Raw genomic sequence first — 47,417 nt, 5'->3', positions numbered from 1 at the left:
CCGGGCGAGCTGCGGGTGGAGCGCTTCGGCTGGACCTTCTGCCCCGGTGACAAGGTCATGCAGGTGGCCAACAGCTACGATCGCGAGGTCTACAACGGCGACCTCGGCGTGATCTCGGCCATCGACCCCGAGGAGAGCGAGCTCACGGTGCGCTTCGAGGGGCGCGAGGTCATCTACGGCTTCGGTGAGCTCGACGAGCTGGTGCTGGCCTACGCCACCACCATCCACAAGGCGCAAGGCTCCGAGTACCCGGCCGTGGTCATCCCCCTCACCACCCAGCACTACGCCATGCTGGCCCGGAACCTCCTCTACACCGGCGTCACCCGTGGCAAGAGGCTGGTCGTGCTCGTCGGGCAACGACGCCCCCTCGCCATCGCCGTGAAGAACAGGAACACGCGACGCAGATGGTCCAAGCTGAGGGAGTGGATGGAGGCTGGTAGGGCACCTGGCATTTGTGGTTAGCGCCTAGCGTAGATCTTCAACAGGCGCAGAGCCCCTCGCCGGTCGTAGCGCAAACCGCATCTTGCTAGATACCGTAATCGGGTCGGCCTGTAATGCGAGTTGCCAAAGCGGCACACTCGTCGGCTGAGCGAGCCACCGATAATTCAGCGAAACAGCGCCTCCTTCAGGAAGGCTTGTACATTGGCGCGGACGGCAGCGGCATCGGTGGGGTCGTGGCCAGTATGGGCTCCAATGGCGACGCAGGCAGAGGTCTTCTGCACGAACTGCTCGTTCGTACCGGCCAGGTTGATGACGCCGCTCTGGCCCTCCTGCATGCGGCAGTTGCGGGTGCTCTGCGCGCTCGGTACGTCGACCAGGGCGGGAGCCATGGGGTTGTCGAAGCTGTGCTGGCCGTTGGGGTACTCCGTCAGCGTGGCGTCGGCACCAGCGGCGCGCAGGCGCTCGACGTAGTCGCGGCAGGGGGCAATCGGGACGTAGTCGTCCACCACACCGTGGTGGAGGCGGATCGGCACGGCCGCGACCTGGGCGTCGCCCTCGTAGCCGACGTTGCAGGGGGTGTAGAGGCCGATGTGGGCGGCAAAGCGGTTCTGCGGGTCGCCGTAAAGACCGCGGAAGCGCGTGCTGGCCGAGTAGACGGCCGCGACGGCTCCCTTGGAGAAGCCCATCACCGCAATCCGGTCGGCACGGATCCGCGGATGAGCGGCCAGCAGATCCAGCGCCCTGTAAGCGTCTACCATCATGGCCAGGGAGTTCAGCAGGTCCTGGTCGGTGACCGTGCTCGTGATACCCCGCCCGGCGAAGCTGTCGAGGATAAAGGCGGCAATCCCGGCCTCGTTCAGCTGGCGCGCCCAGAGATCAGTGGAGCCGCTGATGCCGCCGGAGCCATGGACGAGGACGACAGCCGGCACCCGGTTCGTCGCCGGGCCAGGTGGCAGGCGAAGCTCGCCGGCCAGCGAGGCCTCGGCGCCCCGCACGCCTCGCAGAAACTCGGTGCCGGACGGCGTGGTGCTGCGGACGGGCAGAACCTCGATGCGGCCGGGCAGGTCCTTGGGCGCGGGCTGCGCCAGGACTGGGCTGGCCATTCCCAGTGCCGCTGCAAGCAGGGCGCCAAGGCGCAATGGGGCGGTCCGACCAGCCATGCTTGTTCTGTCTCCTCCTGCGCCGTGTCGATGCGTCTCGCCGGCGTCCTTGGGGAGGCATTCGGCCATTCGTGCTGGTGCTCGTCAACGGGGTGAGGGGAACTCGCCCAAGACGGATGTCCGAGGGGGATCAGCCGGCTGTGCGCTGGATGGTGCCGCGAGGCTGACCTGATCGTGCTGGCACGACGGGGTGCCGCGCCCGGTTCCTTTCTACTGGGTCACCCCTCGCCTCGGCTTACTCGAGCAACGGTAAAAAAAGCGGCGCCCGATGCTGCCAAGATCGTAGTTGTACAATTGCTGTTGCGGGGCTGCAGAACGCAGGTGCCCTGAGCGGAGCAACCAGAAACAGCGACAGCCTGCGTGCGAAGAGGGGACGATGCGGTTGGCCGAGCCCGATCGGCCGCGGCATGCTGCACACGAGATTGCCCGCCGGGGGCGGAAAGAAGGCAAGGAACCCACCATCCGCCTATCTCCCCTGAGCACCACTCCGGAGGTGGTGCTTATTATCTCTCGGCGTTAGCCTTCGTCCTCTCAGCCGGCTCTTACCAAGAGGCCCTCGCGCGCGGCGCGGCCGAGGCGGGCGTCGTCCTCCAGCGTGCGCCGCGCGAACTCGGTAGGCCCCTCGATCACGCCGAAATTGCCCATCTCCACCAAGCGCTGATGCAGTACCGGCTTCGCGACTGCCTCGGTCAGGGCGGAGTAGATCCGATTGCAGATCTGCGGTGGCAGGCCGGCCGGACCGTAGAGGCCGACCCATCCCAGCATCTCGAAGCCTGGGAACCCCATCTCTGCCACTGTCGGTACAGCGGCCAACGCTTCGGCGCGTCGAGCGCCCGTCTGAGCGATCACGCGCGTCTTGCCGCTCTGGATCTGCGCGAAAGCGCTCTCCGGGCTGGACCAGCCGGCGTTGAGCGCCCCGGACATCATGTCCGTCATCATCGGCGCGGACCCTCGGTAGGGAACTTCTGTCATCTGCAAGCCGGCCAGGCGGGCAAGTTCGGCCGCCGCGTAGCTGCTGGTGGAGGTTGTCGTGCCGTAACTCACCGCGCGGGGGCTGGCGCGTGCGTACGCGATCATTCCCGGAAAGTCGGGAAAGGGCGCCTGCATGCCGGCGGTGACCACCAGGGGATAATTCGCGATCAGCGAGACCGCTGTGAAATCCTTCACCGCGTCGTGCGGGATGCTGGGGATGGTGTACTTGTTCCCCACATGCCCCGCTGTGACGGAGACGAGGGTGTAGCCGTCCGGCTGAGCGCGGGCGACGAGGTCCGTCCCGATCACGCCATTCGCGCCCGGCCGGTTCTCAATTACCACGGGCTGGCCGAGCGTGACGCGCATGGCCTCACCGAAGAGCCGCGTCACGATGTCCGTGCCGCCGCCCGGCGTGTAGGGGATGATGATCCGGATGGGGCGGCGCGGCCAATCCTCCTGCGCGCGGAGGACGGAGGGGGCGAAAAGGGCTACGAGGCCGCTCCCCATAACGGTGCGGCGCTGCGCAACCAGGCCTGACGATGTCGCCATTCTTTCTCTCCTCTCCTCATCCGCGGACCCTGTTCCGGGCCTTTCTCTTTCTCGTTGGGGGCAGCACCTAGACCACCGGCTCGCTCCGGAACCGCGTGCGAAGCGCACCCCACTCGTCCGCGCCGAAGCGCGCGAAACGGGCCGAGACGGGCGCCTGCCCGGCGCTGCTCGTCGGGCGGTCTGTCTCGCGCACGGTCTTCAGCACCGCGTCGCAGGCATTCATCACCGTGCTCAGCAGCAGGCTTGGCATGATGGCGATGCGGTATCCCAGGGCCTCCGCCTCGCCGAGGCCGATATCCGGTGTCTTGCCGGCCACCACGATGTTCAGCAGGCACCGCCCCTTCACCCGCCGGGGGATAGCCTCCACCTCCTCCATAGAGGCGGCCGCCTCCACGAAGGCCACGTCCGCCCCGGCCTCCAGCGCTGCGTTCGCGCGCGCCACCGCCTCATCCAGCCCCAGCACGCCCCGCGCGTCGGTGCGAGCGATGATTACAAAGTCCGGGTCGCGCCGTGCCGCGACGGCAGCGCGCATCTTGGCGACGAACTCCTCGCGCGGAACCAGCTCCTTGCCGTCCAGGTGGCCGCAACGCTTCGGCGCCACCTGGTCCTCGATGTGCAACCCGGCCACGCCGCCGCGCTCGTACTCCTGCACGGTGCGCGTGACGTTCAGCTCGTTGCCGTACCCCGTATCGGCGTCGGCGATCAGGGGCAGGCCCGTGGCGCGCGCGATCATGCTGGCATTCGCGGCCATCTCCGTCAGCGTCAGCAGCCCCAAATCCGGAAAGCCGCGCGCCATGGAGGTGCCGGCCCCCGTCATGTAGAGGGCGGAGAACCCGGCCTGCTCGGCCAGCTTCGCTGTGATGCCGTCATAAACACCGGGCGCGCGGACCATGCCGCCCGTCGCCAGCAACCCTCTCAGCTTCCCCGCGGGTGTCACGGCGCTCTCCTCCTCAGGACGCGAAGGCCGCGCGTTGCGGCCTCTCACCGCCAGCGAGCATCCGCCGCGCCTTCACATGGTCTGCGGGCCGGTTCACGGACTCCGCGCCGATCAGCACGCCGTTGCGGAAGCAGTAGACGGAGAAGGCCTCGGGCCCGCCCTGCGTCACTGTCTCCTCCGCATCCGCCGTCAGCCCGGCGATTTGCAGCCGCTCCCCTTGGTCCGACCAGAACCAGGGCACGGCCTCGTAAGGCTGGGGCTTGCCGAGGATGTCGGCGGCGGCGCAACGAGCCTGGTCCACGGCGTTCTGCACGGACTCCAACCGCGTCAGCCCACCGCCATGGGCGCTTGGAAACCGCGCGCAGTCCCCGATCGCGTGGATGCGCGGGTGCGAGGTGCGGAGCGCGTGGTCCACGATGATGCCCCGGTCCACGGCCAGCCCTGCGGCCTCGGCGAGCTCCGTGTTCGGCACCACGCCCACCGCCACCACGATGAGGTCGGCTGGGATGTCGCGGTCCTCCGTGGTGGTCACGCCCTCGGCGCGCGCTTCGCCGAGGATGGCGGAGATCGTCTGCCCGAGTTCCACCACCACGCCGCGGGAGCGGTGGTACTCCAGAAAGTGGCGGGACACGGCAGGGCTGACGGCACGGCCCATCAGCCGCTCCCCGGCCTCGATCACCGTCACCTCCGCCCCCACGGCGCGGGCGGAGGAGGCAACTTCCAACCCCAGAAAGCCACCACCGATGATCACCACGCGGCGCGAGCGGGCCAGCGCGGCGCGCAGGGCCAGCCCATCCTCCGCCCCGCGCAAGGCGACGACGTTTTCCAGCGCCGCGCCGGGCAGTGCCAGCGGCCGGTTCCGCGCGCCGGTGGCGAGGACAAGGCGGTCGTAGCTCAGCCAACCTCCCGGCTCCGTCAGCACGCGGGCGGCCTCGCGATCAATCCGCATCGCGCGGGTGGCGAGGCGGAGCGCGATGCCGTGCCTCTCGAAGAAGGAGGGCGGGCGGAAGCTCAAGCTCTCCGGCCCGTCCCCACCCTTGAGGAAGACCTTGGACAGGGGTGGGCGCTGATACGGTGGCTCCGCCTCCTCGCCGACAAGGGTGATGGGATCCGCGTACCCGCCCTCGCGCAGTGAGGCGGCGAGTTGGAACCCGGCCTGCCCGGCGCCGAGGACGACGACCCCCGCGCTCACAGCTGCGTCTCCGGCAGCCGCACCTCGAGCCCTTCCAGCTCCCGCGAGACGAAGATCTGGCAGCCCAGCCGGCTACCTGGTTCGCGCGGCACGGCGGTGGCTTCCAGCATCTCGTCCTCAATCGGGGTGACCGGCGGCACGCGCGGGTCGTCTACGAAGACGTGGCAGGTGGCGCAGGCAGCCGCACCGCCGCACTCGGCCACGATGCCCTCCACGTCGTTTGACAGTGCCGCGCGCATCACGCTCTCACCGTCCTGCGCCGTGGCCGGCCGGCGTGTCCCGTCTGCCTGAATGAAGATGATCTCGGGCAAGCTCGCCCCCGTGTCAGACCGTGACGTAGACTTGGCTGTCCTCGACCGTGACGGGGTAGAGGCGCAGCCGCGTCGTGCCCGTCTCGTACATCTCCCGGCCGCTCTTCAGGTCGTACTCGAAGCCGTGCCAGGGGCAGACGAGGACCTCCTGCGTGCCGTCATAGTCCAGCTTCCCTGGCTCGCTCGGCGGCCAGGTACCGCCGATGATGCCGCGGCAGATCGGCGCGCCCTTGTGCGGACACCAGTTCCGCATGGCCCGCAGCTCGCCGTCGCGAAGCCGGACGACGCCGACCTCCTGATCGCCGGCCTGCACCATCACCATCTTGCCTACCGGGAAGTCTGCCGGCGCGCCCACCGCGAAGCGCGGCTTTTGCCGGGCTTGCACACCTGTCTCCACGGCTCCCTCCTATCGCGGCAGGCGCAGCACGTTGCGCGCGTTGGTCCGCATGATCCGGTCCCGGTCCTCCTGCGGCAGGAGGCGGAAGGCCTGCATGGGCATGTCGTTGTCCCAGTGTGGGTAGTCCGTGCTGAAGCAGAGGTTGTCCACGCCCACCATCCGCACGAGGCGCTCCAGATCGCGCGGATCGCCCGGCTCCTCGATCGGCTGGGTGGTGAACCAGACGTGCTCCGCCACGTAGTCGGTGGGGGACTTCTTCACCCAGGGCACCTCGTGCCGCAGGCCGCGCCACAGCCGGTCCATCCGCAACATCAGCGGTACCGGCCAGACGAAGCCGTACTCGACGAAGAGCACGCGCAACCGCGGGAAGCGCTCGAAGGTCCCGCTCATGATCAGGCTGTTCAGGTTGCTCTCGGCCCCCTGCCCCAGCGTGACGTAGCGCTCGATATAGGTGTCGGGCATGCCGCCCGCCGGCATGGGCGCGCCGTTGTACACGCCCTCGGATCCGCTGACGTGCAGCAGCAGCGGCAGGTCCATCTCCTGCGCCGCCTCGAAGATCGGCCACCAGTAACGGTTGCCCATCAGGATAGCGATTGGCGGCACGGCGACGGCCACGACCTGCTTGTGCCCGCCGATGCGCCGGATCTCCGCCGCCGCCGCCGCCGGGTCCTGGGACGGCACTACCGGCGCGTAGGTCAGCCGCTCGTCCACCGTGAGCCAGTTCTCGATGTAGTAGTCGTTGGAGGCCGAGGCGATGACGATGCTTTCGTCCACCGAGGCATGGACCGAGCAGAAGCGCGCGGACTGCAGGCTGTTCAGCACCGCGACGGAGATGCCGTTCGCGTCCAGCAGGTCCCGTACCAGAAAGTGCGGATCGCTGCCGCCGGGCATGCTCGCCTCGGGCTTCGCGTCGTCGCGCACCACCGTCCCATTGGGTTGGGCGTAGCGCAGGGTCAGTCCGCTCTCGGTGGTGTGGGCCCGCTTGCGGATGAAGCGCTCCCGCCAGGCCACGGTCATGTAAGGGTAGAGGCTGCGGATCCCGTTGGGCAGAAGCGGGTGCACGTCGCAGTCGATGACCCCGTCCGTGCTGCGTGCCGCCACCGAGGGCGTGGCCACCGGCATGTCCATGGCGTTCCTCCTGCCGCGTCGTCGCGGCCCTGTTGGGGGCATCGTCGGTTGAGCAGCATTGAACGACAAGGTTTATCATTCTATCGATTGATCCATGTCACGGATCAATCTTTCCGCCACTGACCTGGATGCCTTCCTGCAGGTAGCCGAGGCCGGCAGCTTCCGAGGAGCCGCGGAAAAGATGCGGCTCTCCCAGCCGGCCGTCTCCGCCCGCATCCGGCACTTGGAGGACGGTCTAGGCCTGCGACTGTTCGACCGCACCACACGCCGCGTTACCCTGACTTCCGCCGGGGTACGGCTGCGGCAACGGGTGGAGCTAATGTTCGGCGAGCTGCGGGTCCTGGTGCACGAGCTGGATGATGAAGCCCATCTGCGCCGCGGACGCGTCACGATCGGCGCCACGCTTTCCGTCGCGACAAGCTTCCTGCCGAAGGCTATCGCCCGGTTTCGTCAGCAGTGGCCTGCCATTGAGGTCATCCTCCATGACAACTTGTACGGACGGGACCTGGAGCGGCTTTCGCGTGGTGAACTGGACCTTGCGGTGACGCCTTTTGTGAACGGCGACCAGAGCTTCTGCTTTGAACCTCTGCTGACGGATCAGTACCTCGTCGCGGTGCCATCTCGGCACCCGCTCGCTAGCCAGGAAGTTGTGCCGCTTGCGGCGCTCGGCACAGAGCCGCTGATCACGATGCCACCGCAATCTGCCGCCTGGTCTAACTTTCAGGAGGCGTTCGCGTCGATCGGTGTAGAGTTCCGGCCGGCGTTCCAGACGCGGAGCGCTCTGACCACGCTGGCGATGGTTCGGGAGGGAGTTGGGATCGGCTTCGTGACCCGACTTATGGCCACCTCCGTGAGAATGACCGACATCACCCTGTTGCCGTTGGAAGATGCCGTGCTGAGCAGGGAAGTTGGTATCGTCACCGTGCGCGGGCGCGCGCTCCTGCCGAGCGGTTTAGCGTTCGCACAGGTGATACGGCAGACCTGCGTAGAGTAACACTCGTAGTGGCGGGTTATCGCGCCCGAGGGGCGGCGGGAGGGGCGGGTTTGGCCCGGTTTGGCGGGGTTTTCGGTGCGCAACGCAGGCCGATCCGGGGCTAGTCCCCGGCCCTGCCGAGCCCGGACTGCACCCGCCCAACGCGCATGGCGTTCCGGGCTGTGACTGTCGGACGCCACGGGGCGCGGTTCCTACCGCCCCCAAGCCTTGCGCAGCGCCTCGGCGGGGGACGGCTTTTTGGCCAGAGAGGCCTGGGCCATGGCCAGCACGGCCTCCCGGGTTGTGGCGATGGCCAGGTGGCCGCTGCGGTGGACGAACACGGCCCCGGGAATGCCGCATGCTTCTTCCAGGGCGGCATCCTGCAGACCGCGCCACGCCTCAGGCATGTCGAGGCGGTTTCTGAGGCTGCCCTTTTCGGCCGGCATCGCCTGCAGCTTCCAACGGCCGTCCGGCTCGGGGCTCATCACGTAGAGGATGGGCATGGCCAGTTCAAAGGCCGTTCGCTGCCAGGGCATGCCGCGCGGCAACTCCAGCACATCGGGGTGGAGGCCGCTGCTCCCGGACCGGCAATCCTCCCAGGCCTGCGCCACGGCCTGGGAGGCGAAAGCGGCGCCGCGTTCCTTCTCGACATGCTGCTCCAATGCCACGGCGACCATCTGGCTGGCCCGCAGGAACCCTGCGCGCTGCCGCGCCTCGAAGGCGACGGGGTCGGACTGGCTCGGCTCGTCCCAGGCGCTGTTGAACGCTTCAACCATCGCGGTGAGGTCGGTTGGAGCAGCGCGCTCGACGCCGTTGTCCACCAGATCGACGTGGCGCACAAACTTGTACCGGACGTTTTCGGCAATGCGGGCCACCACGTCGCCGGCGACCTCGTGAAAACCTGACCTCGCCAAGGTGTTGCGCACGTAGAGCTGCCCCAAACTTAGGCCGCTGTCCGGGCTGTCGGCGCGCCAAACCAAGCCTGCCGAGCTCAGCGGGTCGCCGTTCGGCGCTTTAGGTGCGCCGGGCTGGTGGTGGTCAAAGCGCCAGCGGGTCTCGTCGGCGACGCAGCCGACGTCCCAGACGATGTCGGCAGCGTCCAGGGCGGCGCGGTCGCGGGTGCGCAACAGCACGTGCGTGCCGTCCTCTGCACCAAGCCCCAGGGCGCCGGTGAGGACGACGTAGGCAAGGCAGTCATCGGCGTGGAATGTGCCGCCGTGAGTGGCCAGTCGCAGGGGTCGATCGGTGGGGAGCATGGGCCTTCTCATCTACGCGCACGGGCCCAATGGTAACCGGGACGGCGCGGCACTCGTACAGGGACTGCTCACCGAGCACTACACCATACTGGCCCGCAATCTCCTCTAGACCGGCGTCGCCCGCGGCAAGAGGCTCGTCGTGCTCGTGGGACGGCGACTTGCCCTCGCCATCGCCGTGAAGAACAGGAACACGCGACGCCGGTGGTCCAAGCGGCACAGTCAAGTTGACCGAGCACCAGCTTGTCCGAGCAGCTCACCACCAGGTAGTCGGCTGGGATGATTACCCCCGCTGTCTGCCCCAGCTTCGCCGGTTATCGTTTCCCACCCGAGATCATCAGCCAAGCAATATGGCTCTACTTCCGCTTCCCGCTCAGCTTGCGGATGGTGGAGGAGATGCTGGCCTTCCGCGGCATCGTGGTTAGCCACGAAACACTGCGGCAATGGGGTCGCAAGTTCGGCCAGGCTTTTGCCAACGGGATCCGCCGCTGGCTGCCCCAAGCCGGTGACAAGTGGCACCTGGATGAGGTCGTCCTCAAGATCAACGGTGTGACGCACTGGCTACAGCGTGCCGTCGATCGGGCCGGGATGGTGCTCGATGTGCTGGTGCAGAGCCGACGGGATAAGCAAGCTGCCAAGCGGCTCCTCAGGAAGCTGCTGAAGCGGCAGATGCGGCCTCCGCGCGTCATGATCACCGACAAGCTAGCAAGCTACGGCGGCGCGAAGAAGGAGGTGATGCCTTCAGTCGAGCACCGGCGGCACAAGGGGCTGAACAACCGCGCGGAGAACTCGCATCAGCCGACACGGAGACGAGAACGAGGGATGAAGCGCTTCAAATCAGCAGGCCAAGCGCAGCGCTTCCTCTCCGCTCACGACGGGATCAACAACCTCTTTCACCTTCGGCGCGACCACCTAACTGCCAGCGAGCACCGTGCCGCAAGGGCGCGCGCATTCGAGGTGTGGTCCGACTTCAGCGGGGCCGCCGCGGGAGCTTGATCACCCTTGATCCCACTGCCGATCCGTTAGCGTCCTCGCCTTGAGGCCGGCAAGTTGACAATGTCGTCCGGGGTTCTGCCTTCCATGTCGCGATCGCCGCGTCCGTGAACCAAATCGTCAAACTACCGCGCCCGCGCAGAGCAGCGTCGTACTCACTCCAGTTCGTCGTCCGGAACCGCTGCTTCGGAATGCGATCGCGGTGGTCGGCATTCGCCTTGAAAGGCAAGCTCAGGTTCCTCCGACAATGGCAGGGGATAGTCCCTACCATCCTACCTCGGGCGCGTCGCTAAGCCGATCGGTGCAACACACCCCCTTGGCACCCCCAATCTCGCGGCGGTCTCATACGAAGAGCATAACACGGCAATGACATGGCCTGCCTCGCGATAGGCTGTCGCTCAGCTGTGGCTGCTCATTCGCCCTGCTGCAGTTCCGCCTCCAGTTGGCGCATCTCCTCTTCAATTCGCGCCCGCTCGCGTCGCAAACGCTCCAGTCGTTCGCGTTTCTCAATCATGGGGTCAGCGCCCCCTATCCTCTTCCGCCGCCACTCGATCAGCTCTGCCCGCTTCAGCTCAGGACGGATGAGACCTTCCTTCTGCGCAGCCTCCAAGATCGGCGGCTCCAACGTCGAGAGCAGGTAGATCGTGGAGTAGCTTCCAGGCAGGCGCTCTACTGGCACTGGCCCACCCACGGCCCATCTAGCCGCCTCGCGAAGCTGGTACGCCGTGCGGCTTGAGAACGGCAGTTCGGCTTCCACAGCGGCGACGTACATTCCGTGCGGCAACCTGTCCTTAGCCCGGATCAGAAGACGACCAATTTCAAGGAACGCACCCTGCGCGCGGCTCCACAGGCGGGAGATCTCGGAGACGTAGTCCTCTGGCTTTTGCGGTTCCGACCGAGCAATCTGAAGCGCTTGCACACGCGCGTCACCCTCAATCAGGACGGGCGGAGGGGGAGCATCAAGTTTAAGCCGCCGCGACATGTTTCTTCCCCCGCTTCTCTTCGCGTCCCCACACCTTACCTCGGACAAAGCTCCACACGGCCTGCATCTCATCTGATCCGGCATGACCAGGCACATCGACCAGCCCTAGGCCCTTGGCGCCTGCCCGCGCGTAGTCCGTGCGATCTGCCACCTCCACGGGGCAGAGTTCCCCGGCTTCGAGCAGGAAGGACTTAACCGCGTTAATGTTGACCCTTGGCTTGACGAAGTTCAGCACTGCCACCGTTGGCCGTCCTTCCTCGCGCAGGTGCTTCAAAAACGGCGCAACGGATTCCGCGTCATCGAACGTGGCGCGGGTTGGCACCACGATCAGATCTGCCTTGGCCAGAAGTCCCTGAAATGCGGCGGGCTGGGTTTCGATGGAGGGTGGAGTGTCGATGAAAAGCGCGTCGTAGCCATCCATCTCACCGTCATCGAGCAGCGCATCCGCTTCGGACCAGGCCACTTTGAAGTGAGGGATCGGGGGCGCGGTTCTAGGCCTGCGACGAGACCAGATGGTCAGTGTGGCCTGCGGATCGAGGTCGGCGGTGACGGTCCTCAGGCCACTTCGGGCTGCAGCAGCGGCGAGATTGCGACAAAGTGTGGTTTTACCCACCCCTCCTTTCCCCGCCGAAAACAGGATGCGCTTCATATCGCCACCCAACGAAAGTTGCGGCCCATCTGTAGCCGTCGCAATGATGCTGACGCAACACCGCAAAACACTGACCGGTTAAACCTTCCCAATCCGGATAATGGTAACGTGGTTCACGGGTAGCTACAGCCTGACAAATCCGTCCGAGTAGTCCGTTGGCTCCTACACCCGGATAATGTCCACCTGTCAATTCTGAAGGGCGCCTCATGGCGCGGAGTGTCTCGTTACGCTCAGTCGCTCCAGCGGTTCGCCCCTGCCACAGCTTGCCATTGCGCCGCGGCGGCACGACTAGGTCGGCCTGGCGCGATGCTGAGGCCTCGTAGACGCCTCGGGTGTCGTAGGCACCTTCGCCGCTGATGACGCTGATCCGCTCGTCGTCCGGCAACTGCGCCAGCAGGCCCGGCACGATCTCACCCTCGCCGTGCCGGTTGTCGGTCATCTCAACGGCCCTGATCTAGCGGCGGTCGCCATCGATGACGAGGTGGACCTTACGCCACATCCGTCGCTTGTCAGCCCCATGCTTCCTGACCTTCCACTCGCCCTCGCCCAGCACTTTGAGCCCCGTGCTGTTGATAACGAGGTGCAGCGGCCTGTCCCGAGGGCTGTAGGGGATCGCGACTGTCAGGTCCTGTTGCCGCCGTGAGAGGGTGCTGTAGTAGGCACCCGCCAGTCGAACCCTGCCAGACGGATTAGACCCCCTGCCATACCTTGGCCTGCCCGCAGCGGCAGCTGGTACAGCACCTTCAGCGTCAGCACCGCCTGGATCGCCGCATCCGTGAAGACCTGAGGACGGCCGGGCCTGCCGGTGCCCTCGGGGGCATGCCACGTCGAATCCGTCGGGATCCTGACGGTCACGTCACCCCGGGCGATCAGCCCTTGGTCGTAGTCACGCCAGTTCCGTGTCCGATAGTGCGTCCTAGGGCACTCGCCCTACTTCGGTGCCTTGCTCATGCAGGCCTATCGGCAAGATTTGCCCAACAACGCCCCTCTCAGTCAGTGAGCGGGCGCTCCAGGGCGTGCAACTCGGCCACCAACCGATCGTGCTCGGCGCGGGTGTTGGTCACCGTAATCCTGCGCCGCCAGGCCTCGGGCAGCTCGATCAGCACCTCGTTCCTGAGCGTGGCGACGTCGATGGCGTCAAGGACAGCAGTAGGGGTGTGGGCTGGCACTTGGTCATGGCCGGTCGGCTCCTCTTCGTGTGGCTCGACACCATCACTGTGGAGGCTCGCTGGCCAGTCGTGGCGGCCTTTGGACCGGGTCATACCCCGATCCGGTTCATCCTTCCCGATGTGCTGTGGGCCGGAGTTCGTCTCGAGGGTGCTAAACCGCTGGGCCTTTGAGCACGGTGTGACGCTCGACTTCTCTCGACCGGACAAGCCGACCGACAACAGCCTCATCGAGTCCTGCAACGGGCGGCTGCGGGACGACTGCCTCGACACGCATCCGTTCTTATCGCTGGAGGATGCCAGGGCCAAGATCGAGGCTTGGAGGCGGGACTATAACGTATCCCGGCCTCACAGTGCTCTGGGGCACCTGACGCCCTTTGGAGTTTGATGCTTAGGCGGCGCGAGATAGCCCTTCAAGAAGTCGGAGGGCTCTCCCGTAAGCCGCACCATTTCCGGGTACAGGGGCACAAGCCCGAGAAATGCCGTAGACCCCGGACCTAAGTTGGGGGTGGGACTGTCGGGCTATTAAAATCTCGAACGGTGGGGTTGGGCGGAGGGTTGATAAGAGCACGCCCACTATGAGCAGTTCCCCAGTTTTCGAGCCCCCCAGGGCGGGTCAGGAGTCGCCGGCCACCGATGCCAGCCTTGCTCCGAGAGGCCCATCGCTGCTTGCCTTGGGTGTGCGCCGCCGTTGGTTGCAATCCTCGGGGCGTGTTTTCGCGGCCTTCCACCCGCTGCGGGTTCGGTCGCTCATCTCGGGAACATCGCCAGCCGCGTCCTGCGCCACGCTCAGCACGCGCTTGACCTCGTCGTAGAGCCGGCCCAGGCTATAAGTGTTAATAGGTTTCAGCCCTTGCTCACACCGAAGCGCTCCTTAGCCTCGGTGCCGTCGCACCTTGCCGGATAAGGCGCCCCAGCTTCTCGGTCGGGATCCTGCGCTTTCCTCTGTTCACTTTCCGGTTCAGGGCACTACCTTCCGTGAACAGATTGTCCGAGTTGCCTTCGACGACCCGGGCCTGGCGGGCGTTCACGAACGACTGTGACAGGCATCCAGCCGCGGAGCCGAAAGCCGCTTCGCGGCGAGTGGTGGGCTGGGACGGGTTCATGGCGATCACCCTGTAGGCCTTAACGCCCGCCATCTCGGTACGAAGCCGTTTGAGGTTGCCGTCAGGTCCTCCCAGGTGTCGATCACCCTGACCCGGGTCTGCGCCTCCTCCAGCAGCTCGTGGGCATCTGCCGCGAGTCGGGCTGCCCGGTACTCCAGGGGCTTTGAGCGGTCGTCGCGGAAGCGAGGGCGTATCGGGTCCGGATCAGGATGGCCGATACCGTTGCGGACCTCGAATGCCTTCTCGCAGAGGCCGATCGCCGGGCGCCCATGCCCACAACACGGATGATGGCGCTCTCTACCCGCTCCCGCTTCACCCTCCCGCCGGGCCGTCCTCTTCAACAACGTTCACCGTGACGTCGATCCTATGGTCGGCAGCCACCGCCGCCTAGCGCAGGATCTTCCAGGCACCAAGACGGACAGCGGCATTGCGGACGCGCTCCGCTGGAAAGCGTGCCGCTCCCCTCAGGTTTTCCAGTTGGTCAGCCGAACTGGTTCAAGTCGTCTAGACTGACATGGGCGGCTTCAGCCCAGGCTCTCCGCGACGGGGAGAGGGCCGCCGGTCACGCTCCAGGCGATGCAGCTGCGCGAGGGCCTTCGAGGTGTCAGTGGCGTGGTGTGCGATCGTCTGGTTCAGGGCGTCGATCGTCCAGACCAGGCCTTCGAACTCCGTGTCTTCCGGGTGCTCCCTCAGGGCTGAGGCGATCTGTCCGGCGTCCGCGTCGAAGGTCTGCCAGAATTTTGGCGAGTATGCCTGTGTCAGCCTGGCCTCCATTTGCTCCGTCAGATCCTGGGCGATGCTTGGCCCCGCGACGTCGGCCTTGTCCAGCAGGTGATGGAGCGTCCCGGCCGGACCGTCGCGCGGAGTGCCGCCTGACGGGCGGGGGTCAGTGTCTCTTCGAGGGATCTGGTCGGCGAGGATGGAACGGGTTCGCCCCTGGTCTTGAAGGGTCAGAGGGAAGGGAGCGAGGATTCGTAGTTTTCGGCCACTCGGGCCTGCTTGGGATTAGGTCCTCCTCAGGAAGCCAACGCGGTCAGCAAGCCGCCATCAGGTTCTCACGGCGGCGTGAGGGAGCGGTTCACTAACTCATGCTCCCTCTCTTACGGACCGTTTCGCCAACGGCCGTGGGTATGATCCTGCTCAGGGGCCTACCCGAATGGAGACCGCAGCGATGGATGCGTCGCATGCGCCACGCCACCACTGCGGGCCGAGCGGAGGATGACCGCTGCCGCCGCTGCGACATCTGGCCTGACCAGCGGACCGCCGTCTCCGGCGACTGGCTGATCTATCTCCTGCGCCTCTGCCCGCGCCGCCTGGAGCAGGTCTTCTACTGGATCGAGCATGGTTTGGTCCGGAACTTGGGAGAGCAGCGCGAAGCCATTCTGCAGCTCTCTCAACGATGGCCACAGCGCGGCCTCTTCCATACCGAGGTTCGTGCCCCCTCGATTCCCTCTCCTGGGTCGGAACCGGCATCGCAGCCCGCGCCCTTTCCCGAGCTTCTGCTTCATCGGCCGTCGGCACCGATGCCTTGAAGGTTGTCCACAGCCCCGCGTCCGTAGAAAGTCCTTAGTAGTCCTTGATTCGTCAGTACGCGGAATTACTTGGCGAATCAGGGACTTCCACGCGATTCGTGCTCCCACCTTTACGACCTGTGCTCCCTCTCTTCCCGCTGGTGCTCCCTGGCCTACCGTTCGTGCTCCCTCTCCTACGTTCGATGGCCACTCATCCACAGGAAGTAGGTCTGTCCAGCGGTTTAGGGCACCTTCCCGGCCATTCCTCGGCGTTCATGCTCTCTCTATTCCAGCTTCCAGATACCCCTGATGACCGGCTTCCAAGGACCAGGAAGCCGTTCGTGCTCCCTTGATTCCCAGTTGTTGGAGGAGACTCCGAGTACCGGCTACACGGGAACCATGCCCCGGAAAGCCCAGACGGCCGAAGAGAAGGAAATCGCCCGCCTCCAGCGGTTCGAGAGGACCCATGCGAACCGGCGCGGCCGCCAGAACCCTGCCGTCCTGCCCGCCAAGCTGACTCGGACCTCGGCCTTCGCGCCGCGGAAGAAGGGCCTGGACCTGGACCACACCACCCGGATCTATGCGGTGAAGCCGCACAGCGTGGTGGAGGTCCACGGCCGCGAACTGGGTAGCCAGCACCGGGACGCCCTCTACGCGCTGTTCAGGGTCCGGGCAGCCCGGTTCGAGCTGAGCAACCCGGAGTGGCGGGAGGGTGCCGACTTCCGAGTGCCCAAGAACATCGTCATCTACGAGACGTCGACGACGTGGAGGGCGCTGCTGCAGGCGACGGGCCGGACAGCACACGTCAACAATCTCGCTACGCTGCTCCGGTCGCTGGAGGAGATGCGGTCCGTGTCCTTCCGGATCTACCCTGGGACATACGAGCAGTACGAGTCCGGGATCGCGAAGGGACGGCTCCCTGGCGCGGGTTTCTCCGACACGCTGATCAGTGAGATATCGTGGTCCGGCGTCGATCTCGATAGTCGGCTGAGCATCCGCTACGGCAAGTGGGTGAGGGACATGTTCGAGAGCCGGACGCTCGTCTCTCTCGACGGTGACACATACTTCAAGCTCAAGAGTGACTACGCGAAGTCGATCTGGCCGTTCATCGACGGCAAGCCCACCCACAGCTGGATCGACGACGTGGATATCGCGGCGCTATGCGGCGAGGACTACCTGAACGCTCCGATCAAGCGGCGTGTCAAGTTCAGGGGCGAGATTCGCCAGGCCTTCGACGACCTCGTCCGCGCCGGTGGTCTGGCATCGTGGAGCTGCGACGCCATCGGCACCGGGCGGGTGAAGACCTACAGGTACCGCTGGAACCACCAGCGCCTCCGCCAAGCCGAGCTGGATCTCCAGCCCGACGCTGGAGAGGCACCCCAGGCGGGGTGACCGGACACTTCGTGCTCCCGCGATTCCCGCTCGTGCTCCCTCCTTTCCGGAGGTCAGCGCCCTGGATCGGCGCCGATTGACAGAACCTCCACGCCGAACTTCGAGGCGTAGGAGCTGCCGTCGTCCATGAGGCGGCGCCCCTGGAGAGGTGATCGATTAGCCGATTGAGAAAGGCCGCGGCGCAGGTGCTCCCCCATCCGGCCGAGGATCACCGAAGCCTCGGTCAAGGTCCGCAGCTCGCGCTCGTCCAGGTCAGCCCCGTCCTTCTGGAGGTTCTCCTGCAGGTCGAAGTTCCAGCCATATCGCGACCGGATGTAGTCCTGCCTCGCCTCCACCGCTTCGAAGAGGACCTTAGTGGTGATCCGCCCACCATCGGCCGCCTTCTGGAAGTCTACAGGGCTGACGCGGAGATGAGCCGCGATCAGCTGGTCGCGTGAACGAGCTGGTCGAGGACGTGCTTCATGTCGCGGAGCGACAGGCCCTTCAGCGCGCTAAGCTTTTGAACGAGATCCGCGAAGGTCATGCCCCGCTCCCACGCTTGCGGCAGGGTCTTCCACATGGCGGCAACTGTAGCCCTGAATTTCATGATGACCGACATGCTGTTTCTCCATGGAGCTGTCTGTCCAGGGGTTTGGGGCGCGCTTGCATCTACGGCGTAGATAGGGGAGGTGCCTTGCAAGCCGGGTACGGATTCTCCGTCCAGCAGGAACGCCACCATGTCAAAGAGGAAGCCGGACGCCGGGCGCTACAAGGACCGCACCGTGTCGGGCGCATGGAATGACCCTCCCTTGGCGACATGAATTCGCCCCCCTGGAGAGGGGGAGAGGGAGGTCGATGGATGGGCGTGGGCCTGATCCAGGTTCCCCCGCTGGAAAAGGCACGTAGGAAGCCGATGCGGACGCCGGACGAGGTGGCGGCAATGCTGGCGCCAAAGGCGCGGGGCTGGGGCGTCAAGCGCATCGCGCGGGAGTTCGGCGACCGTCCCAAGACGGTGCGGCGCTATGTGCGGGAGGGATCCTGGTCCGGGTACTCCGGGCGCGGCGGGTGCCGGCCCTGGAGGAGCTGTCGGGCTGACCGGAGGAGCGGCTGGTACGGCACGGCGGCAACGCCGACGTGGTTCGGCAGGAACTGGCGGCCGAGCACGGGCCGGTGGTCAGCCTGCGAACGGTGGAGCGGGCCTGTGCGTCGTACCGGCAGAAGCTCTTGGCCGCGGCGTGGGCGACGGTGGTTCGAGGCGCTGCCGGGACGACAGCTGAGGATCGACTTCGACGAGCGGCGAGCGATGGGTGGCGATCGGGGGCGTGCCGGTGCGGGTGCACCTGTTCATGGTGGCAAGCGTCTCGGGATCGCTCGCCAGTGGCTCGCGGCCAAAGAGGCGCACTAGGTCTCGTAGGCGCTCCAAGCCGAGCGGTAGGCGCGGCGGGTGCCCTCGCCGCGGGTGCGGATGGTGTGACATCGACGTGCGCCGAGAGCGCCTGCAGCTTCGCCGCCTGCGCGGCAGTACCCGGCACCCACAGGTCGCCGAGCAGGCGCGTGTGCCGCACCGGAGTCTCGGCCGCAGCGGATGTCTGGGACGGTGGGGAGGGCGGCCGGGGCCGGGGAGGGGGCGCACTGTTGGGCATGCGCCACTCCGGCGCGCCGGGTTTCGTCCGGAAAGTTGGATTGGCGGACGGAATGAGGCTTTGGCGAGTAGGATGGGGCGCCGGCTTCTCGAAAAGCACGAAGAACCGAGCTTTTCCGGTAAGCCAGGCACGATAGGCCCCCAATACCGTGCCTGAGGCGCAGATCGAATAAGGTACCCGTTCCTCGTGAAATCTGTTTTCGGCAACCTCGCGGTTATACCCGGTTCAGTAATATCCGGCGACACGGGTACTCTCCGGCTCAAGAACGCGAAAGCACGCGCGGGCAGCCTTCTATGCGCTGCCGCTGGGAGAACGTCGGTATGCGCCTCTGGTACCAATCGCTCACGCGACCCGATGCTTGGCCCGCCTACAACGCGGCGCTCCGGCGCCTCCTGGATGCAGCCGCCGAGCCAGGCACTATCATTGACGTGCATGGCATAGAGGCGCGCGGAGGTATCGGTGACCAGTACCGCTACCTCGAGTTCATCGAGACAATCGAAGTCCTGGAAAATGTCCGGCGTGCCGAGGCAGAGGGCTACGACGCCGTCCTGCTCGGCAACATCGCCGATCCGGGGCTACAGCAGGCTCGCGAACTAGCGACTATACCCGTGCTCGGTCTTTGCGAAACAGTGACGCACCTCGCCTGTATGATGGGCGCTCGGTTCGGAATTGTCGCTTCCAACGACAAGCATCGCGTCAAGGTGGAGGAGAACATCGCTGCCTACGGGCTGCGATCTCGTCTTGTGGCGAGCGGACGGATGCGGGTCGAGCGGTTGGTCGACCTCGACCTCGGCTTTCGTGAGGCGGTCGCCCGGGACGACCTGCTCGCTCGCTTTACGGCCGCGGCGGCAGAGGTCTCGGCGGCTGGCGCGGAAGTGGTGATTCCGGCCGTGGGCGTGGTGATGACGCTAGTGGCGGAGGCTGGGATCAACCGCCTCCCCGATGGGGCGATCGTGCCGAATGGCGTGGCGGCGCTGGTGAAGGCAGGGGAGATGGCGGTGCGGCTGCGCGCCCTCCAGGGCGGGCACTTTACAAGCCGCCGCCTCACTTACGCTCGGCCGCCCGAGGTGCAGATGGAGGAACTCACCCGCGCCTATGGCGGGATCTACCCCCGGGGCCAGGAGGATTGACGATGACGGCGCGCAACGCGATGGGCCGGCGCAAGGTTCTTGGTGGAGGCGTAGCGCTTGGACTACCTCTAGCAGCGCGGGCGCAGGCCGGCTTCCCGGATCGGCCGATCCGATTGGTCGTTTCATTCTCCGCGGGCGGGTTCAACGACATTCTCGCCCGCTTCCTGGCGCAGGGAACGACAGCCGTACTTGGCCAACCTGTGGTCGTGGAGAACCGCGCGGGTGGGGGCGGAATGCTCGGCAGCGATCTCGTCGCCCACGCGCCAGCCGACGGTTACACCCTGCTCATGGCCTCGGTACCGCACGTCGTGAGCCCAGCCATGGTGCCCCGCCCGAGCTACGACCCTGTGCGAGACTTCGTGGGGGTCACGCTCGCGGCCGAAGTGCCGAACGTGCTGGTGGTACATCCCGAACTTCCCACGCGCACTGTGCCGGAGCTGATCGCGCTGATCCGGTCCCGGCCCGGCACGTACAGCTACGCCTCCAACAGCGTCGGCGGCAGCTCGCATCTCGGCATGGAGCTGTTCAAGCTGCGAGCGGGCGGGCTCGACATCACGCACGTACCCTATCGCGGCAGCGCACCGGCCATGGCGGACCTGCTCGCGGGACGCGTGCAGATGACGATCGACAACCTCAACTTCCAGCTTCCCTCGATCCGCGAGGGCAAGCTACGCGCGATCGCCGTGACGACGTTGGAGCGCGTTCCCGACCTGCCGGCGGTGCCCACGGTATCGGAATCGGGGCTGCCCGGCTTTGTGGTGGCTCCCTGGTTCGGCGTGCTCGCCCCAGCCGGTACGCCGGCGCCGGTGATCGGGCGGTTGAGCGCGGCTTTCGATGGCGCGCTACGCGGGCCAGAGGTCGCGTCGCGTCTGCCCGGTGCCCGGATCATCGCAGGAGGGCCTGCGGAGATGACGCGCTTCCTCGTGGAGGACCAAGCACGCTGGGTCGAAGTCGTGCGGGCAGCGAACATCCGGATGGAGTGAGCTCCGACTTCGCTTTGCGGTAAGTCAGGTATGCCGGCGCACCGGTACCGGTGCAGACGGTCCCGGAACATTGGGGAAGAGGCCCGCAAGGAAGGCGATCAGCGCGTGCACCTTTGGTGGGGTAAAGCGCGCCTTCGGGTAAACGGCGTAGAAGCGCTGCTCATCCGTCTGCCAATCCTCTAGAAGGCGCACCAGTGCACCGCTGGTCAGATACGGTTCGGCCAGCGCGTCGAGCACGTACACCATGCCTGCGCCATCCATGGCGGCTCGCATCAGCGCGTCGCTGCTGTTAAAGAACAGGTTGCCCTCCGGCAACAGCTCCACCGCCTTGCCCTCCCGGTGAAAGCGCCAGGGACGCGGCAAGCCGGCCTGCTCGGCGAACCCAAGACAGTGTCGGGGGTTGAGCGCGGCAGGCTCGGTGGGCGTGCCATTCGCCTCCTGGAACGCCGGGGCGCCGCAAAGCACATGGTGGCCATGGTAGATCGATCGCGCCACGAGGTCGCCCGTATCCACCGCGTCGTATCGGATCGCCACGTCGACGCCCCGACGGATAAGGCTGTCCACCGCGTTGGTGAGGCTGACGACGACCCGCAGCTCCGGATGCGCCCGTGCGAAACGAGCCATAGCCGGCGCGATGATGAGGTGACCGAAGGCGATCGGCGCCTCCAAACGCAGCATACCGCGTAGATTGCCACCTCCGAGGCCGGTCTCAGCCTCCTCCACCGCGGCCAGGATGGCGCGGCAATGGACGTAGTAGGACTCACCGTCCTCGGTCACCTGCACGTGACGGGTGGAGCGGCGGAGTAGCATGACGCCGAGATGCATCTCCAGGTTGCTGAGCAGCGTGGTGACAGAGGCGTTGGCGAGGCCAAGCTGCGCAGCGGCCCCGGAGAGGCTTCCGGCCTCCACGGTCCGCACGAAGACCTCCATGGCCCGCAGGCGGTCCATCCGCTCCTCCCGTATCCATTCCGTCGAACTGTCAACGATCTCGCGGGGCCGGCCAAGCCACTCTTCAGGCGGAGCGAAAACTGTCTTCGGCGGAGATGCGGGGACAGGGAAGGGCTGCCGCCGCATAGTCGCGGTGGGATGGAGACGGAGCCGCGCATGCGGGAAGAACGCTTCGACGTGGTCGTGGCTGGCTCGGGCATCGCCGGGCTCTCAGCCGCCGTTGCTGCCGCTCAGGGCGGAGCACGGGTGGTAGTTCTCGAGCGTGCCCCGCGGGATGAGCGTGGCGGGCAGAGCCGCTACACCGAGGCCTACCTCCGTATGAAGAGCGAGGCGGAAGTCACGGACGACTTCGAGACCCACATAGCGGCGAATGGTAGCGGCGCCATCGACCCGGACTTGGTGATGGAGCTAGCTCGTCCACCGAGCGACCGGGCGCCTTATGCCCGCGCCCTCGGGATTGTTGATCCGGACGTGCTGCAGACCTTCTCGGAGCGGGCTGGGCCGACTATCGCTTGGCTGAAGGGCTTCGGCATCCGCTTCGATTTTCTTCCGACACAGTTCCTGACGAAGTCGCAGCCGCGCCTGCTGCCAGTAGGCGGTGGCTTAGCCGTGGTGGAGGCGCTAGCCGCGGAGGCAGAGCGGCTGGGCGTGGCGTTCCGCTACGAAACGACAGCACGGGAGCTCGACCAGGACGACGAGGGGCGCGTGACGGCGCTCGTCGCACGTGACGCGGACGGCACAGTGCGCTTTGCCGGGCAGGTGGTGCTGGCCTGCGGCGGCTTCGAGGGTAACGGCGAGATGGCGACCCGCTATATTGGGCCGCGCGCCGTTCACCTGCGCCCGATCTGCAAAGGTGGTTACTTCAACCGTGGCGAGGGCATTCGCATGGCGCTGGACATCGGTGCCACCGGCGCCGGGGAGTTCGGCAGCTTTCACGCGGAGCCGGTGGACCCGCGCTCCGGCGTCTCGGAACCCTCTGTCTTCATTTTCCCCTACGGCATCCTCGTGAACAAGGATGGGGGCCGCTTCGTGGACGAGGCGCCCGGCACGGTGGATGCGCATTACGAGCGAGTGACGCGTCGAATCTTCGAGCAGCGCGATGGCATCGCGTGGGTGGTGCTGGACGCGCGGCACACCCGCATCCCGAACTATCGCCTGGGCATCCGCACGGACCAGCCGCCGGTCGTGGCGGAGAGCATCCCGGCTCTAGCGAGGGCGTTGGAACTGCCGGAGGATAGGCTGGCGGCGACGGTGGCCGAGTACAATGCGGCCTGCCGCCCCGGTGCCTGGCGGCCGCTGGAGTTGGATGGGCTCGCGACGGAAGGTCTTTTGCCGCGCAAGTCCAACTGGGCCCTGCCGATCGATGAGGCGCCCTTCCACGCCTACCCCATCATGTCCGCCAACGTCTTCACCTTCGGCGGCCTGCAGGTGGATGCGGGTGCGCGGGTGGTGGACGGCGACGGGCGGCCCATTCCCGGCCTGTACGCCGCGGGCGAGATCATCGGGATGTACTACGGCACGTACACCGGTGCGACCTCTGTGCTGAAGGGTATGGTCTTCGGGCGGATCGCTGGAGAGGACGCGGCGCGGCCGCGGAACAGCTGATGCGGCTGCGGGACCGCGTCGCGCTCGTCACGGGCGCTGCCGGCGGGATCGGGGGGGCGGTGACGCGCGCCTTCGTGCGGGAGGGGGCCTCGCTCTGCCTCGCGGACCGGGCCGGAACGCGGGTGATCGCGACCGACCTGGCCCGGACGGGCGCGCGCACGATTGAGGCGGTGCTGGACGTGACGCGGCGAACGGAAGTCGATGCGGCGGTAGAGGCGACACTGGCAGCCTTTGGACGCCTGGACATCCTCGTCAACGTCGCGGGAGTCGTGTCGATGGGCCCGGCGGCGACGCTGGATGAGGCGGAGTGGGACCGCGTGCTCGGGATCAACCTGAAGGGTAGCTTTCTCTGCTGCCAGGCTGTCATCCCGGCGATGCGCGCCCAGGGGTATGGGCGGATCGTCAACCTCGGTTCGGTGATCGGCAAGAACGGTGGTAATCCGCGGCCCTGGATCGACCCTTCGGAGCAGGCGCGCGCGAGCAACGCGGCCTATGGCGCCTCCAAGGCCGGCGTGCACGCGATGACTTTCTTCCTGGCGCGGGAACTGGCAGCGGACGGGATCACGGTGAACGCGGTCGCTCCCGGTCCGGTCGCCTCCGCCATGACGGCGGATTTCCCGGCAGCGCTGAAGGCGATGATTCCTGTCGGTCGTATGGGCCGTCCGGAGGATGTGGCGGAGGCCGTGCTGTTTCTCGCGGGCGAGGCGGCGGGCTTCATCACGGGAGAGGTGCTCGACGTCAACGGTGGCATGTGGGCGGATTGAGGAGGGCGGCTTGAGCGAGATACGGATCTACCACCAGAGCTTCACCGTACTGGAAAAGCTGCCCGCCTACGCGGAGGCGATGGCCGCGCACTTCCGTAAGGTGGCGGCGCCCGGGACGGAAGTGGTGATGCACGGCATGCACCCCGATACGTACCGAACCAACTACCCCGGAAATGACATTCAGTACGCCTGGATGCAGACGATCCACAGTCAGCAGTTCGTCCTCGGCGCCATCGAAGCGGAGGAGCAGGGATTTGACGCCTTCGCGTTGATGACATTGCCCGAGCCGTCCCTGATGGAGATCCGCAGCCTCGTGGATATTCCGGTGGTCGGCTACGGGGAGAGCGCGATGCTCGCCTCCATCATGCTTGGACAGCGCGTCGGCGTGCTGCTCTTCATCACGGGGATGGCGGAGACGATCGACCGCAACGTGGCGCGGATGGGGCTGTCAGATCGCTTCCTCGGTGCGCATCCGGTGGGCTTCGCTTTCGACGACGTGCTCGCAGCCTATTCCGAGCCGGCACCGCTGATCGAGCGCTTCCGGGAGTCAGCCCGCGCGCTGATCGCGCGCGGCGCGGACGTGATCATCCCCGGCGAGGCGCCGCTCTGCATGCTGCTCGCCCGCGCGGGCGTCTCGGAGGTGGACGGGGTGCCGGTGCTGGACGCCGTCGCGGCCACGGTCAAGGCAGCGGAGATGATTGTCGGCCTGCGCCGCGCGACCGGGGTGCGCCCGAGCCGCCGCGGCTACTACCAGGCCCAGGCGCCGCGCGAGCGGGTGCGCGAGATCCTCGGCTTCTACGGGATCGCCGCCTCCGCACGGAGGGACTGAGGTCCGAGATAGGACCGATGAGGGAGACCACAGGATGCGCAGACGATCCTTGCTCTCAGCCCTGGCGGCGGGCGGCCTCGTGGCCCGACCGGCAAGGGCGCAGGAGCGGTTCCCGAACCGACCGTTGCGGGTGGTGGTGCCTTTCGCGGCAGGTGGCAGCACGGACATCCTGGCCCGACTTTGCGCCCAAATGCTAACGGACGGGCTGCCGGGGAACCTGCCTGCCGTGGTGGACAACGTCACCGGCGCGGGCGGAACGGTCGGAGCGGGGCGCGTGCTGGACGCGCCAGCGGATGGCCACACGTTGCTGGCGGGTACGCCGGGGCCGGTGACCATCAACCCGCATCTCCTGCCGCATATCGGCTACGATCCGCTACGTGACTTCACCCCGGTGGTCTTCGTGGGTGACAGCCCGGCCGTCGTCGTGGTGCGCCGGGACTCCCCGATCGGCTCGGTGCGCGACCTGCTGGCCCGCGCGAAGGCGGCGCCTGGGCGGCTCACCTATGCCTCGGCGGGTATCGGCTCCTTCGCGCATCTCAGCGGTGAGCTCTTCGAGTGGCGCGCCGGGGTGGACATGATTCACGTGCCCTATCGCGGCACCGCCCCGGCGGCCACGGACATTATGGCTGGGCGGGTGGACGTGATGTTCGAGAACTATCCCTCAGTGCAATCCTACGTCGCGTCCGGCGATTTCCGCACTCTGGCAATCGGGACGGCGCGGCGGAGCGAGCTGCTGCCAGGCGTGCCCACCGTGCAGGAGCAGGGGGTCCCCGAGTACGACTCCAGTTCCTGGTTCGGGCTCTTCGCCCGGGCCGGATCGCCGGCTGCGGCGATCGACGCGATGAACGCCGCCGTCGATGCGGGCCTCCGCAAGCCAGAAACCCGCGCGAAGCTGGTCACGATGGGCGTCGTCCCGGTCGGCGGCACGCCCGCGGAGTTCAGGGGCTACATCGCGCGCAAGCTGGCCGAGACCGGGGATCTGGTCCGCGCCGCGAAGATCACCGTGGAATAGGGGAATGCGCGGGAGGGCGTGCACGGACAAGGAGAGGACGGATGCCAGGTAGGGGAACGGTGCTGCTGAGGCGGCGGGGTGTGCTTGCGGCGGGGCTGACTGCAGCAGTTGGCCCCGCCTTCGGACAGGAGGGTGCCTGGGCACCGAACCGTCCGGTGCGGATCGTGGTAGCCTATCCGCCCGGCGGGGCAACCGACCTGCTGGCGCGGTGGGTGGCGCGAGAGCTCTCCCCGCTGCTCGGGCAGCCTGTGGTGGTGGAGAACCGGCCGGGCGCCAACGGCATCATCGGCTCCCGTTTCGTGGAGCAGTCAGCGCCGGACGGTCACGTGCTGCTGTTCACCACGGCGGATACGCATTCGGTGAACCCTTATGTGTACCGTCGTCTCTCCTACCGGCCCGAGACTTTCGTGCCGGTTTCCTCCGTAGGGCGGCTGATCTTCTCACTGGTGTCTCGTCCCGGCCTTGGTGTGGTGGACGGGCCGGCGCTTGCCGAGCGGGCCCGGCGCGCCTCGCCGGTGATGACTTTCGCATCGTGGGGTGTGGCGAGCACCTCTCAGGTGATGATGGAGAGCTTTAAGGCGGAGACGGGGACCGAGATGCAGCACGTGCCCTTCCAGGGCGCCTCGCCGGCCGTTGCGGCGCTCTTGGCGGACCAGGTGGACTGCATGATGCTACCGATCGGCGTGGCGCTTTCCCAAGGCGGGCGACTGCCGGTTCTCGGCATCGCCTCGGCCACGCGCTTTCCCGCAGCACCGGAAGTTTCCACGCTGACGGAGCAAGGCATCCCGCTCGCGGGTGACCTCTGGCTCGCGCTGCTGGCGCCGCCCGGCACGCCGGCGGCCGTAGCGGATCGGATTAGCGCGGCCGTGCAGGGCTTCGTTGCTGGTCCGGGCGCGGCGGGGTTCCTGACGCCGAACGGGATGGTGGCCGATCCGATGAGCCGGGATGATTTCATCGCGTATCTCGCTTCCGAGGACCGGATCTGGAAAGCGCGGGTGGAGCGCCTCGGCGTCCGCCTGGACGAGTAGGGCTTGGCCCGAAGATAAAGAAGGGAGATCAGATGAAGTCCATCTACCTCGTGCTCGACATGGAGAACGACTTGGTTGCCGAGGAGGGTCCGAACGGGAAAGGGCCACTCGGCCAACAGGTGCGCGAGAGGGGAATAATAGAGAATACCGCAACGGCTATCGCCAAAGCGCGCGCCGCGGGCGTGCCGGTGGGCTACGTGCGTGTTGGCTTCTCCCCGGATTACCGGGAATGCCCCTCCACCTCGGCAATCTTTTCCGGCGCGAAGCAGCATGGACTGTTCAAGCTCGGCACCTGGGGCACCGAGGTGCACGCGGCACTCGCTCCTCAGCCGGGGGACTTTGACATTGTGAAACACCGCGTTAGCCCATTTTATGGCACCGGGCTGGAGCCCATCCTACGGGCGCAGGGTATCGAACGGATTTTTCTCTCGGGCGTCTCTACAATCGCGGTCGTGCAGGGCACGGTGCGGGATGGGCACGATCGCGACTACGTCATGACAGTGATCGAGGACGGATGTGCCTGCCCCACCGCTGAAGATCATGCGGCCGCGATCCGCGTCCTGCAGCGCTTCGCGACCTTCACCACCTCGGCGGAGGTGGATTTCCGTGGCTGAGAATTGCGGATCGGCACCGCTGGACGGCCGATCATCTGCTATTTCTGACTTGTGAGGCTCGACGGTGCACCGTCAGCCCGCAGGCGCTGCCGTCGTGTTGAATGTTCAAGGTTAGCTTGATCAATCCGCGTCCTCCGGCGCACCCCAGATCCCTCTCGTCAGGGTATTTCGCCAAAGGTCGGCCGGCCGGAGGTAGGCGGGGGCGACATCGGCGGAGCGGTGGCGGATCTGGCGCATAACCTGGGCGAGGTCGGCGCCGGCCTCGCCGGCGGCGGTGACGAGCCCCGCGCGCAGCGATGACGAGGCGCAGGTCGCGGAGGTCAGGGCGAGGCCGGCGAGGCGGTGGGCGGCCTGGATGGTGGCGAGGTGAACGCGAAGGCTGACAACCGTGAGGCCGCGGTCGGCGCCGCGGACGGCGTACATGGCGAGCGTCTCGGCGTCGCCCGCCAGCGGTTCACGGCCGAGGGAAGCGCACCACGCCTCGAAGGCGCTCCAGGCTGAGCGGTAGGCGCGGCGGGTGCCCTCGCCGCGGGCGCGGGTGGCGTAGACGGCGGCGCGCGCCGAGAGCGCCTGCTCGGCGGTTCCGGGCACCCGCAGGTCACCCAGCAGCCGCGTGTGCAGCAGCAGGGTTTTGGCACGTTGCGGCGGGGAGGGGGCTCTTCGGCATCCATGCGTCCCCTGGGCCCCCCTTCCGTCCGGACAGGGGATTAGCGGACGGAACGGAGCGGCCCGTCGCGGGACGCGGCGCTGGCTTCCCGCGAGGCAGGAAAACCTCAGCAAAACCGGGTATCTCCCACAAGTAAGGCACGATAACCCTCTAGCAGCGTGCGTGATAGGCAGGGTAGGGGCCCTTGCCACAATCGGCGGGCGCCGTGAGGTTCAGCCTTGCTCGGGCCATCAGCCAGGATCTCATCCCTGCTATCCGGCTAGTATCCCGAGCCGTCCGGATCTTCGGCAAGCAGAGAGTGCAGCCTTGTTTGGGCATTTGCCGCCGCACCTACCATGCGCGGTCTCGTCTCGAGAGAGCAGTCGGTCTAAGATCGTTGCGGAGATGCTCTCTGCCACCATGTCAAACATCGATCATAGACGGGCTGTTAAGGCGACGAAGGTCCGCCTCCTGGCATTAGCGCTCGCCGCCATCGCGCCGGCCTCGCTCAGGCCAGCGCCCGCGGCCGCCTTCAGCGTGTCAGAGGCTGTCCGTGCCTTCTACGACCTTGCCAATCCTTGGGGCATCGCTCTCTCGCCCGACGGGCAGCAAGTCGCGATCTCGGTGCTAACGGGCGAGGATCAGCGGCGAGTTGTCGAGTGGGCCCAGAGACGGCGCATCGGCGTCTTCGCCGCCGAAGATGGGACCGGCCGTCGCGATGTCGGGCCAGTGTTCGCCTCATCCGGCCCTTTCGCCTTCTCGCCGGATGGCCGCCGCCTGGTTTCTGTCCGCTTCTGTCTCACCGAGGCCGAGTGCGCGACCCACGACCCGAACCGGGGTACCTTTTTCGTCGAGACGGACCTTGAATCTGGGGAGGAGCGTGTCCTTCACCGGACGCTCCTCGGAGCGGTTCGCTCCATCGCCTACGACGCGCTGGAGCCGCGGCGCGTGCTGTTCTCGGCCGACGGGCTGCAAAAGGACGGCTCGCCGAACCTCCTCGCCTCCTTCGAGCAGCCATCCGACCCAGCGGCACCACCGCGTGAAGCTGTCCTCCTCCGCTGGGGCAGGGCTGATGGCTACATCTGGCGCATCCTTGGAGGCTCAGCCGAGCGGCGAGTGCTGTTCTCGGGCGACTCGTTCGACGACACGATCCCTGGACTGAGGGAGGAGGCGCGGGCACTCCCATCCGGCGACAACCTCGGCACGCTCCGGCTCTTCGCGTGGGACGTTGAGGCGGGCGGTACACCCGCGCGCGTCGTGACCGTCCCGCTCGCGCCCCGCGAGGGGCCGGCGCCGCGCTTCGCACTTCCCCTCGCGGCGACGCCGGACGGCTCACGCGTCCTGCTCGCCGCCACCGTCCCCGGGCGGCCCAACATCGCTTACGGCCCGGGGAACGGCTCGTTCGGGCTCTCGACTGACCTCTACCTCCTGGAGGCTGGGCGTGCCGCGCGCCTCACGCGCCTCTGCGGCATCGTGCGGCAGGCTGCGATCACTCCGGATGGGCGCCGGGCCGCGGCCATCGCAGGAGCGGCGGTGACGCGTGGACGCGGCTACACGCCCACTGAACTCTACGGCCTCGACGTGGATGCCGCTGCAGCATCGGCCGGGATTCTTCCGCACCCAACCGGTATTCTCGCCCGCGAATGGGGGACCGACCCTTCTATCGTCGAGGCCGCCGCGACCGAGGCAGCCTGCTCGAGCACCTGGCCCGATCCGCCCCCGGGCCGTACCAGCGCGGCCGACCTGCTCCAGCGCGTGGCGGCTCTCGCGGAGCGGCATTCGATCGCGGACCCGGCGGTGGTGGAGGCCGCGCTCGCCGTGCGCCTTCAGCCCGTTCCGGAAAGCTCCGGGAACGAGACCCGCTATCGTGTCGTGGGCGAGGACCTCGCGTATGGCGAGGCAGGGCACGCCTTCCCCGCCTCGGAGTACCGCGTTCGCCAGAGCGGCGGGAGCGCCCCCTTCCGCGAGATGACAATCGGGCTCGCGCGGACAGGGCCATGCGTCACGCTGTCCGACGTAGTCGACGTCCTCGGACCGGACTACCGCGACGAGCGTCCGCGTGGCGGAGGCATCAGCTTCCTCCATCACATGCATCCACGGCCCGTCGGCGCGGGGCGGAGTGAGGTGGACACCGCCGTTTATGAGCGCGGGACGGCAACAACGACATTCCGTATCGGCATCCGCTTCGGCTTGGAACGCTGCGCGGATTTGATCACCCTCTCCGAGAGCGCGCGCTTCGATAGTCCGGCCCTGCGCTCCCCGGCCGCCCTCGCGTGCCGCGCGGCACCAAGTGTCGCCTGTCTTGCAGACGTTGCTGCCGCAGCCGCCGCGGAGTCGGCGAGCGAAGCCGCCCTCGGGGCGATCGCCCGCGGCCTTGCCGGAGCTGGCCGCATCACTGAGGCGCAGGCGATTGCCGAGCGGCTGCCGAACCGGTGGGCGCAAGGGGAGGCGAGGGGGCGGATTGCGCTGCTGGAGATCGCGGCCGCGGCGAGAGAGCGGCCCGACGTGCTGGCCGACCTTGCCCCGCTGGAGGCAACGGCCGCCGCCGCCGAGTTTCCAGCCTCGGATCGCCTTAGCCTCTACTTCCGCCTTTCGCGCCACCTCCTCGGCCTGGAGGACCTTGAGCCCGACGGCACGTTCCTCGTCGGACCCTACGCAGGGGCGCTGCGTAACGACAGAATTGCCTACGCCACCGTCGATGAGCTGCTCACCCGCTGGCGGGCGGCTATCCAGGAGTTGCCGGCAGTGAGTGCCGAGCCGCGCCAGCCGACGCGCAGCGGAGCCCTACGCTCTCTCGCTCCCGTCCTGTTCGCGCGTGGCGACCTGGCCGGCGCGGCCGAGGCCGTCGAAGCCGCGATCGACGTAGGCAGGCTGCAGCCGAACCTCATCGCCGAGGCTTGGGCAGAGATCGGGGACGTGGCGCGCGCGACCGCGGCAGAGGAGGCCCTCCCTCAGCCGCGAGCCTCCAGCTTCTGGACCCTCGCACGGACGATGCGGCAAGTGGGGGAGCCACCTGAAGCGATCCTGCCAGTCCTCCGCCGCGCCATCGCGCTCGGGTCTCCCATGTTGCGGGAGGTCATCCGTCTCGTCGCTGACCTGGGCGACCTTGCCGCTGCCCGGACACTCGCGGCAGAAGCTGCTGCGCGGGCGCGCGCCGCCCCACGGATCCGGCGCGCGGCCCTGACCGCCGAGGCCACGCTGCTATACCTCGACCTCGGTGACCGCGAGATGGCGCGGACCCTCGCCGAGGACGCCGCCGCGAACCTGCCGGATGGCCTCCCGATGCCGTCGAGCCTCGCCGTCGCTTTCTTCCGCCTCGGCGAGCAGCAGCGGTTCGTGGCTGCGCTGCCGCTCATCGACAGGACCGACCGTGCCAACGTCTGGTACGCCCTCGTGCGCGACCCCAGCCTCGAGCAGGACGCCTCCGTCGTCGCGGGCGCCGATGCCTGGCTGCGGCCCCACCTCCTCGCCGAGATCGCGCTACGCCGGATCGCCGAGGGCCGTGGCGGTGAAGTGCCCGCCCTTGTCCGGGCTATCATCGCGGGCGAGCGGATTGGCCGCGACGAGAGGGGCCCACTACTCGGGGTCAACGCGGTGCTCGCTGGGGCCGCCCGCCTTGCCCAGGCCGTGGACGATCGCGCGCTTGCCGCCGAAGCCCTGCGGCTGATGGCGGGGGCAGCGTTCGATGCCGAACACCTCGCTCCTCAGAACCTAGCGGCTGTCGCGTCCTTCTGGCGGCGCCGGATGCCTGACATCGGTCGCTGATCCGCAACTAGGGATCAGCATCCTTCGCTTCCGCCGCCCCCGCACGATAATCCCCTACTTATCGTGCCTGATGGGCGAGGGGGGACTCCCAGCACCGATCCGAACGGCCAGCGCTGGCCGTGAGCGGCAGTTCCGCTCTTGGGCGGAGCGTCGAGAAACCTGCCATCAGAGGACATGCTGCGACTTGGCTGGTCCGGACCTGAACAGAGCTGGACCTTGGCAGGATGCGTCCCGTTGCAGGCTGGCATCATACCGCGGATCAGCTCGCCAGTGATGCGCTCGGCCGTTGCGACCCAGTGGGCTCCGCTTTGTGAACCCACCGGGTGGTTTGAAATGCTGGTCCCCTACTACGGTGCTGTTCAAACCCGCCTCTAGCCCACGAAACGACCGAACCAGTCGATCATCGGCTCCGAGTTCGCGGGCAGGTAGTTGTAGCCGTCAAAGCGCCGGTTCGTGCCCTCGATCCAGAGGAGCTCCTTCTGTTCGGTCGGCATGGCGTCGAAGATGGCCTGCACGTCGTCGGGCGTGGTCAGGGTGTCGTTCCGAACCTGCAGGAGCAGCGTCGGGACCGTCACGGCCGCGGCATAGGGCGGCATGTCCATGTCCTTCAGCTCCATGCTTGTCGCACGCCGCAGGGCGTCTGTTACTTCGGGGAGCGCGTCCGGCATGCCCATGTGACCGAGGATCGTGCGGTAGAAAGCGCTCAGCGAGATTGGCTGGGGGGCCACGATCGCCCGGACGTCCCGGAACTCCTCCGGATGCTTGGCCAAGCCGACCATCGTGGCGTTCATGCCGCAGCAGCGGCTGAGGAGGCCGATCTTCATCTCACGCAGGTCAGGGCGTGAGCGCGCGTACCGCAGGGACCCGACCACATCGCGGTATTCCCGGATGCCGTTGCCGATCACGCCGCCACTGCCGGCGGCGCTCTGGCCGAAGTTCCGCAGGTCGTAGGCCAGGACATTGTAGCCCGCGTCATGGAGATGCTTGTAGTCCGGCATGAAGTTGACTTCGATGTTGTTCCCGCTTGCCTTCCAGGCGTTGCCATAGGGCTCCAGGTGGCCGGGGAACCCGTAGCGGTTGGCCCAGATCGGGTGGTTGGCAATGATCAGGCGATCGCTGTCTGCCGGGATGAACCAACCCTCGATCGTCACGCCGTCCATCGCGGGAAAGAAGACGTCCGAGTACGCCAGGCCGTCGTCGGCCGGTGAGCGGAGAATGGGCGACCGCGGCGAGTTCGCCATCATCGAGACAAGGCCAGCGACCAGCTCGGTGCGGGTGGGATGGGTCGTCGCCGCTTCAGCTACCTGGGTCATATGGAGTGGGTCCTCTTCGAAGCTCAGCCTGTTTGGCTGGCACCCCCCTTCTGCACCTTGCCGACTGCGCCGATAATTCGTTCTATCGCGCACGGGCTGTACGGAAATCCGGACACGTGTCCACGAACCTCACGGACCTCAATGCGTTTCTCGCTGTCGCGCGTGCGGGTGGGTTCCGCGGCGCGTCCCGCAGCACGGGCGCGAGCGCATCCACGCTAAGCGAGCAGGTCCGGCGGCTGGAGGAGCGCCTCGGCGTCCGGTTGCTGCACCGGTCAACCCGCAGCGTGACCGCGACCGAGGCGGGTGCCCGCCTGATGGATCGTCTCGTTCCTGCCCTGGGCGAGGTCGAAGCCGCCCTGGAGACCATGAAGGGCTTTCGCGACACGCCCGCCGGGACGCTGAGGCTCAACGTACCCGTCGCCGCCGCGCGCGTCGTCCTGCCGGGGATCCTTCCTGGCTTCCTGGCCCGGTACCCGCACATCGAAGTCGAGATCGTCGCCGAGGACAGCTTCATCGACGTGCTCGCCGCCGGTTCGGACGCTGGCATCCGGTACGACGAGCGTCTCGAGCAGGACATGATCGCGGTGCCCATCGGCCCGCGCGTGCAGCGCCTCGCCCTTGCCGCGGCGCCGGACTATCTCCGGAGACGAGGGGAGCCCGCCCATCCCCGGGACCTCCTGAACCATGCTTGCCTGCTCGGCCGCTTCCGGAGCGGAGGATTAACGGGACCTTGGGAGCTGCAGCGTGGGGACGAGGCCGTGAGTATCGAGCCGCGCGGCCCGCTCATCGTCAGCGTGGCCGGCGCGATGGATCTGGCCGTTGACATGGCCGCGGCGGGCGCAGGCATCATCGGCTTGTTCGAGGACTGGCTGCGCCCGCATCTCGACAGCGGTGCGCTCCTGCCGGTGATGCCGGAGTGGTGGTCCTCCTTCCCAGGCCCGTTCCTCTACTACTCCGGGCGACGGCTTGTGCCGCCTCCTCTTCGCGCGTTCCTGGATTTCATCAAGGAGCAGCCACGCGAGGGATCGGGGCAGAGGTAGAACAACAGGGCGAAAGGTATCCCGCCGCTCGATCGTATTTTCCCAGCTCGCTTCTTGAGGTCCGCTCACCACCCCACCCAGCGCTTGCCCCTCAGTGAGAGGCTGGTTCCAGTGCCAACCCGAGGTGCGCCCATCTAACCCAACAAGGTACGGACGCCGTGCAGGTCGGCAGCGATTGAACGGCAGAGCGGCCTGATCTCGTCTGTCGCGGGCAGAAGGTCAGGGACCATGATCGTGTGCATGCCGGCAGCGGCAGCGGCACGAACCCCGTTGTAGGAGTCCTCAAGGGCAAGGCATTCTGCAGGGGGCACACCAAGCATCTCGGCAGCGCGCAGAAAGGGATCCGGCGCGGGCTTTCCCCGAGCATAGTCGCCGGCGGCGACGATCGCGTCAAAACGGCCGGTGAGAGCATGAAGTTGAAGGTTGTGCTCCACGTCATCCCGGCTGGACGAGGTGCAGATCGCGCGCGGAATCCCTAGCTCATCCAGGCGGTCCAGCAGCTCCACGGCACCGGTCTTGAGCGCAAGCGTGGCCCTCATAAGCTGGCAGTGCCGCAACCAGGCCGCGCGGAACTCCTCGACATCGTAGGCAGGGCCGATGTGCTCCTGTATGGCGAGGCGGTTAGTCGCCCAAGGACGCCCAACCAGCTTGAGGAAGTCGGCAACCGTGAAGGCGTGCCCCAGTTCGCCAGCTGCGGCGAGGATAGCATCCCGATAGAGGGCTTCGCTGTCGAACAGCAGCCCGTCCATGTCGAAGATCACAGCAGCCGGGAACACGCCGAGGATAGTTTCCGAGGTCTTGAGCATCCCTCCTTCATGGCTTCCATCGTGCCGGTCGGCAAATGAAAGTCTGGTTTCCACTCCGAACAGCGGTGGCTCTTGCCTGGGTGGCTAACCGCGGCAGGCAACCCGACGCAGGCTTAACCCCCCAGCCAGTCAGAGCTCGCGAAAGTAGCGAGCGACCGGCCATCGGCGAAACCCGGCATTCTCATACGTTGCTCTCGAAGCCGCATGTCCGGGATCATCGCCCGTCTCGACCATGACAATCCTCATCCCGGCTCGCCGCATCTCGCACTTGGCGCGCTCCATCAAGCACGCGGCGACGCCCTTCCGTTGGCACCCGGGGTCGACGGCCAGGATATAGATTTCGCCCATCCTGTCCTGAGGGTGCAGGCGCAGTCCGACCCAGCCCACGATGGCCCCAGCGGCCTTGGCAACAAAGGTTTTCTCGCCTTCGTCCCTCAGGAACTTGCGAATGTCCGACACTTGGCGCGCTGCCCAACCATCTGGATAGAAGGCTTTGAACACATAGTTCGGAACCGCGGGCTCGAGTTCCTCGAACACGGGCGCCCAAGCACGGATGGAGATCTCAATGATCTCTGCCTCGTCCCCGGACGAGAAGGGACCGATCTCGATGTCCAAGTGCCGCTCCATGCTTGTGCCGAACTGAAGTCCTTAGCGGCCCACCGCCAGAGCGTCAGCTTCCATCCCCTTCAGCGGCTTCACCTGCTTCGCAGGTCTGCCACGGGCATTGCAATGGCACACTCGAAGATCGGCCAGATCGGTGATCCTGTCTGTTCAATCACCTCACAACCTTCATCGAAGTTTGTTCTGTCGAGCAAAACGTCGGCAGTCTAAAGCGTTACTGCTGTCCGTGACTGGCCATGACGGTTGGTGCTCGGAGGAGAGAGAACATGGCCGACGACAATCTGAAGCAGATCGTGGCGCAAGGTCTCAGCGCGATGAAGGCCGGGAGCGACGTCGCTGCCAAAGCCACCGACGAGATCAGCAACGATGTGAGTTCCCCCGAGCTGAAGGCCGCGCTGCAGGAGGGCAACCAGACCTCGCAACAATGGGCCCAGCGGATCGATCGGGCGATGCAGCAGGCTGGCAACGGGCAGCAGGGCGACAATCCCGTGCTGGAGGCGCACTATGAGGTGAGCCGCCGCATTCGCCAGCAGGCACCCGACAGCAATAGCCGCGACCTCGGCATCATCGCCAACGGACAACTCGCGCTGCACTACTGGATCGCTGCTTTTGGAACCATGGCCAACTACCTGAACAAGCTAGGCTTGGAGGACGCCGGGCGCGAGATGAAGCAGTCCACCGACGAGGCAAAGCAGGCGGACGAGAAGCACACGATGCTGGCTGAGCAACTGCTGCGTAGCTGAGCGGCTGGGGTGGGGGCCCGACCGGATTATCAGGGAAGGTCCGCTCTTCACCTTTCCGGCGCTAGACTCTGACCAGGGGCTTAGCGCCGCCCTCGGCCTGAAGCGGACTTAGAATATGCGGCCAGGGGCCCTTTGGCAGCTGACAGGCCACGCGTTCCTCGCACCAATGTCGCTGGTCCACATTCAATCGTCAGCTATTGCTTGACGACTATAGGATCTTCGGGGGGGCCTGCCTCAGCAGGGCCGGTCACAACGAAACTTTCCAGTAGTGTCAAAACGCGTGTGCGAAACCCGCGCCAGTCAGCGAGATAACCCCGGTCTACCAGCACAGAAACTTCGAGATCACGCCACACCAACATCCACATGCATCTCAGTTGATAACGCTGTGAGGGTGCTCGGTACGGCAGGAACAGGTCATGCACCGAAGCACAGAAGATCGCCTCCGGTAGAGGCGTGCCCGCGAGATCGAGCCTCGGCTCATCCGGCACGAACAGATCTTCGCGTCTTGTAGAGTTAGGAATCGATGCGGGCAGCGCGCGGTAATAGGTGAGCCCTTGCGGAACTAGCGGCCCATTTGGACCATCAAGCCGGTCCGCCTGCTCCGCTGGAACGTGGTTCTGGCCCTCCGCACGGATGATGATACCTCGTCGGACCCAGTCGTGACCGGGGAAGCGCCGCTGCCCGCCAACAGCGACGGTGATGGTATCGCTTAATTCGGTCCGTGCACCATCAGGGACACTCGTCGGTTTATACGGTCGCAAGTCATCAGCGTAGGCTTGGATATCGAAGCCATAATTTCCGAAGACGAACCGGGCGTATGACTTTGGTAGATGGACGGTGATGCCCCGAATGGTTTGCTCGTAGTGGTCCGGAAAAATGCGAGCGGGGCTCAATCCTTGTGCTGCCGCAGGGCTGGCTATACCGACATGAAGCCCAACACACAGCGCGGCCACATGGCCGAGGCAACTCAAGTAGGCGTACATTCGGTTACCTCTGAAGCTTCATAGAGGATCGTGCCCAGTTCGTCCTGGCGCAATCGGTTAAGTCCGCTCACCGCCCTATCCACCGCTTGCCCCCGCCTGGGCCGCTACCGCGGCAGGCGACCTCAAGCAGATGTACTTGTTGAGGCTGAAACACTCAGGCGAGATGAACGAGGGTGAGTTCAGGCGGGACGCCCAGGCGAACCGGCATCATGCTACAGCCCAGGCCACCCGACACGATCAGGTTTCGCGCCTGCTCTACCACCAAGCCGTAAGCGTACCGGTTCCCATAGGCCGAGGGCACCATGGGGGAGTAACCATTTACCCGGACCTGCCCACCATGCGTATGGCCTGACAGCGTCAGGGAGATGCGCGCCGGTACGGAAGGGAAGATGTCCGGCTCATGGGCGAGCAGGATAGCCGGCGCATCGGTACTGATCTGCGCCAGAGTGCCTCGGAGGTCATCAGCACCTTGCCGCCTTCGGAAAGCCCACATGCTATCAGTGCCGCAGAGCCAAATTCCGTCGCGCCCGTGGGGTAACAGCGTGGCGGCATTCGCTAGCACCGGGACGCCGGCACGGTTCAGGTGCCCTTCGATGGCGGGCCTGCCAGTTCCGCTTCGCTGCACCTCCAGGTCATCCCACCAGTCGTGGTTGCCTAGCACGGCAAACCTTCCGAGCGGCGCATCGAGTTCTGCCAAGATGGCAGCCACTTCCGTCATAGGAAGTCGCTTCGACACGAACCGGTGGTGAGCAGGTAAGTCCCCAAGGACGATCTGAATATCGGGCTGCAAAGAATTGGCGAGCCGAACAATCCCTTGCAGGCGGGAGAGCGGCATCCAGGGCTCGCAGCAGTGCGGGTCTGCAAGCAGGCAAAGCGTCATGGGTGGTCGCTCACCCCATCCGGGGAGCGACAGCCGATACTCCTGGACGATGAGACGGTAGCCGGGTTCCAGCACCACGGCGTAGGCCGCGACCGCCCCGGCCGAGGCCAGAACGGCAACACCCCCGAGCGAAGCCGTAAGGAAGCGGCGCCTCGTGAGAGGTTCCATGGGTGGGTTCCCTATGGGGCATCTGGGGCAGCAGATGCAAAGGCTGGTTCTGAGCCCACGGCTAGCGACTTCTTTCGCACCGTACACCCTGCGTATGAGAATTGTATCATTACGGAATCAAACTGCACTAGGACCGCTTCCCACCCCTTGCGGCTAATTGCTGCTTGGGCAGCGATGTCCGCTTCCGGGAGGCGACAAGCCCCACGCGAATGGCCGGGGTGGGCGCAAAGCAGCAGTAGAACTGGCCGACTGACCAAGTCCGTGTTCCCCCAGTCGTCTACCGCGCCTCGCTGTGTTGACGGTCAGACCTGCGGCCGGCTCTGCTCCGCCACCTTGCCCCAGATGCACTGAGGGCGGCCTGGGCGGGGGAGGGGGCGCGCTGTAGTTCATGCGCCACCTTGACGTCCCCTTCCGTCAGGAAATGAGGATTAAAGGACGGAATGGTGGGAGAGGGCGGGGAAGTAGGCCCGCCGCATGGCGATGCTGGGCCAACGGCCCATAAAATCAGTGCGTTAGGCCGCTCAAGCGACCACTTAAGCACGATAATTTATTATTATCGTGCGTAAGGGTTGGAGAAGGGGCAGTTGCCACGGTGCTGCGCCTGCTGGGGCGCACGGAAGGCTGGTGCAATCGCACTGGGGTACTCGCCGGATCAGCCGAAGACGGCGGTGAGCTCAGGAGGGGCGTGCGCGGATGACGGATGGTTCGCGCAGCAAACCGGGGCTTTCTGGCTTTCGGCACATTGGAAGCAGGTCATGACGCGGGTTCCGCGAGGAGGGCCGCCGGTGACGCCGATTGTAGGCTCGCCTGCTCGAGGCTCGTCACTGCCCCGGTTGCTCCCCCTAATCATCGGGGTGGGAAAGGCCAGCGCTGAGGCGTCACGGGCTCATCAAAGCTCGAGGGGTGGATGTACACGATACCATGGACCTCGCACCCGCCCCGTACCGCCGAGGCGTCGTCGTCGATCATGACGGTGATGCCCGCCTTCTGGCAGGCGCGGCCCTTCCACCCGTCCCAATAGCGCTCGGTCAGGGTCTCGGCACCGTTCCAACCGCGTCGGCGCTTCGTCATGATGCGGTTCCAGGAGTAATGCGCCCAGCCTGAGATGCTGAGGATTGCCACGAAGTCCGCGCGGCGCGGGGCGCCAGCGTAGTAGGCGCCCCGCAGCAGTGAGAAGACCTCCTCCTCGAGACCGTGAGAGCGAAAGGTCACAATCCAGTGCCGCTTCGCCGGAAAACGTCGAATGTAGTCGTGCATCAGGGGCGAGTTAGGATGTCCCATCAGGGTGCCGTCGAAGTCCCAGCCGATGTTGCGGTGGGGTGCCAGCAGGGCATCGATCTGGGGCATACGGCCGCCTAGAGCAGACTGTGGCAGGGTTCAACACTCAGTATCGAGGACACGCGGCTCAAGCGGCGTACGGGACCTTCGCCCTTCTTGGATCAGGTCCGCTTGGGCCGGCCTCGAAGGATCCGTGCCACGCCTCTGCGGGCCACACTTACAGGACCGCCAGCGCCACTGCGGCGCCCGCGCGTAGTGACGGTGCGCTGCCGACGCGGCGCCATGAGCTTGGCCCCATCGGGTGACCGCATGAGCGTTAGCGTGCGATCATGGAAAAGGTCCAGACCCGGGCGGTGGCCGATCGACACAAGTGCGCTGTCCGATAATTCTTCCCGGAACAACCCCATCATGGCGTCCTGATTGGCTTCATCCAGAGCGGCTGTTGCTTCGTCCATGAACACCCACCTCGGGTGGTGCAGCAAGAGGCGTGCAAAGGCAAGCCGCTGCTGCTCTCCCAGAGAAAGCATACGGTCCCAGCGCTCATCCTCGTCCAAACGACCCGTCAGGTGCGCCAGCCCGCAGCGCTCCAAGGCGGCTGTCACAGCAGCGTCGGGGAACTTTTTAGGGGCAGCAGGGTAGGCTATGGCGCCGCGAAGTGTCCCGAGTGGCAGATAAGGGCGCTGCGGCATAAACATCATATGGTCTCGCGGCGGCACCCTGATCTCCCCGGAACCCCACGGCCATACACCCGAGATCGCCCGGAAGAGAGTCGACTTGCCGGTACCGCTCTCCCCGACGATCAAGACCTTTTCGCCCGCCTGGATCTCGGCATTAGCCTCGCCAACCAGGATGTTACCGTCTGCCTGTGCGATCTGGAGATCACGGAAGGCCAACACCTCCCGCCCGTCCGGCAAAGGACCTTCGGTGACGCTGATCCGAACCTCTCCTGCGTCCAGGAGGTCAGCTGAGTCCAGGCTGTCCTCGAGAGCGACCACGCGCTCAAGGTGGGAGCGCCAGTCAGCAATGCGTGGGAAGTTATCCACGAACCAGTTCAGTGCCCGTGTCACCTCGGCGAAGGCAGAGCCGATCTGCATGAGAACACCGAGCGTGATCGCCCCGGCGAAGTAGCGGGGACTGGCCACCAGGATCGGGAACACCCCGGCCACCATGCCGTAGGCTGAGGTCAGCCACATCAGCCGGCGCTCACTTCGCATGAGGTCTTTCATGACCAAAACGACGTGGGAGAACGACCGTCGCAATCCGCGATCCTCGTCCGCCTCTCCCCGGATGAGGGCTACACCCTCACTGTTCTCGCGGATCCGAATGAGAGCGAAGCGATGGTCGGACTCCGCCTCGTTGCGGCGAATATTTATGTCCACCATGGGCCGGCCCATGAAGTAGGTCAGCGTCGATCCGATCACGGCGTAGATAAGCGCGGCGAACACCATATAGCCTGGGATCTCGAACTCATTGCTGCCGAAGGCGACGAGCAACGGGCCGGACAGCGTCCAAAGGATGCCCACAAAGGAGACCAGCATCACGGCCGACTGAAAAAGTCCGACGGCCATGTCGACGGCCATAGCCGTCGCCCAGCGAGTGTTCTCACTGATCCGCTGGTCAGGATTATCGGCACTGCCTGGCAGGAAGTTCATCTGGTAATGACGGCTACCAGCCAGCCACCGTGCTTGCAGGCGAAACACCAGCCACTCCCGCCAGCGGAGTTGCAGCATCTGGCGGACGTAAAGTTGGAACACCGCTACCGCCATGCTGCCAGCGGTCAGCAGCAGGAAGGTGCCCATCTGACCGAAGAAGGCCGTCCGGTCACGAGCTTCCAAGGCATTGAAGAAGTCGCGGTTCCAGAGATTGAAGCGCACCTGGATACCGATCTGCACCAGCGTCAGTCCGATCACCCCTGCGGTGAGCAACCAAGCGGAGCGGCGCTCGTCGCCCGTATAGTAGCCACGAGCCAGCCGCCAGAAGCGGAGGATGAACCCCTCGCGGCCGCCGCCCTCATCGCCATCCACAGGGCTGCCCGGATCTCTGCGGCGATCGCTCATCGGTTAGCGGCTCCCTAGGGGCGGCTGGGAATTGATCGCTGGCCCGCCGTCAGCGCCAGAGACCGCTTGCATCGCACCGGGCTCGCCTAGCCGGTCCGCCAGTACTGCGCGGCCAACCTCGCTCTGGTACCCGAGACCTTCGGCTTCGAGACGTGCACCCGGCCTGAAGGACCGCCGGGCTATCTCTGCCGTCGCGGCGCCGCGGGGCAGCAGCACCACTGTTCCGTCCTCAAGGATCGCGCCAATGATCTCGCCTTGCGGAGCATAGTAGGGTGACCGGACAGCCCCGGTAACCGAGAGCCGCGCCGCCCCCTCGTTCACGCCTGTGCCTTGGCGCCTCCAGTAGAACCGATCCAGCACCACTGGCGTGACTTCACTGCTTGGGGCGAATGCAAGCATGGTGATGGCCGGCGCCGTACGGGCGCGTACTCCCCAGACAATCAAGGGTCGGCCCGGCACCGCGATACGACGGAGTTCATCGGCTACGTCCGGTGGGAAGGAGACCTGCGGCCCTTCGCGAAATAGTAGCGCATCCACCTCACCTCGCGGGTTTACCAAGAAGCGCTCGACCATCCCTGTGAACGACGGCAACTGGGTCGGATCGAACCACAGCTCGCTACTGTCTCCGGCCGCCTGTCGGGACTGCGCGAGCGCTGGCCACGCCGGCAAGGCGGGCGAAGACGCTGTTAGCGCGAGCAGAGTCAGGATCGGTCTGAAGCGCGCTGAGAAGGGAAAGGCGGGGCGCCACCGCGGCAGGAACATGATGTTGACGCCTCCAACCCCATTTCATTACAGAACGTCACCGGAAGAATTAAGCTTCATTGGCCACCGCTTTCGTCGCTGCCGGTATCAGAGGGAAGGGTCATGCCCAAGGTGAGCTTCTGCTGCTCAAAGCACAGCTCTCGATTCCCGCGGGGCCCAAAACGGGCCGAGGAGGCCGGCGCGGAGGTGGCACGACACGTGGCGCAACTCGGGTTATTGGTTTTGGACCAGGGCAAGGGGAAAGAAGCCCGATAGCAGGCGGCCTTTATGGCGGCGCCCCGATGCAACAATTGCATTGGCGAGCAGATCCATCAACGTAGGCTCGATTGGCCGTTCGCATCACCGCCAGCGACACAGGTGAACAAGCGTGGTCAGATTGTTCGGAAGCCTGACGCAGGAAGCGAGATCCAGGGAAATTCCGTACGCCGCAGCCACCTCGCGGTCGTAGTCGTCCGGGTCTTCCACAATCGCGAAAGCTGGCCCTGTGTGTGACTGCGCTGTTGTTCGGACTGCCTCGGCCATGGCTGTCCGAAAGGCAGCTGGCCCAGCTTCACCTGGATGCGGCGCACCGATGAAGCGTACTCCAGAGCCTGTTATGAATGGCGCTGTGAAGGACACCGCGGGTCCTACCATCGCTACCAGTGCTTCCGGGGGTAAAGTGACGTGCGTGACAGCAACCGCCGCTGCACCTTGGGGCTCATCGACCCAATGGAAGGGCTGGCGGTTCCACTCGGGATACAGAGTGGCGAGGGCACAGGCACCGAGCACGATGGCGACCCATCCCGTTCCAATCCGGTAGAACAGCTTTGTTCCTACTAGTCCATATGCGACAGCAAGCGCCTGCGCTCTGCGTAGCAGCAGATCACGTCCCATTGCCCAGACGGGCACGCCGAGCAGCGCCTCAACGGGACCTGCGTAACGCAGGATGCTGAACATGGCGAGCCAAGCGACATAGCCGGCAACGATGAACCCCATGACGGCCCAAGAGGCTCGCTGCGCAGCTAGCCTCTCCATCGGCAGGTGTTGTTGGGGCTGGTCGTCAGGAGCATTGTACGCTGACTTGGCCAGGCATCTCCACATCCCGGCTGCGGAAGCAATCAGCAGCGCTACCAGGCCGACCGCGAGGCGAGGATCAGCGACGGGCCACTCGGTTACCAGCCAAGCCGACCGGCGCGCCCAGAGCAGCGGATAAATAAGAGCCTGCCAAGCGCTACTTGGGAGAAAGCGCGTGTCACGGATGGTCTCCTGCGGGAACCAGGGCGAGTGAAAGACCTCGTTCAAGAATGGACCGAAAGGATTCCCAAAGCGCTCGAGCAGGAACCAAGCCCATGGTCCTCCCGTGAGCAGAAAGCCAACAGCGCCACCACTCCCGAGCAGGACCAGGGTGCGCAACTGCCGCCGCATGCCGAAGGGACCAGCAATCATCGCCGTAACCATCAGGGCGGGCGGAAAGATCATTGCGGTCAGCTTCAAGCCAATCGCAGCTCCTCCAAGCACGCCGGAAAGCAGGCGAAGGCGTGCCGCCCTGCCTGTCGCGAGGACGTCATCAGCTCTGGCGGCAAGGAGTAGCGCGAGCACCGCCCCCACTACGAGGCAGGCGATCTGGAGGTCGTTGAAGGTGGTGCCCGCCTCTGGCAGCGTCGCCGCTCCTGTCAGCCCGAAGGCGGCGACCAATGCGCTCGTTCCGGTCACCCGCTGCGGATCACCGTGGCAAACGATGTTGGTGATGAGGAGAACGAGAAAGGTGAGTAGGCCGAGGTAGCCTGCCTGCAGTGCAGCGATGAGACGCGGCGAGTGGTTCAGAACACTTCGGGTCATCATATAGAAGGGTAGATCAAGGGCGGGGTTGAGGAACGTGTGGCTTCCTGCTGGCGCAAGATCCAGGTTCCAGCGCCCCTCAAGCAAGGCATAAGCATTGTAGTAATGGTAGTTGCGCAGGTCCCAATTGGCGTCACGGCCAAGCGCGAGAGCAATGACAGCTGCCAGCGCCCAGGAGGTAAGGAACACGCCCCAACCCATTCGCACGCCACTAATTGGCCGCGACTGGTGCATCTGTCCCTCCCTGAGAACAAGCCTGGCAAGTTTTTGGAGCACGAGTAGATTGGTCGTATCTAGGTTTTGACCTCTGACAGAGTGGGCCTCGTTAGGGAACACCTTGGGGTCTGTTCCAACAGGCTTCGTGCCAGCTTCGACCGGCCCGTACATGGACCAGCGTGTGGCAGGCTATCCACGTGAATGGTTGCGCCGGCTTGATTGCAAAGCTGAAAGTCGTGCCCGATCTGCGGCATACCCCCCCCCTAAGTTCCTCATGCTTGTAAGGAGAAACCTCTGGCGGGAAGGTTCAGGGCCGCGGGGGAGGCGCGCCCGGCTCTGCATCACCTTCAGCGGCTCGCTTCCGGAGGTCGCCTTCGCGCAGCAGGTTCCGAAGCTCTTCATCGCCGATCTCGTCGCGCTCCCGGAGGTCAAGCAGCGTGCGCCGCTCCGCCGCCAGACCGTTAGCGTCCGCCACGTCGTCTCCCGCTCCGGCACTCTCCCGTGCCCTTGCCGCGAGCGTCCGAGCTCGCGTCTCCTCCTGCTTGGTGTCACCTCCATTCTGGAGGGCTGCTGCCCGCGCAGCGCGAAGCAGCGTCAGGCCCTGCAGACCAACCGAACTAAGGACGACCAGGGCAACCACGACGAGGAGCAGCCCACCTTCCGCAAAGGGGGTGCCATCCGGCCATGCCCGGGGAACGGAGAGGACGACAACGAGGCCGAGGACTGAGCGTGTCGAGGCCCAGGCCATCACCCCCGCTGCCGCCGCCCGCCCTGCCGCATGTTCTCCGGCGAGGGCGGCCGCAAGCGGGGGAAGGCGTGTCGAGACAAGGGAGTCAAGCCAGCCGAGCGCAATCACCGTGGCGAGAATGCCAGCCGCTGCTACTCCTGCCTGCCAAGTCTGCCAAGTCTGCCATCCGCCGGGACCGGTAAGCGCTTCCGGCACGGCGAGTCCGGCGAGGAAGAACAGGAGAGAGGAGACGAGGAGGCTCACCTCCTCCCAAAACGCCATGGCGGAGATGCGCGCCTCGGCCGAGCTGCGGGCCTCGCCTGCGACAAACTCGACGGTGCCCATGCTGACGCTCCTGTCCTGGCCGCCCTCGGCAGCTCGGCCGTGACAGAGGAAACGCAGGGCCGTCGGGATAGGTCCTCCCCGGCGACTTGGCCTCTGTGTTCCTTGGCCTCGAGGCGGCAGGCGAGTTTCTCGGCAGGAACCCGGACTTGATAACCCGATCGTGGCGGGCACGTTCCCCTGAATGTCTGAAGCCTCCGCTATGCGGCAGCAACGCCGGGGGCAGCGTTTAACTACCCACGTCGAGCGACTGTCGTCCAGCAAAGGAACCGAGCATTGACTGGAAAGCCTCCCGAGATCCCCGGCGGCGCACAGCTGCGGACGATCGCCATGCCACGTGACACCAATGCCGGAGGCAGTATCTTCGGCGGCTGGACCCTGTCGCAGATGGACTTGGCCGGGGGTACCCTTGCGGCCGAGCACGCGGAAGGACGCGTGGCGACCGTCAGCATCGACGCCATGCGCTTCCTGCGGCCCGTTTCGGTCGGCGACGAGGTCAGTTGCTACTGTACGCTGCAGGAGATGGGCAAATCGTCCGTTGCCGTCAGGATTGAAACCTAGGCTCGCGAACGCGGCGGCAAACCGGCAGAGAAGGTGACCGAGGGCGTTTTCACGTACGTTGCGATCGACGAGAAGGGTCGCCCGCGTGACCTCCCGGCGTCTGAGGCAAGATGACGATCAAGGCCCCGCGCCCGCCGCTGTCTGACGCTTGCCAGGGCCATCGGCAGAGCTTCGCCAAACCTTTCTTGTCGAGACTAGGGCCTGTTAGCGCTTGGATCCGATGTGCAGCCCTGACGTTCTCCTGGCTTTGGGGAGAGCGGCATGGGGCTGACGGACGAGCAGTGGTCGGTGCTGGAGCCGCTGATCGAGGCGTGCCGGCCAGCGGCCAAGGTACCGCCGCAGCATCTGCGACGGACCATTAGCGCAATCGTCTGGCGGCACGACAACGGGGCGAAGTGGCGGGCGCTGCCGGAGGAGTTGGGCCCGTGGTGGATGGCGGCCCAGACCTTCATCCGGTGGTCCCGCCTGGGCGTCTGGGAGCGCCTACTGGGTCTGGTGCAGGAGAGGGGTGTCTCGCTCGGGATGACCTTCCTCGACGGCACCTCGGTCCCGGCGCACCAGAAGGCGGCAGGAGCAGCCAAAAAGGGGAGACTGCGGCGGGACGGGACGCGCGTGAGGCGCTTGGCCGCTCTCGCGGCGGCTATGGCACCAAGGCCTGCGTGGTCGCCGACGGTTTCGGCCGCGCCGTCGCCTTCTCCCTGGCCCCTGGCCAAGCCCACGAACTGCCTCAGGCCATTCCCCTACTCGACCGCTTGCCCGGCGTGCCCCGGTGGGTGGTGGCCGACCGCGGTTACAGCAGCCACGCCTTCCGCGAGCACATCTGGAACCTCGGCGCCCGCCCCGTCATCCCGGCCAAGTGCAACGAGGAACCGCTCGCCTGTCCTGAGTGGATCTACAACAACCGCAACCTCGTCGAGCGTCTCTGGGCCAGGCTCAAGGAATGGCGTGCCGTCGCCACCCGCTACGAGAAGACCGCCGCATCGTTCCTTGGTGTTCTCCACCTCGCCGCTTCTTTCGACTGGCTCAGGCGTTAACAGGCCCTAG

At 66.1% G+C, this 47,417-nt stretch carries 42 protein-coding genes and 5 pseudogenes; 20 read left to right on the top strand and 27 right to left on the bottom strand.

Translation table 11 applies throughout. From position 1 onward, the window contains the following. Positions 1–462, top strand: a 462-nt coding sequence (locus BO39_RS23360; protein ID WP_169742814.1) for an ATP-dependent DNA helicase, incomplete at its 5' end; no start/stop codon positions are given. Between the two features lie 143 nt (positions 463–605). Here BO39_RS23360 and BO39_RS23355 read toward each other — a convergent pair. From BO39_RS23355 to BO39_RS23325, 7 genes are all read right to left on the bottom strand, one after another. Continuing rightward, entirely contained in the window at positions 606–1,601 is a 996-nt protein-coding gene (locus tag BO39_RS23355; RefSeq protein WP_156963848.1) for a dienelactone hydrolase family protein, read from the bottom strand. 531 nt (positions 1,602–2,132) lie between these two features. Beyond that, positions 2,133–3,122: a tripartite tricarboxylate transporter substrate binding protein gene (locus tag BO39_RS23350; RefSeq protein WP_052402515.1), complete on the bottom strand. Its 990-nt coding sequence runs from the start codon at positions 3,120–3,122 to the stop codon at positions 2,133–2,135. 67 nt (positions 3,123–3,189) lie between these two features. Beyond that, positions 3,190–4,059: an isocitrate lyase/PEP mutase family protein gene (locus tag BO39_RS23345; protein WP_043838079.1), complete on the bottom strand. Its 870-nt coding sequence runs from the start codon at positions 4,057–4,059 to the stop codon at positions 3,190–3,192. A gap of 13 nt (positions 4,060–4,072) precedes the next feature. Beyond that, positions 4,073–5,251, bottom strand: a complete 1,179-nt coding sequence (locus BO39_RS23340) for an NAD(P)/FAD-dependent oxidoreductase (protein WP_043838077.1) — start codon at positions 5,249–5,251, stop codon at positions 4,073–4,075. Continuing rightward, positions 5,248–5,562 carry a 2Fe-2S iron-sulfur cluster-binding protein gene (locus tag BO39_RS23335; RefSeq protein WP_043838075.1) on the bottom strand — a complete coding sequence of 105 codons (315 nt, stop codon included), beginning with the start codon at positions 5,560–5,562 and terminating at the stop codon, positions 5,248–5,250. The genes BO39_RS23340 and BO39_RS23335 overlap by 4 nt, the downstream gene beginning before the upstream one ends. Positions 5,563–5,575: 13 nt before the next feature. Continuing rightward, positions 5,576–5,959 carry a Rieske (2Fe-2S) protein gene (locus tag BO39_RS23330; RefSeq protein ID WP_052402514.1) on the bottom strand — a complete coding sequence of 128 codons (384 nt, stop codon included), beginning with the start codon at positions 5,957–5,959 and terminating at the stop codon, positions 5,576–5,578. A 9-nt stretch (positions 5,960–5,968) separates the two neighbouring features. After that, entirely contained in the window at positions 5,969–7,087 is a 1,119-nt protein-coding gene (locus BO39_RS23325) for an amidohydrolase family protein (protein ID WP_052402513.1), read from the bottom strand. Positions 7,088–7,181: 94 nt separating this feature from the next. On the opposite strand from BO39_RS23325, the gene BO39_RS23320 reads away from it, so the two are divergent. Then, the gene (locus tag BO39_RS23320; RefSeq protein WP_043838073.1) at positions 7,182–8,081 is read left to right on the top strand and encodes a LysR family transcriptional regulator; all 900 of its coding nucleotides are present in this window, start codon (positions 7,182–7,184) and stop codon (positions 8,079–8,081) included. A 191-nt stretch (positions 8,082–8,272) separates the two neighbouring features. Here the strand turns inward: BO39_RS23320 and BO39_RS23315 are convergent, their stop codons facing one another. After that, the gene (locus BO39_RS23315) at positions 8,273–9,316 is read right to left on the bottom strand and encodes an MYG1 family protein (protein ID WP_052402512.1); all 1,044 of its coding nucleotides are present in this window, start codon (positions 9,314–9,316) and stop codon (positions 8,273–8,275) included. 49 nt (positions 9,317–9,365) lie between these two features. On the opposite strand from BO39_RS23315, the pseudogene BO39_RS34560 reads away from it, so the two are divergent. Continuing rightward, a pseudogene (locus tag BO39_RS34560) lies at positions 9,366–9,596 on the top strand (hypothetical protein); the annotation flags it as partial. Next, a complete protein-coding gene (locus BO39_RS23310; RefSeq protein WP_043838071.1) occupies positions 9,593–10,309 on the top strand; it encodes an IS6 family transposase in 717 nt (238 codons plus the stop codon). The pseudogene BO39_RS34560 and the gene BO39_RS23310, both read left to right, overlap by 4 nt. A gap of 82 nt (positions 10,310–10,391) precedes the next feature. Here BO39_RS23310 and BO39_RS31465 read toward each other — a convergent pair. The 5 genes and pseudogenes from BO39_RS31465 to BO39_RS23295 all read right to left on the bottom strand — a co-directional run. Continuing rightward, positions 10,392–10,499: pseudogene (locus BO39_RS31465) on the bottom strand (IS5/IS1182 family transposase); the annotation flags it as partial. A gap of 219 nt (positions 10,500–10,718) precedes the next feature. Then, a complete protein-coding gene (locus BO39_RS23305; protein WP_156963847.1) occupies positions 10,719–11,288 on the bottom strand; it encodes a hypothetical protein in 570 nt (189 codons plus the stop codon). After that, positions 11,272–11,937: a ParA family protein gene (locus BO39_RS23300; RefSeq protein WP_084698415.1), complete on the bottom strand. Its 666-nt coding sequence runs from the start codon at positions 11,935–11,937 to the stop codon at positions 11,272–11,274. The genes BO39_RS23305 and BO39_RS23300 overlap by 17 nt, the downstream gene beginning before the upstream one ends. Further along, a pseudogene (locus tag BO39_RS35340) lies at positions 11,894–12,792 on the bottom strand (IS5 family transposase). The gene BO39_RS23300 and the pseudogene BO39_RS35340 overlap by 44 nt, the downstream one beginning before the upstream one ends. A gap of 140 nt (positions 12,793–12,932) precedes the next feature. Further along, positions 12,933–13,106: pseudogene (locus BO39_RS23295) on the bottom strand (IS110 family transposase); the annotation flags it as partial. A gap of 127 nt (positions 13,107–13,233) precedes the next feature. On the opposite strand from BO39_RS23295, the pseudogene BO39_RS31450 reads away from it, so the two are divergent. After that, positions 13,234–13,491: pseudogene (locus BO39_RS31450) on the top strand (integrase core domain-containing protein); the annotation flags it as partial. Between the two features lie 1,222 nt (positions 13,492–14,713). On the opposite strand, the gene BO39_RS23285 reads toward BO39_RS31450, so the two are convergent. Next, complete coding sequence (locus BO39_RS23285; RefSeq protein WP_043838064.1) at positions 14,714–14,983, bottom strand: hypothetical protein; 270 nt, start codon at positions 14,981–14,983, stop codon at positions 14,714–14,716. Between the two features lie 410 nt (positions 14,984–15,393). Here BO39_RS23285 and BO39_RS23280 point away from each other — a divergent pair, with 410 nt between their 5' ends. Both BO39_RS23280 and BO39_RS23275 read left to right on the top strand, forming a co-directional pair. Beyond that, positions 15,394–15,741: a hypothetical protein gene (locus BO39_RS23280; RefSeq protein WP_043838062.1), complete on the top strand. Its 348-nt coding sequence runs from the start codon at positions 15,394–15,396 to the stop codon at positions 15,739–15,741. 288 nt (positions 15,742–16,029) lie between these two features. Next, entirely contained in the window at positions 16,030–17,112 is a 1,083-nt protein-coding gene (locus BO39_RS23275) for a hypothetical protein (protein WP_169742813.1), read from the top strand. Between the two features lie 53 nt (positions 17,113–17,165). Here BO39_RS23275 and BO39_RS23270 read toward each other — a convergent pair whose 3' ends face one another. Both BO39_RS23270 and BO39_RS32835 read right to left on the bottom strand, forming a co-directional pair. Beyond that, positions 17,166–17,447, bottom strand: a complete 282-nt coding sequence (locus BO39_RS23270; protein ID WP_043838060.1) for a hypothetical protein — start codon at positions 17,445–17,447, stop codon at positions 17,166–17,168. An 86-nt stretch (positions 17,448–17,533) separates the two neighbouring features. Continuing rightward, on the bottom strand, positions 17,534–17,710 hold the full coding sequence (locus tag BO39_RS32835; RefSeq protein ID WP_156963843.1) for a hypothetical protein: 177 nt from the start codon (positions 17,708–17,710) through the stop codon (positions 17,534–17,536). A gap of 1,344 nt (positions 17,711–19,054) precedes the next feature. Between BO39_RS32835 and BO39_RS23265 the strand changes: the two genes are divergently transcribed. Beyond that, positions 19,055–19,864 carry an aspartate/glutamate racemase family protein gene (locus BO39_RS23265; RefSeq protein ID WP_156963842.1) on the top strand — a complete coding sequence of 270 codons (810 nt, stop codon included), beginning with the start codon at positions 19,055–19,057 and terminating at the stop codon, positions 19,862–19,864. 2 nt (positions 19,865–19,866) lie between these two features. Continuing rightward, a complete protein-coding gene (locus BO39_RS23260) occupies positions 19,867–20,847 on the top strand; it encodes a Bug family tripartite tricarboxylate transporter substrate binding protein (protein ID WP_043838056.1) in 981 nt (326 codons plus the stop codon). A gap of 24 nt (positions 20,848–20,871) precedes the next feature. Here BO39_RS23260 and BO39_RS23255 read toward each other — a convergent pair whose 3' ends face one another. Further along, positions 20,872–21,795, bottom strand: coding sequence for a LysR family transcriptional regulator (locus BO39_RS23255; RefSeq protein WP_052402509.1), 924 nt, complete (start codon positions 21,793–21,795; stop codon positions 20,872–20,874). Between the two features lie 156 nt (positions 21,796–21,951). Between BO39_RS23255 and BO39_RS23250 the strand changes: the two genes are divergently transcribed. Genes BO39_RS23250 through BO39_RS23225 form a run of 6 tightly spaced genes read left to right on the top strand, consistent with a single transcriptional unit; the run spans position 21,952 to position 27,647 of the window. After that, positions 21,952–23,400 carry an FAD-dependent oxidoreductase gene (locus BO39_RS23250; RefSeq protein ID WP_043838099.1) on the top strand — a complete coding sequence of 483 codons (1,449 nt, stop codon included), beginning with the start codon at positions 21,952–21,954 and terminating at the stop codon, positions 23,398–23,400. Beyond that, the gene (locus BO39_RS23245; protein ID WP_043838054.1) at positions 23,400–24,164 is read left to right on the top strand and encodes an SDR family oxidoreductase; all 765 of its coding nucleotides are present in this window, start codon (positions 23,400–23,402) and stop codon (positions 24,162–24,164) included. The genes BO39_RS23250 and BO39_RS23245 overlap by 1 nt, the downstream gene beginning before the upstream one ends. 10 nt (positions 24,165–24,174) lie before the next feature. After that, a complete protein-coding gene (locus BO39_RS23240; protein WP_084698411.1) occupies positions 24,175–24,993 on the top strand; it encodes an aspartate/glutamate racemase family protein in 819 nt (272 codons plus the stop codon). Positions 24,994–25,027: 34 nt separating this feature from the next. Continuing rightward, positions 25,028–26,005, top strand: a complete 978-nt coding sequence (locus tag BO39_RS23235) for a Bug family tripartite tricarboxylate transporter substrate binding protein (RefSeq protein ID WP_043838052.1) — start codon at positions 25,028–25,030, stop codon at positions 26,003–26,005. Between the two features lie 41 nt (positions 26,006–26,046). Then, positions 26,047–27,033 (top strand): Bug family tripartite tricarboxylate transporter substrate binding protein, encoded by a 987-nt coding sequence (locus BO39_RS23230; RefSeq protein WP_084698410.1) that lies wholly within the window; start codon positions 26,047–26,049, stop codon positions 27,031–27,033. Positions 27,034–27,065: 32 nt separating this feature from the next. Further along, complete coding sequence (locus BO39_RS23225) at positions 27,066–27,647, top strand: cysteine hydrolase family protein (RefSeq protein ID WP_043838050.1); 582 nt, start codon at positions 27,066–27,068, stop codon at positions 27,645–27,647. A 120-nt stretch (positions 27,648–27,767) separates the two neighbouring features. Here the strand turns inward: BO39_RS23225 and BO39_RS23220 are convergent, their stop codons facing one another. Next, positions 27,768–28,238, bottom strand: a complete 471-nt coding sequence (locus tag BO39_RS23220) for a site-specific integrase (RefSeq protein WP_043838047.1) — start codon at positions 28,236–28,238, stop codon at positions 27,768–27,770. Between the two features lie 475 nt (positions 28,239–28,713). Between BO39_RS23220 and BO39_RS23215 the strand changes: the two genes are divergently transcribed. Beyond that, complete coding sequence (locus tag BO39_RS23215) at positions 28,714–32,058, top strand: hypothetical protein (protein ID WP_156963841.1); 3,345 nt, start codon at positions 28,714–28,716, stop codon at positions 32,056–32,058. 371 nt (positions 32,059–32,429) lie between these two features. Here BO39_RS23215 and BO39_RS23210 read toward each other — a convergent pair whose 3' ends face one another. Further along, positions 32,430–33,371, bottom strand: a complete 942-nt coding sequence (locus tag BO39_RS23210) for an alpha/beta hydrolase family protein (protein ID WP_043838043.1) — start codon at positions 33,369–33,371, stop codon at positions 32,430–32,432. A 116-nt stretch (positions 33,372–33,487) separates the two neighbouring features. On the opposite strand from BO39_RS23210, the gene BO39_RS23205 reads away from it, so the two are divergent. Further along, complete coding sequence (locus BO39_RS23205) at positions 33,488–34,411, top strand: LysR family transcriptional regulator (RefSeq protein WP_043838040.1); 924 nt, start codon at positions 33,488–33,490, stop codon at positions 34,409–34,411. Between the two features lie 134 nt (positions 34,412–34,545). Here BO39_RS23205 and BO39_RS23200 read toward each other — a convergent pair whose 3' ends face one another. Together BO39_RS23200 and BO39_RS23195 are read right to left on the bottom strand one after the other, a co-directional pair. Then, entirely contained in the window at positions 34,546–35,217 is a 672-nt protein-coding gene (locus tag BO39_RS23200; protein WP_211257536.1) for an HAD family hydrolase, read from the bottom strand. A gap of 129 nt (positions 35,218–35,346) precedes the next feature. After that, positions 35,347–35,832 (bottom strand): GNAT family N-acetyltransferase, encoded by a 486-nt coding sequence (locus BO39_RS23195; protein ID WP_211257535.1) that lies wholly within the window; start codon positions 35,830–35,832, stop codon positions 35,347–35,349. Positions 35,833–36,104: 272 nt separating this feature from the next. Between BO39_RS23195 and BO39_RS23190 the strand changes: the two genes are divergently transcribed. Further along, positions 36,105–36,581 (top strand): DUF892 family protein, encoded by a 477-nt coding sequence (locus tag BO39_RS23190; protein ID WP_043838037.1) that lies wholly within the window; start codon positions 36,105–36,107, stop codon positions 36,579–36,581. 194 nt (positions 36,582–36,775) lie between these two features. On the opposite strand, the gene BO39_RS32830 is transcribed toward BO39_RS23190, so the two are convergent. The 6 genes from BO39_RS32830 to BO39_RS23170 all read right to left on the bottom strand — a co-directional run bounded on the left by BO39_RS32830 (position 36,776) and on the right by BO39_RS23170 (position 45,815). After that, positions 36,776–37,564, bottom strand: coding sequence for a hypothetical protein (locus BO39_RS32830; RefSeq protein WP_156963840.1), 789 nt, complete (start codon positions 37,562–37,564; stop codon positions 36,776–36,778). Positions 37,565–37,718: 154 nt separating this feature from the next. Then, the gene (locus BO39_RS23185; RefSeq protein ID WP_043838035.1) at positions 37,719–38,612 is read right to left on the bottom strand and encodes a metallophosphoesterase; all 894 of its coding nucleotides are present in this window, start codon (positions 38,610–38,612) and stop codon (positions 37,719–37,721) included. 846 nt (positions 38,613–39,458) lie between these two features. After that, positions 39,459–39,959: a hypothetical protein gene (locus BO39_RS23180; RefSeq protein ID WP_043838033.1), complete on the bottom strand. Its 501-nt coding sequence runs from the start codon at positions 39,957–39,959 to the stop codon at positions 39,459–39,461. 92 nt (positions 39,960–40,051) lie between these two features. Beyond that, positions 40,052–41,947 carry an ABC transporter ATP-binding protein/permease gene (locus BO39_RS23175; protein ID WP_084698409.1) on the bottom strand — a complete coding sequence of 632 codons (1,896 nt, stop codon included), beginning with the start codon at positions 41,945–41,947 and terminating at the stop codon, positions 40,052–40,054. 1,101 nt (positions 41,948–43,048) lie between these two features. Further along, a complete protein-coding gene (locus tag BO39_RS32825) occupies positions 43,049–44,761 on the bottom strand; it encodes a hypothetical protein (RefSeq protein WP_156963839.1) in 1,713 nt (570 codons plus the stop codon). Positions 44,762–45,050: 289 nt separating this feature from the next. Further along, positions 45,051–45,815 (bottom strand): hypothetical protein, encoded by a 765-nt coding sequence (locus tag BO39_RS23170; RefSeq protein WP_052402504.1) that lies wholly within the window; start codon positions 45,813–45,815, stop codon positions 45,051–45,053. A gap of 273 nt (positions 45,816–46,088) precedes the next feature. Between BO39_RS23170 and BO39_RS23165 the strand changes: the two genes are divergently transcribed. Beyond that, positions 46,089–46,373: an acyl-CoA thioesterase gene (locus tag BO39_RS23165; RefSeq protein WP_342666341.1), complete on the top strand. Its 285-nt coding sequence runs from the start codon at positions 46,089–46,091 to the stop codon at positions 46,371–46,373. Between the two features lie 261 nt (positions 46,374–46,634). Continuing rightward, positions 46,635–47,407 (top strand): IS5 family transposase gene (locus tag BO39_RS31445; protein WP_156963838.1). Its coding sequence is split into 2 segments (ribosomal slippage): positions 46,635–46,962 and positions 46,962–47,407, totalling 774 coding nucleotides; the frame shifts between segments, so codons are not numbered across the junction. Positions 47,408–47,417: the final 10 nt, after the last annotated feature.

This window comes from Roseomonas aerilata DSM 19363 (assembly GCF_000711725.1).
Taxonomy (GTDB): Bacteria; Pseudomonadota; Alphaproteobacteria; order Acetobacterales; family Acetobacteraceae; genus Roseomonas; species Roseomonas aerilata.
Note: the sequence above shows the minus strand (reverse complement) of the source record. Positions and strands in the feature narration are given on the sequence as shown.

Excerpts from the sequence above, each read along its gene's own strand:
- BO39_RS23355 (WP_156963848.1), bottom strand. The coding sequence starts at position 1,601 with ATGGCTGGTCGGACCGCCCCATTGCGCCTTGGCGCCCTGCTTGCAGCG.
- BO39_RS23350 (WP_052402515.1), bottom strand. The coding sequence starts at position 3,122 with ATGGCGACATCGTCAGGCCTGGTTGCGCAGCGCCGCACCGTTATGGGG.
- BO39_RS23325 (WP_052402513.1), bottom strand. The coding sequence starts at position 7,087 with ATGGACATGCCGGTGGCCACGCCCTCGGTGGCGGCACGCAGCACGGAC.
- BO39_RS23320 (WP_043838073.1), top strand. The coding sequence starts at position 7,182 with ATGTCACGGATCAATCTTTCCGCCACTGACCTGGATGCCTTCCTGCAG.
- BO39_RS23315 (WP_052402512.1), bottom strand. The coding sequence starts at position 9,316 with ATGCTCCCCACCGATCGACCCCTGCGACTGGCCACTCACGGCGGCACA.
- BO39_RS23310 (WP_043838071.1), top strand. The coding sequence starts at position 9,593 with ATGATTACCCCCGCTGTCTGCCCCAGCTTCGCCGGTTATCGTTTCCCA.
- BO39_RS23305 (WP_156963847.1), bottom strand. The coding sequence starts at position 11,288 with ATGTCGCGGCGGCTTAAACTTGATGCTCCCCCTCCGCCCGTCCTGATT.
- BO39_RS23300 (WP_084698415.1), bottom strand. The coding sequence starts at position 11,937 with ATGAAGCGCATCCTGTTTTCGGCGGGGAAAGGAGGGGTGGGTAAAACC.
- BO39_RS23285 (WP_043838064.1), bottom strand. The coding sequence starts at position 14,983 with ATGGAGGCCAGGCTGACACAGGCATACTCGCCAAAATTCTGGCAGACC.
- BO39_RS23280 (WP_043838062.1), top strand. The coding sequence starts at position 15,394 with ATGCGCCACGCCACCACTGCGGGCCGAGCGGAGGATGACCGCTGCCGC.
- BO39_RS23275 (WP_169742813.1), top strand. The coding sequence starts at position 16,030 with ATGACCGGCTTCCAAGGACCAGGAAGCCGTTCGTGCTCCCTTGATTCC.
- BO39_RS32835 (WP_156963843.1), bottom strand. The coding sequence starts at position 17,710 with ATGTCGGTCATCATGAAATTCAGGGCTACAGTTGCCGCCATGTGGAAG.
- BO39_RS23265 (WP_156963842.1), top strand. The coding sequence starts at position 19,055 with ATGCGCCTCTGGTACCAATCGCTCACGCGACCCGATGCTTGGCCCGCC.
- BO39_RS23260 (WP_043838056.1), top strand. The coding sequence starts at position 19,867 with ATGACGGCGCGCAACGCGATGGGCCGGCGCAAGGTTCTTGGTGGAGGC.
- BO39_RS23255 (WP_052402509.1), bottom strand. The coding sequence starts at position 21,795 with ATGGACCGCCTGCGGGCCATGGAGGTCTTCGTGCGGACCGTGGAGGCC.
- BO39_RS23250 (WP_043838099.1), top strand. The coding sequence starts at position 21,952 with ATGCGGGAAGAACGCTTCGACGTGGTCGTGGCTGGCTCGGGCATCGCC.
- BO39_RS23245 (WP_043838054.1), top strand. The coding sequence starts at position 23,400 with ATGCGGCTGCGGGACCGCGTCGCGCTCGTCACGGGCGCTGCCGGCGGG.
- BO39_RS23235 (WP_043838052.1), top strand. The coding sequence starts at position 25,028 with ATGCGCAGACGATCCTTGCTCTCAGCCCTGGCGGCGGGCGGCCTCGTG.
- BO39_RS23230 (WP_084698410.1), top strand. The coding sequence starts at position 26,047 with ATGCCAGGTAGGGGAACGGTGCTGCTGAGGCGGCGGGGTGTGCTTGCG.
- BO39_RS23225 (WP_043838050.1), top strand. The coding sequence starts at position 27,066 with ATGAAGTCCATCTACCTCGTGCTCGACATGGAGAACGACTTGGTTGCC.
- BO39_RS23215 (WP_156963841.1), top strand. The coding sequence starts at position 28,714 with ATGTCAAACATCGATCATAGACGGGCTGTTAAGGCGACGAAGGTCCGC.
- BO39_RS23210 (WP_043838043.1), bottom strand. The coding sequence starts at position 33,371 with ATGACCCAGGTAGCTGAAGCGGCGACGACCCATCCCACCCGCACCGAG.
- BO39_RS23200 (WP_211257536.1), bottom strand. The coding sequence starts at position 35,217 with ATGCTCAAGACCTCGGAAACTATCCTCGGCGTGTTCCCGGCTGCTGTG.
- BO39_RS23190 (WP_043838037.1), top strand. The coding sequence starts at position 36,105 with ATGGCCGACGACAATCTGAAGCAGATCGTGGCGCAAGGTCTCAGCGCG.
- BO39_RS32830 (WP_156963840.1), bottom strand. The coding sequence starts at position 37,564 with ATGTACGCCTACTTGAGTTGCCTCGGCCATGTGGCCGCGCTGTGTGTT.
- BO39_RS23185 (WP_043838035.1), bottom strand. The coding sequence starts at position 38,612 with ATGGAACCTCTCACGAGGCGCCGCTTCCTTACGGCTTCGCTCGGGGGT.
- BO39_RS23180 (WP_043838033.1), bottom strand. The coding sequence starts at position 39,959 with ATGCCCCAGATCGATGCCCTGCTGGCACCCCACCGCAACATCGGCTGG.
- BO39_RS23175 (WP_084698409.1), bottom strand. The coding sequence starts at position 41,947 with ATGAGCGATCGCCGCAGAGATCCGGGCAGCCCTGTGGATGGCGATGAG.
- BO39_RS32825 (WP_156963839.1), bottom strand. The coding sequence starts at position 44,761 with ATGCACCAGTCGCGGCCAATTAGTGGCGTGCGAATGGGTTGGGGCGTG.
- BO39_RS23170 (WP_052402504.1), bottom strand. The coding sequence starts at position 45,815 with ATGGGCACCGTCGAGTTTGTCGCAGGCGAGGCCCGCAGCTCGGCCGAG.